Annotated in this window: 48 protein-coding genes and 6 pseudogenes (1 of these 54 running past the window's edge); 18 read left to right on the top strand and 36 right to left on the bottom strand. The window is 68.8% G+C overall.

Annotation, left to right across the window (positions count from 1 at the left end):
- The 3 genes from ABZ562_RS11310 to ABZ562_RS11300 all read right to left on the bottom strand — a co-directional run.
- A protein-coding gene (locus tag ABZ562_RS11310) for an MFS transporter (protein ID WP_361476622.1) crosses the window boundary here: on the bottom strand, window positions 1–1,168 show its 5' portion. 194 nt of this gene lie to the left of the window's left edge; the window shows 1,168 of its 1,362 coding nt (coding positions 1–1,168); its start codon is at window positions 1,166–1,168; its stop codon lies beyond the left edge, outside the window.
- Between the two features lie 84 nt (window positions 1,169–1,252).
- Entirely contained in the window at window positions 1,253–2,452 is a 1,200-nt protein-coding gene (locus ABZ562_RS11305) for a CaiB/BaiF CoA-transferase family protein (protein WP_361476620.1), read from the bottom strand.
- 204 nt (window positions 2,453–2,656) lie between these two features.
- Entirely contained in the window at window positions 2,657–4,177 is a 1,521-nt protein-coding gene (locus ABZ562_RS11300) for an aldehyde dehydrogenase (RefSeq protein WP_361476618.1), read from the bottom strand.
- Between the two features lie 313 nt (window positions 4,178–4,490).
- Between ABZ562_RS11300 and ABZ562_RS11295 the strand changes: the two genes are divergently transcribed.
- Entirely contained in the window at window positions 4,491–5,864 is a 1,374-nt protein-coding gene (locus ABZ562_RS11295) for an MFS transporter (protein WP_361476616.1), read from the top strand.
- Between the two features lie 46 nt (window positions 5,865–5,910).
- On the opposite strand, the gene ABZ562_RS11290 is transcribed toward ABZ562_RS11295, so the two are convergent.
- The 10 genes and pseudogenes from ABZ562_RS11290 to ABZ562_RS11245 all read right to left on the bottom strand — a co-directional run bounded on the left by ABZ562_RS11290 (window position 5,911) and on the right by ABZ562_RS11245 (window position 13,593).
- A complete protein-coding gene (locus ABZ562_RS11290) occupies window positions 5,911–6,213 on the bottom strand; it encodes a transposase (RefSeq protein WP_361476614.1) in 303 nt (100 codons plus the stop codon).
- A 100-nt stretch (window positions 6,214–6,313) separates the two neighbouring features.
- Window positions 6,314–6,520, bottom strand: a complete 207-nt coding sequence (locus ABZ562_RS11285; protein WP_361476612.1) for a hypothetical protein — start codon at window positions 6,518–6,520, stop codon at window positions 6,314–6,316.
- Between the two features lie 151 nt (window positions 6,521–6,671).
- Window positions 6,672–7,664 carry an immunity 49 family protein gene (locus ABZ562_RS11280; RefSeq protein WP_361476610.1) on the bottom strand — a complete coding sequence of 331 codons (993 nt, stop codon included), beginning with the start codon at window positions 7,662–7,664 and terminating at the stop codon, window positions 6,672–6,674.
- Window positions 7,665–7,987: 323 nt separating this feature from the next.
- Window positions 7,988–8,068: pseudogene (locus tag ABZ562_RS11275) on the bottom strand (IS5/IS1182 family transposase); the annotation flags it as partial.
- 96 nt (window positions 8,069–8,164) lie between these two features.
- On the bottom strand, window positions 8,165–8,251 hold the full coding sequence (locus ABZ562_RS11270) for a hypothetical protein (protein WP_361476869.1): 87 nt from the start codon (window positions 8,249–8,251) through the stop codon (window positions 8,165–8,167).
- A gap of 279 nt (window positions 8,252–8,530) precedes the next feature.
- Window positions 8,531–9,262 (bottom strand): annotated as a pseudogene (locus tag ABZ562_RS11265) (M23 family metallopeptidase); the annotation flags it as partial.
- Between the two features lie 715 nt (window positions 9,263–9,977).
- On the bottom strand, window positions 9,978–11,084 hold the full coding sequence (locus tag ABZ562_RS11260; protein ID WP_361476608.1) for a HoxN/HupN/NixA family nickel/cobalt transporter: 1,107 nt from the start codon (window positions 11,082–11,084) through the stop codon (window positions 9,978–9,980).
- A 202-nt stretch (window positions 11,085–11,286) separates the two neighbouring features.
- Window positions 11,287–12,156 carry a F510_1955 family glycosylhydrolase gene (locus tag ABZ562_RS11255; protein ID WP_361476606.1) on the bottom strand — a complete coding sequence of 290 codons (870 nt, stop codon included), beginning with the start codon at window positions 12,154–12,156 and terminating at the stop codon, window positions 11,287–11,289.
- A 128-nt stretch (window positions 12,157–12,284) separates the two neighbouring features.
- A complete protein-coding gene (locus ABZ562_RS11250) occupies window positions 12,285–12,995 on the bottom strand; it encodes a DUF305 domain-containing protein (RefSeq protein WP_361476604.1) in 711 nt (236 codons plus the stop codon).
- 85 nt (window positions 12,996–13,080) lie between these two features.
- Window positions 13,081–13,593: a DUF6153 family protein gene (locus ABZ562_RS11245; RefSeq protein ID WP_361476602.1), complete on the bottom strand. Its 513-nt coding sequence runs from the start codon at window positions 13,591–13,593 to the stop codon at window positions 13,081–13,083.
- A gap of 397 nt (window positions 13,594–13,990) precedes the next feature.
- Here ABZ562_RS11245 and ABZ562_RS11240 point away from each other — a divergent pair, with 397 nt between their 5' ends.
- The gene (locus tag ABZ562_RS11240; RefSeq protein ID WP_361476600.1) at window positions 13,991–14,359 is read left to right on the top strand and encodes a BlaI/MecI/CopY family transcriptional regulator; all 369 of its coding nucleotides are present in this window, start codon (window positions 13,991–13,993) and stop codon (window positions 14,357–14,359) included.
- A 92-nt stretch (window positions 14,360–14,451) separates the two neighbouring features.
- Window positions 14,452–15,264, top strand: coding sequence for a M56 family metallopeptidase (locus ABZ562_RS11235; RefSeq protein ID WP_361476598.1), 813 nt, complete (start codon window positions 14,452–14,454; stop codon window positions 15,262–15,264).
- On the opposite strand, the gene ABZ562_RS11230 is transcribed toward ABZ562_RS11235, so the two are convergent.
- Window positions 15,265–16,686, bottom strand: coding sequence for an MFS transporter (locus ABZ562_RS11230; RefSeq protein WP_361476596.1), 1,422 nt, complete (start codon window positions 16,684–16,686; stop codon window positions 15,265–15,267). It abuts the gene before it with no gap.
- 158 nt (window positions 16,687–16,844) lie between these two features.
- Here ABZ562_RS11230 and ABZ562_RS11225 point away from each other — a divergent pair, with 158 nt between their 5' ends.
- Complete coding sequence (locus tag ABZ562_RS11225) at window positions 16,845–17,684, top strand: helix-turn-helix transcriptional regulator (protein ID WP_361476594.1); 840 nt, start codon at window positions 16,845–16,847, stop codon at window positions 17,682–17,684.
- 104 nt (window positions 17,685–17,788) lie between these two features.
- Here the strand turns inward: ABZ562_RS11225 and ABZ562_RS11220 are convergent.
- From ABZ562_RS11220 to ABZ562_RS11170, 11 genes and pseudogenes are all read right to left on the bottom strand, one after another.
- Window positions 17,789–18,336: pseudogene (locus tag ABZ562_RS11220) on the bottom strand (HAD-IC family P-type ATPase); the annotation flags it as partial.
- 79 nt (window positions 18,337–18,415) lie between these two features.
- Window positions 18,416–18,712, bottom strand: a complete 297-nt coding sequence (locus tag ABZ562_RS11215; protein WP_361476592.1) for a heavy-metal-associated domain-containing protein — start codon at window positions 18,710–18,712, stop codon at window positions 18,416–18,418.
- A 326-nt stretch (window positions 18,713–19,038) separates the two neighbouring features.
- A complete protein-coding gene (locus tag ABZ562_RS11210; RefSeq protein WP_361476590.1) occupies window positions 19,039–19,887 on the bottom strand; it encodes a DUF5134 domain-containing protein in 849 nt (282 codons plus the stop codon).
- Between the two features lie 351 nt (window positions 19,888–20,238).
- Entirely contained in the window at window positions 20,239–20,586 is a 348-nt protein-coding gene (locus tag ABZ562_RS11205; RefSeq protein WP_361476588.1) for a hypothetical protein, read from the bottom strand.
- 634 nt (window positions 20,587–21,220) lie between these two features.
- The gene (locus tag ABZ562_RS11200; RefSeq protein ID WP_361476586.1) at window positions 21,221–21,595 is read right to left on the bottom strand and encodes a BlaI/MecI/CopY family transcriptional regulator; all 375 of its coding nucleotides are present in this window, start codon (window positions 21,593–21,595) and stop codon (window positions 21,221–21,223) included.
- Between the two features lie 512 nt (window positions 21,596–22,107).
- Window positions 22,108–22,277 (bottom strand): annotated as a pseudogene (locus tag ABZ562_RS11195) (pirin family protein); the annotation flags it as partial.
- Between the two features lie 457 nt (window positions 22,278–22,734).
- Window positions 22,735–23,967: a wax ester/triacylglycerol synthase domain-containing protein gene (locus tag ABZ562_RS11190; RefSeq protein WP_361476584.1), complete on the bottom strand. Its 1,233-nt coding sequence runs from the start codon at window positions 23,965–23,967 to the stop codon at window positions 22,735–22,737.
- Between the two features lie 32 nt (window positions 23,968–23,999).
- Window positions 24,000–25,223: a beta-ketoacyl-[acyl-carrier-protein] synthase family protein gene (locus ABZ562_RS11185; protein ID WP_361476582.1), complete on the bottom strand. Its 1,224-nt coding sequence runs from the start codon at window positions 25,221–25,223 to the stop codon at window positions 24,000–24,002.
- Complete coding sequence (locus ABZ562_RS11180; protein ID WP_361476580.1) at window positions 25,220–25,450, bottom strand: acyl carrier protein; 231 nt, start codon at window positions 25,448–25,450, stop codon at window positions 25,220–25,222. Before ABZ562_RS11180 ends, ABZ562_RS11185 begins: the two co-directional genes overlap by 4 nt.
- Window positions 25,451–25,508: 58 nt before the next feature.
- Entirely contained in the window at window positions 25,509–32,906 is a 7,398-nt protein-coding gene (locus ABZ562_RS11175) for an SDR family NAD(P)-dependent oxidoreductase (RefSeq protein WP_361476578.1), read from the bottom strand.
- Window positions 32,907–32,996: 90 nt separating this feature from the next.
- Complete coding sequence (locus tag ABZ562_RS11170; protein ID WP_361476576.1) at window positions 32,997–34,229, bottom strand: SDR family oxidoreductase; 1,233 nt, start codon at window positions 34,227–34,229, stop codon at window positions 32,997–32,999.
- A gap of 586 nt (window positions 34,230–34,815) precedes the next feature.
- Here ABZ562_RS11170 and ABZ562_RS11165 point away from each other — a divergent pair.
- From ABZ562_RS11165 to ABZ562_RS11150, 4 genes and pseudogenes are all read left to right on the top strand, one after another.
- On the top strand, window positions 34,816–35,754 hold the full coding sequence (locus ABZ562_RS11165) for an alpha/beta hydrolase (RefSeq protein WP_361476574.1): 939 nt from the start codon (window positions 34,816–34,818) through the stop codon (window positions 35,752–35,754).
- Window positions 35,755–36,293: 539 nt separating this feature from the next.
- A pseudogene (locus ABZ562_RS11160) lies at window positions 36,294–36,531 on the top strand (dienelactone hydrolase family protein); the annotation flags it as partial.
- Window positions 36,532–36,685: 154 nt separating this feature from the next.
- Window positions 36,686–38,089: an FAD-dependent monooxygenase gene (locus ABZ562_RS11155; protein ID WP_361476572.1), complete on the top strand. Its 1,404-nt coding sequence runs from the start codon at window positions 36,686–36,688 to the stop codon at window positions 38,087–38,089.
- A 241-nt stretch (window positions 38,090–38,330) separates the two neighbouring features.
- Entirely contained in the window at window positions 38,331–39,509 is a 1,179-nt protein-coding gene (locus ABZ562_RS11150; RefSeq protein ID WP_361476570.1) for a polyprenyl synthetase family protein, read from the top strand.
- A 209-nt stretch (window positions 39,510–39,718) separates the two neighbouring features.
- On the opposite strand, the gene ABZ562_RS11145 is transcribed toward ABZ562_RS11150, so the two are convergent.
- A complete protein-coding gene (locus tag ABZ562_RS11145; RefSeq protein ID WP_361476568.1) occupies window positions 39,719–40,069 on the bottom strand; it encodes a hypothetical protein in 351 nt (116 codons plus the stop codon).
- Between ABZ562_RS11145 and ABZ562_RS11140 the strand changes: the two genes are divergently transcribed.
- Window positions 40,068–40,280 (top strand): hypothetical protein, encoded by a 213-nt coding sequence (locus tag ABZ562_RS11140; protein WP_361476566.1) that lies wholly within the window; start codon window positions 40,068–40,070, stop codon window positions 40,278–40,280. The two genes, ABZ562_RS11145 and ABZ562_RS11140, sit on opposite strands and share 2 nt — an antisense overlap.
- Before the next feature lie 19 nt (window positions 40,281–40,299).
- Entirely contained in the window at window positions 40,300–41,433 is a 1,134-nt protein-coding gene (locus ABZ562_RS11135) for a Tn3 family transposase (protein WP_361476564.1), read from the top strand.
- 280 nt (window positions 41,434–41,713) lie between these two features.
- Here ABZ562_RS11135 and ABZ562_RS11130 read toward each other — a convergent pair whose 3' ends face one another.
- Together ABZ562_RS11130 and ABZ562_RS11125 are read right to left on the bottom strand one after the other, a co-directional pair.
- Window positions 41,714–42,835 carry an epoxide hydrolase family protein gene (locus ABZ562_RS11130; RefSeq protein ID WP_361476562.1) on the bottom strand — a complete coding sequence of 374 codons (1,122 nt, stop codon included), beginning with the start codon at window positions 42,833–42,835 and terminating at the stop codon, window positions 41,714–41,716.
- Between the two features lie 75 nt (window positions 42,836–42,910).
- Window positions 42,911–44,356, bottom strand: coding sequence for an MFS transporter (locus ABZ562_RS11125; RefSeq protein ID WP_361476560.1), 1,446 nt, complete (start codon window positions 44,354–44,356; stop codon window positions 42,911–42,913).
- A gap of 78 nt (window positions 44,357–44,434) precedes the next feature.
- Here ABZ562_RS11125 and ABZ562_RS11120 point away from each other — a divergent pair, with 78 nt between their 5' ends.
- Window positions 44,435–44,992, top strand: coding sequence for a CGNR zinc finger domain-containing protein (locus ABZ562_RS11120; RefSeq protein ID WP_361476558.1), 558 nt, complete (start codon window positions 44,435–44,437; stop codon window positions 44,990–44,992).
- A 983-nt stretch (window positions 44,993–45,975) separates the two neighbouring features.
- Here the strand turns inward: ABZ562_RS11120 and ABZ562_RS11115 are convergent.
- From ABZ562_RS11115 to ABZ562_RS11100, 4 genes are all read right to left on the bottom strand, one after another.
- Window positions 45,976–46,635, bottom strand: coding sequence for a GNAT family protein (locus ABZ562_RS11115; RefSeq protein WP_361476556.1), 660 nt, complete (start codon window positions 46,633–46,635; stop codon window positions 45,976–45,978).
- Window positions 46,635–47,555: a class I SAM-dependent methyltransferase gene (locus ABZ562_RS11110; protein ID WP_361476554.1), complete on the bottom strand. Its 921-nt coding sequence runs from the start codon at window positions 47,553–47,555 to the stop codon at window positions 46,635–46,637. Before ABZ562_RS11110 ends, ABZ562_RS11115 begins: the two co-directional genes overlap by 1 nt.
- Window positions 47,556–47,734: 179 nt before the next feature.
- Window positions 47,735–48,649, bottom strand: coding sequence for a hypothetical protein (locus ABZ562_RS11105; RefSeq protein ID WP_361476552.1), 915 nt, complete (start codon window positions 48,647–48,649; stop codon window positions 47,735–47,737).
- A gap of 59 nt (window positions 48,650–48,708) precedes the next feature.
- Window positions 48,709–49,212: a hypothetical protein gene (locus ABZ562_RS11100; RefSeq protein ID WP_361476550.1), complete on the bottom strand. Its 504-nt coding sequence runs from the start codon at window positions 49,210–49,212 to the stop codon at window positions 48,709–48,711.
- Between the two features lie 245 nt (window positions 49,213–49,457).
- On the opposite strand from ABZ562_RS11100, the gene ABZ562_RS11095 reads away from it, so the two are divergent.
- From ABZ562_RS11095 to ABZ562_RS11085, 3 genes are all read left to right on the top strand, one after another.
- Window positions 49,458–49,736 (top strand): hypothetical protein, encoded by a 279-nt coding sequence (locus tag ABZ562_RS11095; protein WP_361476548.1) that lies wholly within the window; start codon window positions 49,458–49,460, stop codon window positions 49,734–49,736.
- Between the two features lie 41 nt (window positions 49,737–49,777).
- Complete coding sequence (locus ABZ562_RS11090) at window positions 49,778–51,127, top strand: cytochrome P450 (RefSeq protein ID WP_361476546.1); 1,350 nt, start codon at window positions 49,778–49,780, stop codon at window positions 51,125–51,127.
- Window positions 51,128–51,208: 81 nt separating this feature from the next.
- A complete protein-coding gene (locus ABZ562_RS11085) occupies window positions 51,209–51,496 on the top strand; it encodes a glyoxalase (RefSeq protein ID WP_361476544.1) in 288 nt (95 codons plus the stop codon).
- A gap of 90 nt (window positions 51,497–51,586) precedes the next feature.
- On the opposite strand, the gene ABZ562_RS11080 is transcribed toward ABZ562_RS11085, so the two are convergent.
- The gene (locus ABZ562_RS11080; RefSeq protein ID WP_361476542.1) at window positions 51,587–51,718 is read right to left on the bottom strand and encodes a hypothetical protein; all 132 of its coding nucleotides are present in this window, start codon (window positions 51,716–51,718) and stop codon (window positions 51,587–51,589) included.
- A gap of 214 nt (window positions 51,719–51,932) precedes the next feature.
- Between ABZ562_RS11080 and ABZ562_RS11075 the strand changes: the two genes are divergently transcribed.
- On the top strand, window positions 51,933–52,403 hold the full coding sequence (locus tag ABZ562_RS11075; RefSeq protein WP_361476891.1) for a hypothetical protein: 471 nt from the start codon (window positions 51,933–51,935) through the stop codon (window positions 52,401–52,403).
- 23 nt (window positions 52,404–52,426) lie between these two features.
- Window positions 52,427–52,993 (top strand): hypothetical protein, encoded by a 567-nt coding sequence (locus ABZ562_RS11070; RefSeq protein ID WP_361476540.1) that lies wholly within the window; start codon window positions 52,427–52,429, stop codon window positions 52,991–52,993.
- A 202-nt stretch (window positions 52,994–53,195) separates the two neighbouring features.
- On the opposite strand, the gene ABZ562_RS11065 is transcribed toward ABZ562_RS11070, so the two are convergent.
- The 3 genes and pseudogenes from ABZ562_RS11065 to ABZ562_RS11055 form a co-directional block, all read right to left on the bottom strand.
- The gene (locus ABZ562_RS11065) at window positions 53,196–54,116 is read right to left on the bottom strand and encodes an RNA polymerase sigma-70 factor (RefSeq protein ID WP_361476538.1); all 921 of its coding nucleotides are present in this window, start codon (window positions 54,114–54,116) and stop codon (window positions 53,196–53,198) included.
- Window positions 54,113–55,318, bottom strand: a complete 1,206-nt coding sequence (locus ABZ562_RS11060) for an FAD-dependent oxidoreductase (RefSeq protein WP_361476536.1) — start codon at window positions 55,316–55,318, stop codon at window positions 54,113–54,115. Before ABZ562_RS11060 ends, ABZ562_RS11065 begins: the two co-directional genes overlap by 4 nt.
- Window positions 55,319–55,544: 226 nt before the next feature.
- Window positions 55,545–55,747: pseudogene (locus ABZ562_RS11055) on the bottom strand (hypothetical protein); the annotation flags it as partial.
- A 151-nt stretch (window positions 55,748–55,898) separates the two neighbouring features.
- On the opposite strand from ABZ562_RS11055, the gene ABZ562_RS11050 reads away from it, so the two are divergent.
- Window positions 55,899–56,036 carry a hypothetical protein gene (locus tag ABZ562_RS11050; protein ID WP_361476534.1) on the top strand — a complete coding sequence of 46 codons (138 nt, stop codon included), beginning with the start codon at window positions 55,899–55,901 and terminating at the stop codon, window positions 56,034–56,036.
- Between the two features lie 830 nt (window positions 56,037–56,866).
- The coding region (locus ABZ562_RS11045; protein WP_361476532.1) for a hypothetical protein at window positions 56,867–57,671 on the top strand (805 nt) is incomplete at its 3' end.

Here is a 57,671-nt window from a genome sequence, read left to right as displayed (position 1 = left end):
ATGCCAGGCCGGCGCCCGTATAGCGGAAGCGGGTCTCGAACAGCTCCGGCAGGAAGGCTCCTACGGGACCGAAGCAGATGCCGAAGATGACCAGCAGTACCGTCAGCCCGGCGGCGAAGGCGAACGGACCGCCCAGGCCCAGAAGAGGGAACAGGACCAGCGACCACACCAGGCCGCTCACGCAGGAGGCCGTGATGACCGGGCGCCGGCCGAAGCGGTCCGAGGCTCGGCCCGCCACGATGGTCGCCGCTCCGAACATGACCGACGCGAAGATGCCGATGGAGAGAACGGTGGACCTGCTCAACCCCATCCCGGACGGGCTGGTCCCGTAGTTCGTCAGGAAGGCGGTGCCCATGTAGAAGAAGCTGTACTGCATCGTTATCGCGCCGGCCGCCAGGAGAATGTCACGCGGCTGATTGCGCACGACATCGACGAGAGGCGAGACGCGCGGGGAACCGGCGTGATTCTCGGCGGCGGCCTGGGCCCGCTGGAACTCCGGTGTTTCGGTGACCGAATTCCGAGCCCACAACCCGACCATGACGAGGGCGATACTCACGATGAACGGGATGCGCCAGCCGTAATCGAGAAACGTCTGGTTCGTGTTGCCGAAGAGGCCTCCGGTCACCAGGAACGTCACACAGGACAGCATGAAACCGAGAGCCGGTCCCAGCTGCGGGTATACGGCATAGCGCCCCCGCCTCCCAGCAGGTGCGTGTTCGGCCGTCAGCAGGGTGGCTCCCGCCCACTCCCCGCCGACCGCGAAGCCCTGGGCCGCCCGCAGCAGCACGAGAATGATCGGCGCCACGACACCGAGGGTCGCCGATCCGGGCAGAAAACCGATCAGGGTGGTGGCAAGCCCCATGATCAGCAACGTCATGACGAGGGAGCGCTTACGCCCGATACGGTCACCGAAGTGGCCGAAGACGACGGAGCCCACCGGGCGGGCGACGAAGGCGACCCCGAGCGTTGCGAAGGACGCCACGACGCCGGCTGTCGGGCCGAGTGCGGGGAAGAACACCGTGGGGAAAACGAGGGCCGCTGCGGTGGCGTAGATGAAGAAGTCGTAGAACTCGATGGTGGTACCGACGCAACTGGCGAATGTCACCTTGCGCAGGGAGCCTGACGGTATCTCGCCGATGTCCGAGGGGCTTGTCGAATGCGCGGTCATGAGCCACCTTTGCCTCGTGAGCGTGGAGTTACCGACTTTCTGCCGCGCCCTTGCACTCCGCTGGAGGGCGGAGTGGCTCCCGGATCAGTAAGCCTTGCCGGCGTCCCGACGCAGCTCGGCCAGAACGGTCTCGGTGTGTTCGCCCAGACCTGGGACCGCGGTAACCGGCTCTGGGAGGCCGTCCAGGTTGAACGGCGACCGTAGAACGCGCACCGGTCCGTTGGGGGAGCCTGCCTCTACCCATCGCACGCGTGCCTCGTGCTGAGGATGGTGCACGAGGTCGTTGAGGTCGTTCACCGCGGCGGTCGGAATGCCCGCGGCGACCAGCCGTTCGGTGACGTGTGCGGTGCCGAGCGCGGCCAGCCGTTCCTCGATCACCGGTTCAAGGTCTGCGCGATTCCTCACCCGCAGTTCGTTGGTCGCGAAGCGCTCGTCTTCGACGAGATCGGGGCGATCGATGACCTGCTCGCACAGCCGCGCCCACTGCGCCGCGGTCTGCACCGCGAAGTTGACGTGCTCACCGTCGCCGGTGGGGTAGACGCCGTACGGCACCATCATGTTGTGGCGCGCACCAGCTCGCGGCAGCTGGACGTCGGCGTAAAGCTGGTGGTAGGCGGGCGCCATCATCCACTCGCTGAGGCAGTCGAGCATCGAGGTGTCGATGAAGGTGCCGGCACCGGTCCGCTCGCGATGCAGGACAGCCGCGAGGATCGACGACACCGCGTAGACCGCCGCGCACATGTCGGCCACCGAGATCCCGACCTTTGCCGGGCGCTCGGGTTCGCCGGTGACGGACAACAGGCCGGCTTCCCCCTGGATCAGCAGATCGAACGCCTTGCGGTCCCGGTACGGACCATCGGCACCGTAACCCGATATGGCGCAGTTGATCAGCTTGGGAAACCGCTCCCGCAGCTTCTCGCGGCCGAATCCGAGCCGGTCCACGGCGCCCGGCCCGAGGTTGTGGACGAAAACGTCGGCGCGTCCGAGCAGGCCGTCGAGCGCTTCCCGGCCCTCGTCGGACTTGAGGTCGAGAGTGATGCTCCGCTTGCTGCGGTTGGCCCAGACGAAATAGGCGGACTGCCCCTCCACCACGGAGTCGTAGTGACGGGCCAGATCTCCACCTGACGGACTCTCGACCTTGATCACGTCGGCGCCGAGATCGGCGAGATGACGGGAACACAACGGCGCGGCGACGGCGTGCTCGAGCGCGATCACTCGTATCCCGGCCAGCGGCGGTTCCTCGATGCCGACGGCGGGAGTCTTCGGAACGTCTGTCTCGGTCATCGACCTTCCTGCCCATAGGGGGTTCCACCTGCCGGTACGACCGGCCGGTGGAGACGACAGCACCGGACAGCTTCGACAGTAGAGGCGGCGGGCCAAGGGCCCTTCGGTCGAAGCCACGACGTCTCGGCGAGCCTCTTGGCGTACTGCACAAGCGGTCCCTCAGCGGACGGGGCTGGAGGCCCGGTGAGATGAGGGGCGCCGCCCTCAGCCCAGCTGGAACGGGTCGCGGCTGACACCACTGAGCTCGGTCCACACCGCCTTCGTCTCGGTGTAGGACGCCAGGGCCTCGGGACCGTTCTCACGCCCGATGCCGCTGGCCCTGAACCCGCCCAGTGGCACTGCCGGGGAGACCGTCCGGTAGGCGTTGATCCACACCGTCCCCGCATCCAGGGCCGCCGCGACCCGGTTCGCTCGGCGGATGTCGTTGGTCCAGACAGCCGAAGCCAGTCCGTAGGGGGTGTCGTTGGCCATCTCGACCACTTCCTCCTCCGTCGAGAAGGGGATGATCGAGGCCACTGGGCCGAAGATCTCTTCCTGCGCGATCCGGTGGTGGTTACGGACGCTGCCGAACACCGTCGGTTCGACGAACAGGCCATCCGCGAGATCGGCCCGATCGGGCCGCCGACCGCCACAGAGCAGGTCCGCTCCCTGGTCGCTGCCTGTCCGGATGTAACCCATCACCTTGTCCAGTTGGGCGCTGAACGCGAGCGGTCCCAGCTCCGTCTCGGCGAGGAGCGGGTCGCCGATGACCAGAGATCGCGCTCGCTCGGCCAAGGCCTCGCTCACCGCACGCACGGACTTCTCCTGGACGAAGAGCCGGGAGCCGGCCATGCACGTCTGCCCGCCGGCGGCGAAGATCCCGCTGATCGCACCATTGATCGCGCCGTCGAGATCGGCGTCGTCGAAGACGATGTTCGGCGACTTTCCTCCGAGTTCGAGCGTGACGCGGGTGATGTTCTCCGCCGCCGCCCGCATGACGCCGCGACCGGTCGCTGTCGAACCGGTGAACGCGATCTTGTTGATGCCCGGGTGCTCGACCAGGGCCTGCCCGGTCTCCCGGCCACCAGTGAGCACGTTGAACACGCCGTCGGGGAAGCCGGCTTCCTTCACGAGACGGGCGAGACGGACCGTTGAGGCCGAAGCGTGCTCGGACGGCTTCACGACGAAGGTGCATCCCGCTGCCAGGGCGGGGGCGAGCTTCCAGGTCAGCAGCAACAGCGGCGAGTTCCACGCGGTGATCGCGGCGACGACACCCACCGGCTCCTGACGGGTGGTCACGAAGAAATTCGACTTCTCCGGCTGGATCGACGCGTCGCGATGTGTTTCGGCGAGGCCGGCGAAGTAGGTGAAGTACGACGGCAGCGACTGAACCTGGCCACGCATCTCCCGCACCAGTTTCCCATTGTCGATGCTCTCGGCGAACGCGAGTTCCTCGACGTTCCGCGCGATCAGATCGGCGAGCTTGCGCATCAGCGCGGCGCGCTCCGCACCGGTGGTTCGCCGCCACTGGTCACGGAACGCCCGCCGGGCAGCGCGAACGGCACGGTCCACATCCTCGACACCGGCACTCGGGAAGCTGGCCCAGGCCTTGCCGTTGTACGGATCATTGCTGACGAACCGCCGGCCCGACAGCGAATCCACCCACTCACCATCGGTGAACATCGGAAAGTCGACGACGGATGTGTGCGCATGGGTCGTCCCTTGCGCGGTCGGGAGACTGGACATGTGAATTTCCTCCTCACGAGGCAACTCGTCGAGTCCACGCAATCGCTCCCGCCCGCCCGTGGCGACGGGCGATGCCACGATGTCCGGCCCGAGTCGTTGGTGGCATGAACAACGGCAGAACGGCCGAACGAAGCCATGCTGACCAGGTGCCGCCACGCGCGCCGAGCTGCGCAAGGAGGCCACGTGTGGACAGCCGTGCCCTCCGGGCTCTCCTCGCGGCCGCAGCCGCGGGTTTCACCCTCGAGGCGCGGTTCGAGACGGAGTCGAACGAGGTCGCTCAATCTCTGGTGGTCGCCGAGCAACGGAGCTTCCCATGTCGCAGCAACATATCCCGGCCCAGGCCGCCGGCCCCCGAGTTACCGCCAACGTCATACGCGGCTGCCTGGGAAACCTCATCGAGTGGTACGACTGGTTTGTCTACGCATCCTTCAGCATTTACTTCGCGTCCGCGTTCTTCCCCGAGGGAAATCAGACCGCCCAACTACTGTCCACCGCCATCGTCTTCGCGGTCGGATTCCTCATGCGGCCTATCGGCGGCTGGCTGCTCGGCCTGTACGCCGACCGTTTCGGCCGCCGTGCCGCACTCACACTCTCGGTCACGCTGATGAGCGTCGGCTCGCTGACCATCGCGGTCACCCCCAGCCACGACACCATCGGAGCGCTGGCACCCATCCTCCTGGTCACGGCCCGCCTCGCCCAGGGACTCTCGGTGGGCGGCGAGTGGGGCTCCAGCGCCTCCTACCTCGCCGAGGTCGCTCCCGCCGGCCGACGCGGCTTCTACTCCAGCTTCCAGTTCGTCTCGATCGTCCTGGGCCAGCTCGCCGCGCTCCTCGTGATGATCGTTCTTCAGCGTTTGCTGAGCGACGGACAGATCGAGAGCTGGGGCTGGCGCATTCCGTTCCTGATCGGTGCGGTAGCAGGCCTGGCCGTGATGTACCTGCGGCGTTCCATGGACGAGTCGCAGCACTTCGAGGCGGAGAAAACCAAAGCGGGCCTGCAAGGTTCCGCGACGCCGGAGCGCCGGGGCCTGATCTCGCTCTTCACCGAATGCCCCCGCCAGCTGATCGCCGTGTTCGGGCTCGCCATCGGCGGTACGGTCGGCTACTACACCTTCACCACGTACCTGCAGAAGTACCTGGTGAACACGGCCGGCATCCCCAAGGCATCGGTCTCCGCCATCGGCTTCGCCGCGCTGTTCCTGTTCATGCTGCTCCAGCCGGCGGTAGGCGCTCTGTCGGACCGGATGGGCCGCCGCCCCGTCATGTTCGCCTTCTCCGTGGGCGGAATGCTTCTGACGGTGCCGGTCATGACAGTGCTCGGCCACACACGCAACCCCTGGATCGCCTTCCTGCTGATGACCGTGCTGCTGATGGTCCTGACGGGATACTCGGCACTGGCGCCGATCATCAAGGCGGAGATGTTCCCGACCAAGAACCGCGCCCTGGGAGTCGGCCTGCCGCACGCGCTGGTCACGGCGACCTTCGGCGGCTTCACGGAGCCCATCGCCCTGGCTCTGAAGAAGAGCGGCCACGAAAGCGTCTTCTTCTGGTACGTGACGGGGTGTATGGCACTCACCTTCCTCGCCACCCTGCTCGTGCGCGAGCCCTCCCGCGCCTCGACCCTGGAGACGGACTCCATCGTCTCCAGCGGCCAGGACCTGGAGAAGAAGCCCGCTCCCCTCACTTGATGCGAGGTGTCTCCTCGCGCGGCCGTCCGGCTTCGTGCTGGTGTGCTCATACGATCGTGGAGTCCACCGAGACTGCCCAGTTCAGATCCTCGTCCGCGTCCGCCTGGGCCATCAGCGCGGTGAACACCCGCTCCCAAGTGCCGTCGACGGCCCACATCCGCAGCCGGTTGTAGACACCTCTCCAGTTGCCGTACTTCTCCGGCAGGTGGACCCACTGCGTTGCGGTCTGGAACTTGAAGGCGATCGCGTCGATCACCTCTCGGTGGTCCCACCACCGGCCACCCCGCTTCGGCGTCCGGTCCGGGAGTGACGGCTCGATTCGCGCCCACTGCGTGTCAGTCAACGGCACACCCGGACCAACGACCGACAGATCCAAACGAAACTGCCTAGCAGGCCGTGCCTTTCGGGTCCTCGCGAAAGACACGGCCTGAGGCTCGGCGCCGGCGGGGCTACCGGGGTCGCAGGGCGTGGAGATCCGGCAGATGGCGTTCGCCGACGTGGTGCAGGGTGGTCTTCCGTCCTCGACTGTCGTACAGACGTACGCGCTGCCTCGGTGGGGACGAGTCCGTCTCCACGACGAGGTCCTGGATGTCGGGCCAGGCCCACTTCCGCACCCGCACCACCCCGACCACGGCGATCCCGCTCGCCCGCACCACCGTGCGGGCGCGCCACAGGGACAGGGCCTACACGCCGTCGACGATGGTCAGGACTCCTATCAGGATCACCGCGACCCAGCCCGGCAGGTCGTTGATGACCACCTCGAGTCCCGCAAGATCACACCCGTCACCCCCGTCACATCCCGGTGGCCTACTTGGCGGACCAGTAGCCCAAGTTGTTCCGGTTCTCCTCCGCCGCCCGGCGCGGCGCGTCCGGCGATCCCAGCAGACCGTACGGCAGGTACCCGGACCGGACACCGAGTTCCCACCCATGGACCTGGACGGCGAGGCAGGCCAGGGCGAGGGTGCCGAGGGGGAGGAGGGTCCGGGGCGCGGGATCACCGGCATCGGCCTCGACGCTCTCCCGGTACGCGACCAGCCGGGCGACGAGGGCGTCCTCGAATGCGTGCTGGTTGTCGTCGAGGAGTACGCGGAGCAGCCGCTGGTCCGCGCTGAGCGCGTCGCCGACCTCATCGAGCCGCCGGGCGGCCTCCGTGCGCTCCCCGGCGTCGGGCTTGCGCAGCGGAACCGTAGGCCAGTCGCGGGGCAGATGCCCGGTTTCCTCGGTGAGATAGGGGCACAGGGCGTCCATGGCGGCGAGGTCGGCGGGGTCGGAGACGGAGGTGTACTGGTTGTAGGGCACGCCGTCACGGATGGCGGGCGCGTAGTCGCCGCGCAGCAGCAGCCCGGTGACCCGCTCCCAGTCCCACACATGCCCGCTGACGACACACATCTCGAACATGTCGAGCCAGGTCCGCGCGGTGGGCGCCTCCTTGACGACGTCCCGGAAGGTGATGGGCCCGTCCCCGAACTCGTCGTCGTCCGGGTCCGTGCTGATCCGCTCCCCGACGAGGGGGAACCGGAGTTCCTGGTCCCCGTTCGGGAAGCACATGATGCTCAGCACTCCGTGCACACACTCCGCGGCGGTGACGGCGACCGTGCCGGCGGCGGCGTCGAGCCCCGGCTCCGTCACCGTTCGCGCGGCGAGATGGTCGAGTAGTTCGTCCGCCATGGCCCGGATCAGCGTCGGCGAGATGCTGCCGTACCGCAGCGAGTGCCACCGCGTGTAGGCCCGCCCGTCGATGTCGTCGAGCGCCTCGGCCAACCGCTGTTCGCCGACCTGATGGCTTGCCACATCTCGCACGTGCCCCGTCCCTTCATGAACTCCACTGGACGAAGCACGTTATCAACGGGCACTGACAGCACAACGAGAGCGTTTTCTTTCGGATCACCTCGCCGACCAGATGGCCGGTGGGCGACCGCCGGATCGGCCTCGCTTCTTGCGCTTGGCGATCTGGTCGGAGGGTTGGGAGATCACCGCCGGGATCCCGCGCTGGCGGAGACTGGGTGCGGATCGCGCGGGACGAGTAGGCCCTGTCGGCCAGGACCACGCCCGGCGCAGTCCTGGGGCGGCCGATGGGCCTCGGTACCCGTAAATGGGTCATGACCTGGGTGAACGCGAGAGTAATCACCTGCCTGGCCGGGTGTGAGGACGAATGCGAGGGGGCGGCAGCAGCCGTCGGTGGCGAGGTGGATTTTGGTGGTGCGCGATGGTGGTGTTCTGTAGGAGCAGGGCGATGACGGTGATCTCGAAGTGGTCTTCGGGGCGGCTCTGCCGCATGCCGACCAGCGCGGTCAGCTCGGTCAGCCGGGGGGCTCGGTGACCGTGGCGTCGGGGCCGTAGCTGGTCACGAGAGGGATCAGCCACTCCCAGCGGTCGACGTACAGCACGATGGTCACCGAGCCGTCGTCGTGTTCGTGGACCGGCCGGCTCCGCCTGGAGGCGGTCGGCCTCCTCCCGCAGATCGTCGACACGACGGCGAGCGGTGAGCTCACGCTGTTCCAGCAGTCCCACGACCGACTGCATCCTCGACCTCCACCAAAGCGACGACACGACACGCCACCACTGCCACGAGACCGCCGCCCCTATGCCTGACCAGCGAGAACGCAATCCTCAAGCCCGGAAAGACAACAACCTCTCACGCATGGCACGCCGAACCCCATCGGGTCCTACGTGGGGTCGAGGCCGTGGCTGCGAAGCCAAGCCAGCGGGTCTATCGCGTCGCCGCCGCCGGGGTGCACCTCAAGGTGCAGGTGTGGCCCTGACGAGTTGCCGGAGCTGCCGGCGTACGCGATGACATCTCCTGCCTTGACCTGGCCCGCACGGATTTTGGCGCCGGCAAGGTGGCAGTACCAGGTCTCCGTGCCATCCGGAGCGGTGACGATGACCATGTTTCCGTAGAAGGGATTCCATTTGGTTTCGACTGCTCCGTCGGTGACGGCCATCACCGGGGTGTTCATGGGCACGGGAAAGTCGAGCCCTGTGTGTCGGTTCGACCACATGGAGCCGCCCGCGCCGAACAACTCGCCGACTCCCCGCTGCGTGACGGGGAGCGCGAACTTCGGGCGGAGCGCCTCCTTGCGTGCCGCTTCCGCCTTTCTGCGGGCCGCTTCGGCCGCCTTGCGCCTTTGCTCCTGCTGCTGTCTTTGCTTGAGATCGATGCGCTCCTGGGTGCGGCTGGCGCGGTGAGCGAAGTTGTCGGCATCGGTGGTGAGGCCGGCGAGCTGCGCGTCGATCTTGCCATTGGCGGCCGACGGATCTGTGGTCGGCGTCGTGTCCGGGGCGGCTTGCGTGGCCTTCTCGTCCTGGCCGTCGGCGCTGACGGAGACGGCCGCGGCGCCTGTCATGGCCATAACGGCGATGGATGGAGCGGCGACGGTCAGGAGCGCGGACCGCCGGGCGGACGCGCGGTGCCTGCGGGCGTCGGCACGACGCGACACAGGCAAAGTGACTTGTTCTTCCTCGGAGTCGGACTGGGGCGTGCCTTCGGGGTCCTCGGGCGGGGCCACGAACAGATCTGTGCGTTCCTGCTCGGGCTCGGGAGTCGGGCCAGGCCCGTTGTGCCATTGATCGGTGGAGTCCGCCCACGGAGCTGTGTTCCCGTGCCCGCTCGCATCTGCCAGGCGGACGCCGACCACGGATGAGTTCATCACCGCATGGCCAGGGGTGTCCCACATCACGGCCGAGTCGTAGCCACCGGTGGCGTACACCGCCTGATGCGTGGGCTCGACGTAAGGGGCGGCCGTGGTGCTGTGCGCGTCGGGCGTCGCGCCGAACAGCGGGTCTCCACCGTCGTCACCGCCCCATCCCACTCCGCCGTGCTCGGCATCACCGTGGTAGCCACGGTAGATCTCGTACGCGGCGTCGGGCGTGTGACTGGCCCCGGCCGGGTCCCAGCCCTCCGACGGCTGTCGCTCGTTGACCACTGACTTCTCTTCTGTCTCGACAGCAGGAGCACCGGCCGCGACCGTGCCCGATCACGTGGGTTCGCCTTACGGCTAATCTCCTTAACGATATAGGAGACGGTTGGGTCGGATCGACCCGTACCGATACTGGTCCTGCTTGCCCCGGCCACAGTTTCCCGGCTCGGTCGGCGGGACGTCGGCCTCCACCCGATCAGTGCGTTGGATCCGGCTTCGTCTCAGCAGGGGTGTGGTGCGGCGGATACCGCTCGTCGAAGCGCCGCACCTTCCATAGCGTCACGGCGCCGACCCAGGTCAGCAGGAAGGTCACCACGATGACGATGCCGATCGTGTTGAGGTCGATGCCGGTGAGCCACGACCAGGGCCGGTGATCGGCCGCGCCCACTTGCTCCGCGAGTAGTGAGACGAGCTCCACGGTGCCGACGACGAACGCGACGAAGATCGAAAGGCCGGTCATCGTGAGGTTGTAGTAGATCTTGCGGACCGGGTTGGAGAACGACCACTCATACGCCTTCGCCATGAAGACCCCGTCGGTGGTGTCCATCAAGCTCATCCCGGCCGCGAAGATCAACGGCAGGGCGATGATGGCGAGCGGCGGGAGCGTGCCGTCCGCGGCCGAACCCGCCGCCAGGCCGAGCGTGCCGACCTGGGTGGCGGTGTCGAAACCGAGACCGAAGAGCAGGCCCACGAAGTAGAGCTGCCAGCTGTGCTCGATGAACCGGTTGTAGCGGCCCTTGAACACCCGGTTCATCAACCCGCGGTCGGCGAGCAGTTGCTCCAATTCCTCCGGTTCATGGCGGCCTGCTTTCGCCTCACGCCAGGTGCGGACGATGCCGCGTAGCACCGCCAGGTTCAGTGCGGCGATCGCGTAGAGGAAGACGCCGGAGACCAGGGTCCCGATGACGCCGCCGATCTCCGCGAACCCGGCCTGGAAGCGGTTCGCGGCCTGCGCGGCGAAGGCGATGCCGACGGAGAGGCCGAACACGACGGACGAGTGACCGAGCGAGAAGGCCAGACCGAGCCCGAGGGGGCGTTTGCCCTTCTGCAGCAGATAACGAGTGGTGTCGTCGATGGCCGAAATGTGGTCGGCGTCGAAGGCGTGGCGCATGCCGAGCGTGTACGCCAGCCCCGCCGCCCCCGCGTACAGCAACTGCCCCTGACTGTCGGTGAGGCCGTGGTAGCGCGCGTTGTAGTAAGCGAACAGCCCGAACCCCACGATGTGGAGCGCCGCCACCACGCCGTACATCGCCGCGAGCCGACGTATCTCGCCTCGGTCGAAGCGGCGGGCTCGTGCACTCATGGGCGACTTTCCTCGGGGATGGTCTTGTTGTGTGCTTACTGCGAAGACAGCTTATGTGCGAACATCATGCAGTAAGCGGCCCGGGTCCTGATCAGGGAGGTAGGAACCCCGTGGGGCCTGGGTGATGCCCGTCGGTCCCAAGGCCGCGCCGTGCCGCCACGGCGGCATTGCCGGTGCGGCCGGCATGCCGTTACGCGGCGGGTCAGTGGCCGCCGCTCGACTCGACGGCGAGGCGCTTGGCAAAGGTCTTGCCGCCGTCCTTCGACTCGTACACACCGTTCCGCGTCGCGGCCAGGATGCGCTCGGCGTCAACGGCGGTGAGAGCCTGCGGCTGCCCGCCGGGGACGGTGGCGAGCTTCTCCCAAGTGGCGCCACCATCGGTGCTGCGGCTCACCCTGCCGGAGGTGTCGATGCCGTAGAGGGCGCTCTTCACCTTCCAGGAGAGAAAGGCCATGACCGGCTGCTTGCCCTTGGTGAAGGTCTTGCCGCCGTCGGTACTGCGGGCCACTCCTCCCGCGGTGGTGGCGAGGACGAGGTCGGCGTCGTCAGGATCGACCGCGATGTCGAGGGCCTGGAATGTCGCTCCGTCCTTCCAGGTGGTGCCGTCCTTGCTGGTGCGGAGCAGGCCGCCTGTGGAGTCGTAGCCGTAGACGGTGCCGTGCGCGTAGTCCAACGCGTGGAAGTCGGACTTCCCTGAGAGGGAGAGCGACTTCCAGGTGCGGCCCGCGTCGGTGCTCTTGATCAGTCCCTTGTTGCCGGGGCCGTCCGCCCCGGAAGCGGGGTGGCCACTGGCGTAAAAGGTCTTGCTCCGGGCCACGGTGAAGCCCATGAAGTCGTCCTTGCTGTCGCCCACCAGTGTGGGATCGCCCTTGGCGTCGGGGGTGTAGATGCCTTCGTGGGTCGCGACGTACAGGCGCTGGTCGGACGGGTCCAGCCCGAGACCGTGGATGTGGCTGACAGTCGTGACAGCAGCGGACGAGTCCGTGTCACCGTCATCGCCGGAGCAGGCCGCCAGTGTGAGGCCGAGGGCGACGGCGGTCGTGGCCACCTGGACGGCGCGGTGCGTTTTCATGAGTCCTCGGGAAAGGTGAGGGCGGGCCAGGGCATGACCGGGCGCGGCCCAGTAAGGAGTGGGGCGGAGACCGCTCCGGGCTCCCCGGAGTGACCGGCTGAGCCCGGAGCGGTCGGCGTGTGATCGGATCAGAGCTTGTCGAGGATGCCCTGGAGCTGCTTGACCTCGGTGGTCTGGCTCTTGACGACATCGTCGGCGAGCTTCTTCGCGGTGGCGTTCTTGCCGTTCTTCTGCTCGTCCTTGGCCATGTCGATCGCCCCGTTGTGATGGTCGATCATCATCTGCGCGAACATCTTGTCGAAGTCCGTGCCCTTGGCGGCCTTCAGCTCCGTCATGTCCTTGTCGGACATCATCCCGGCCATACCCGAGTTGTCGGAGCTGCCGGAGCCGTGATCCATACCGGGCATGCTGCTGCCCGAGCCGTGGTCCATGCCGGGCATGCTGCTGCCCGACTCGGGCTTGCCCCAGGCCTTGAGCCAGGACTTCATCTTCTGGATCTCGGGGTCCTGCGCCTTCTCGATGTCCCCGGAGAGGGTCTTGATCTTGGAGTCCTCGGCGCGGTCGTCGGCCAGCTTGGACATCTCGACGGCCTGCTCGTGGTGGGGAATCATCATCTGCGCGAACTTCACGTCCGCGTCGTTGAACGCGCCCGGTGCGGGATTCTCGCCGGTGTTCGCGCTCGCCGAGGCGGAGCTCTTGCTCTTGCTCCCGTGGTCCATGCCGCTCATGTCGTCGTCGTTGCCACAGGCGGCGAGGACCAGGCCTGCGGCGGCGACGGTGCTGACGAGAGCGATACGGCGGACGTGCGGACGGCGCGTGCTGCGCTTGATGGCGGTCATGTCGAAAACCTCATGGTGTCTGTTCTGCGGAAAGGCGGACGAACGGTGGCGCGGGCAGCGCGAGCTGCCCACGGTGGCGTTCGGCCTAGATCCGCAGGACTGACAGTTGAGCGAGGTCGGGCGGTCTGGGCGGAGGAGGATTGGGGCGCAGGGCCGCCACGGCACCATCGCGAAGCCGTGCCAGCCACTCCGTCCCGCGGCTCAGAACCGCGCGGAGAAGACCGGTGAGAATCCATGTGCCGAGCACGGCCACGCACAGCGAGGCCATGTCCATCCCCATGGCCGGGGAATGGGAGGAGGCCTTGCTGTCCTGATGGGGATCCGAAGAGTGCGACGAGACGACGACGTCCTGCGGCGAGGACATGCCGCCGCCGGTGTGGCCGGTCGTGGCCGGTGTGTGAGCCGCTCCCATGCCCGTGTCGGAGGCGCTGTCGGGATGGCCCATCGAGTGCATCACGAAGACGCCCATCGCGAGCACGACGACGAGCAGCAGGTGCCCGAGGGCGCCTCCTGTTCGTGCGTATCGGCTCACCTGCACGTCGTGATCTCCATCTGTGGTCGGTCCGCTTTCCGACAGTACCGAAGCGGATCGGATCATGCTGAGCGGGTGGGGCGCGGGAGTTACCTACTAAGCTGATTGGCAGTAATCGTACCGTGTGGAGGGGTGGGCACATGCCTGCGTGGACATCACGTCAGTGGGTGGCGGCGGTAGTCGTGGCCCTTGTCGCCGGAGTCGCGATCGGCGTGCCGACCGGAGTGGTGCCCACGCCCTTTCACGCCCGGATGACCCCGGTGCTGTGGTGGAACTATCCGGTTTGGGTGGCGTCATCGCTGCTCATGGGACTGCTTGTGGCGACCTACGTGGACGGGCCTCCGGTCGCGCGGGCCGACCGCCCCCTCTCGCCGAGGCTCCGCAGAGCCCCAGGGCTCCGCCCACTACGATGGACCGTCACTGGTGCCGGAGGCTTCGCATTCCGGGGGCGAAGGGAGCGATCGTGCGTCGGCTGGGTGAGCTCGAGGCGGAAATCATGCACCGTCTGTGGGCCTGGGGACGACCGGCGACCGCGCGCGACGTGCTGGTGGACCTCAGCAAGAAGCGGCCCATCGCCTACAGCACAGTGAAGACCGTGGCCGACATTCTGCACAGCAAGGGCATGCTGAAACGGCATAAGGAGGGGCGGGCCTGGGTGTACGAGCCCACGTGTACCCGGCAGCAGTACACGGCGTCGCAGATGCAGGAGGCGCTCGGCGGTAACCCGGATCCGGTCGGAACCCTGGTCAGTTTCATCGAACAGATCACGCCGGAAGAGGCAGACGCCCTCCGTTCGGCCCTCCGAGCGGCCAAAAAACGGAGCGATGCGTGATCACATCTGTGGCGCTGGCCGGATACGCGGCCCTGGTGGGTGCCGCGGTGCCACCTCTGCTTTCCCGAGCACGGTGGCCCCACCGAGCTCCGGTGACAGCGATCCTCGCATGGCAGGCGCTCATGGTGACGTTCGTCGTTGCCACGGCGCTCACGGTGCACCACTGGGTCCTCAGCGAGCAGCATGTACATGAGGGCTTCATCGGTCTACTCAGCGTCTGCGGTCTGGCCGCCGACGCCCCGGTAAGCGCGTCCGCGCCCACTCTCGGGCACGCCCTGGCGCTCAGCACTCCCGCCGTGATCGTGCTGCTGCCTATCGGCTGGTTCGTGCTCTGCACCCGGAGGGCCCGCCGGGCGCGGCGGCGTCACCTCGACATGCTCGCCCTGATCGGTGAGCCGGCCCCCGGGCACGACGCCACGGTCGTGGACTATGGCGCACCCGCCGTGTACTGCCTTCCTGGGCGTCGCCATCGTGTCGTCATCACCCAGGCCGCCCTCGACGTCCTCTCCGACGCGCAGACGCGGGCCGTACTGGAGCATGAACGTGCTCACATCGAGGGCAGACACCACCTTCTCCATCTACTCGTGGACGCGTTCTCCCGTGCTTTCCCCGGCCTGCCGCTCGCCCGGTACGCCCAGGAGCAGATAGCGCTGCTGGTGGAGATGATCGCGGATGACAGGGCCCTGCGTCACCACTCCAGGGACGCGCTGGCGACCGCTCTGTGTGAGGTGGCCGCGGGGCGGGCGCCGCAGGGGACCCTAGGCGCCGGTGGGCCGGGGGCCCTCATCCGGCTGCGCCGCGTCCTCACGCCGCAGCCCCGGCCGCATCGTGTGACGTCGCTGGGTGTCGTGGCGGTCAGCGCCGCAGCTCCGCTGCTGCCGCTGCTCGTGGCCTGCGGGCCCTGATCACACCAGCCGCCGCCCCACTCTCCCGAGCAGCGTGGCGATGAGGACGGCGCCTACCGCGATGAGGGCGGCAGCTACGGTGAGCGCGAGCGAGAAGCCTTCCGTCGCGGCGTGCAGCTGTCCGGTCGAGCCGGCCAAGGCGTCGCTGCGACGTGCGGCCAGGGTGACCAGTACGGCCACTCCCACGGCGCCGCCCACCTGTTGAACGGAGCTGAGGACGGCTGAGCCGAGGCCGGCGTTCGCCTCGGTGGTGCCCGTGAGCGCGGCGACCGTCAGGGCAGGCAAGCTCAGGCCACATCCCAGGCTGGTGATGAGCATGCCGGGAAGCACACCGGACGCGTAGCCGTCGCTCGGCTCCACGCCGGACAGGAGGAGGAGCCCGCCTGAGCTGATCAGGAACGACATGACGAGGGCCCGGCGCAGTCCGAGCCTGGTCACCGCGCGAGAGGAGAGCCACATACCTGCGAGCATTCCGGCGCAGTAGGGCAGGTAGGCAACGCCTGCCTTGAGCGGGCCGTAGCCGAGCACGGTTTGCACATGGATCATCAGCAGGAAGGCCATGGCGTAGAAGGCGGCGGAGAACAGCAGGGTCGTGCCGTTGGCCACGGCGCGGGTCCGGAAGGCCAGGAACGTGGGCGGCACCAGAGGCTCGGCCGTGCGTGACTCGATCGCGACGAACGAGACGGCCAAGACGACGGCGAGGAACAGAGGCCCGACGCAGGACACATCGCCCCAACCCGACTCCCCGGCCCGGAGCAGACCGTAAACCAGGGACGAGACCGCACCGGTGCCCACTACCGCACCCGGTACGTCCAGGCGTGCCTGGTCGGTGGCCCGGCTCTCGGCTACCAGACGTGGAAGCAGCGCGAGGGCCACAACGACCACGGGCAGGTTGATCAGGAAGATCCAGCGCCACGAGTTGAGGCCGGTCAGTGCACCGGAGATCACCAGACCCATCGTGCCGCCCAGGCCAGCAATGCCGCCCCAGACGCTGAATGCCTTGGCGCGCTCCTCGGTGCCGGGGAACAGAAGTGTGATCAGTGACAACGAGGCCGGGCCGGCCATGGCCGCGCCCGCCCCCTGGACGAACCGTCCGGTCACGAGTTGCCAGGGTTGCTGGGCAAGGCCGCAGGCGAGGCTCGCCGTACCGAACAGTGCCACGCCGCTGAGGAAGACGCGTCGGCGGCCCAGCAGGTCGGCCGCGCGGCCGGACAGCAACAGCAGCCCGCCGAAGGCGAGGAAGTAGGCGTTGACGACCCAGGCGAGGCCCGCGGTACTGAAGCCGAGATCGTCTCGGATGCTGGGGAGAGCGACGCTCACCACGTTGTCGTCCAGGACGAGCATGAACTGCACGAAGCACAGCACGATCAGTGCGGGTCGGCGGCGATTGATGGTCGAGGGCGGGGTCGACACTGATGTCATGCTGCGCGTCCAGTCCGCGTGACTGGTCCATTCGTCCTGCAGCAGCGCCGTCGGGGCGTGTGATTGGTCGGCATGCGATGACGTTATGCACCAGCCTTGGTGGCCACAATCCGTTATGGGGCCATGTCATGTCGCGTTGAGGACATACGCTGGATGGCATGACCGAGGCCGTCGAAAGCGCCGTCCCGCCCGGTGTGGGGGCGATCGTCGTGGGGAACTTTCCCCTCCAGTCGGGGCAGTGGATAGCCTCGCACAGCCACCCGCAGCACCAGTTGGCCTGGACTCCACGGGGTGTGCTCGGCGTCGCCGTCGACGACACCTACTGGGTGCTGCCGCCGACCCGTGCGCTGTGGCTGCCCGCGGGGGTCGTGCACCGGACCGGTGCGACCCGCGACGCGGTGCTGCGCAGCCTCTACTTCGAACCGAGCCGGTGCGCACTGGACTGGACGGAGCCCACACCGGTCGCCGTCGACGGGCTGCTGGCCCACCTGATCCATTACCTCTACCGGCAGGACCTCGCCGATGACGTGAGACTGCGGGCCGAGGCGGTCGTGCCGGATCTGCTACGCCCTTTGCCGACCAAACCCATCGATGTACCGCGGCCCACCGACGAACGCGTATGCGCGGTGGCCGACGTGCTCCTCGGCGATCCAGCGGACACCCGAAGCCTTGAGGCCCACGCACGGGCCGTCGGAGTGAGCCGACGCACCCTTACCCGGCTGTTCGTCCACGACACGGGAATGAGCTTCGACCGCTGGCGCACCCATGTGCGGCTGCGGGCCGCCCTGCCACTCCTCGCCGAAGGCCGACCCGTGTCCCAAGTCGCTCATACCGTGGGATACGCGACACCGAGCGCGTTCCTCGCGGCCTTCCGCCGAACCGTCGGCACCTCCCCCAGGCGCTACCTTGACGGCGACGCCGCACTCGGGGCGTCCGATACAACGGTGCCGGCGCCAGTCGAGGATGAACTGGAGCCCTGCCACAGCGAAGGCCCGTAGGGTCTCCCTGCCCCTGTTCCGGCCGTACAGGATGGCAAGCCTCGACGGCCAGGTGCCAGGCCGACCGGCCGGGCACCTTTCATGGGCTGCGCTGTGTCCGCGCATCATTTGAAGGACCGCAGCCGCAGGCTGTTGGTCACCACGAAGACCGACGAGAACGCCATCGCGGCACCCGCGATCATCGGGTTGAGCATGCCGGCGGCGGCCAACGGCAGGGCGGCGACGTTGTAGCCGAAGGCCAGATCCGCGGTGGCGAGGGCGGCCGCGTTGTTGACACCGTCGCCCACCATCGCGACCGTACGGCCTTCGTCCCGCAGGCGCTTGATCACGTCCACCTTGTCCTGCGGCAGGACCTCGGCGATCACCTCGTCGATGCCGACAGCCTTGGCGACGGATTCGGCGACGGCCTGGTTGTCACCGGTCAGAAGGACGGGCCTCAGGCCCAGCCTCCGCAGCTCGGCCACCGCTTCGGCGCTGGTCTCCTTGACCGCGTCGGCGACGGTGAGCACACCGCGCGCCCCCCGTCCCAGGCGACGGCGACCGCCGTACGCGCCTCGGCCCCCGCGGCGGCCTTGGCTTCGGCCAGCTCCTGGGGAAGTTCGATCGCCCACTCCCGCAGGAGCTTTTCGCGGCCGACGAGCACAGCGTGCCCGCACGGCGTCCGTGTCAGCGGAGCGGTACGTCCCGGCGGGGAGCAATTCGCTTTCCTGGAAGGAGCGGCGCAGAGGGAGTCAGGCCGTGCCGGCGAGCTCGTAACCGGCCTCGTCGACGGCGGCACGAACGGCCGCCTCGTCGAGTGGAGCGCTGGAGGTGACGGTTACCTCGCCGGAGGCGGCGACGGCCTTGACCGCCGTGACGCCGTCCAGTGCGGATATCTCTTGGGAGACCGCGCCCTCGCAGTGGCCGCAGGTCATCCCGGAGACCTTGTACACCGTGGTGACGCCGGCGTCCTGGCCATCGGCCGCGGCGGCGGAGCCGCATGAACCGTCTGAGCTGCAGCAGGAGCCGGGGTCCGTCTGTGAGGTCATGGTTTCTTCCTCGGGGTGTCGTTGCTTGCGGTCGTCTGTCGGAGGGCGTGTTCCCATCCCTCGACGAGGGCGACTATATACCCCTAGGGGGTATCAGTGAACCCTGGTACTGCCCACGCGAAAAGGTCCAAGGCGCCGCCGCCATGACCGGGGTGACTCGGGGTCCAGCCCTCGCAGGCGAAACTCGGTCTCGTCAACCCGGGCCACTGCCGCTCGGTCGCTGCCCGCGCCGCCGGGTCGACTGCCCGGGGGGCGGTCGAGATCGGTGCGCATGCACGGTGTTGGCACTGGGCTTCAGTGCTGGTCTCGCGCGAGGAGGGACGCCGTCAGGCAACCATCATCAGGAGCATCGTGGACATGGTTGCACCCATGCCGATGTGGGCAGCCAGTGCCGCGTCCGGTGCGGCGCCGAGCTTGCGACGGCGGCCCTGGCCTGCCCGCTCCCCGGTCCGGGCCCTGTCCCACACGGAGATCGTCAAGGACGCCAGAAAAACAACCACCGTGTCCGGCATGGAGAGCAACCAGCGCCCCCAGCTCCGGCCTCGGCCGCCCTCCGGGCTCGTGGCCAAGTCGCCCTTGCCGGTGCCCCGCACCCGCGCCCACACGGATGCACCGATTGACAGCAGGAAGTAGATGGCCATTGCCGCGATTGCGAGGCGCCACGCGGAAGTCGACCCCGTGGATGCCTCGCCGCCGACTGCGGCGGTGCCCATGCCGGGCATGGACTCCATCCCCGGCATGGACTCCATACCTTCCATGCCTTCCATGTGGCCCATACTGGTTGTCTCCTCCATATTCTCCATTCCCGGCATGTGTGCCATTGAGGAGCCGCCCAGCGCGAGCACCGGACCGGACGACGTGCTCGTCATGGCGAGCGTCATGATCATCATGCCGACGCTGCCGACGATGAGGTGTACCCAGTGGCGGCCGTGTTTCCAGCCGCCCTCGCGTGTGTGCTTGACCGTCATGGCGACGCCGCCGAGTCCGAGCAGGGCGAACATCGTTGCCCACCACATGCCGTAGCTCGCGTACCAGGCGACGGTGGCGGGCAATGCCATGGCGGTCATGCACAGGCCCATGAGTCCATCACCCACCGCCGCGAACCGGGTTTCACCGCTGCTGGTCGCTATCCGGACCGCGCTGACGGCGGCTACGAGGGCGGACACCACTGCCACGGACCAACTGAGAGTAAGAATTCCCATTTTCGCCTTCCCGATCGTCCGAGTGCGACGGGACGGTGTGGTTGTACACCGGCTCTCCGCACAGCGTGCTATTGACGTGCTTTTGCGCCGTCAACTGCTATGGCCCTTAGTACGTTTTGATGGGGGAGGGCGTTCACGGCGCGAGGCGGCGACAGCCGGCAGTGTCGCCGGCCACCTGCTCGTGCGATGTGAAGCGGCCGACCGCGCGCATCGCCTTCACCGCGCGGGCGAGCAGGCCAGGGTCCGGGCGCACTGGCCACATCACCCTGAGGGTCTCTCGTCCGCCGCCCCAGCCTTCGGCCCCGGCCTCGACGCTGAGGAGGTTCAGGCCCTTCTTCCACTCACTGGCCCGGAGAAGCAGCCCTCTCCGCAGCCCCGTGTGCGCAGGGCGCGGCTGCGGCCTCCGGGAGTGGTGAGGGTGAGCGCGGTCTTGTACGCCTGGCTCGGTTTGTCGGGGTTCTCGCGGTCGGTGTCCGGCGCGGTCAGCCGCAGGACGGTCTGTCCGGTGCTGGCGGTCGCGGTGATGCCGATCTCATCAGCACGCCCTCCTACGGTGATCGCGTCGCCACTCGGCGGCGGCGCGAACGGCAGGTCCGCGTCCTTGTCGGTTGGCGGTTGGGTTACGCCGAGCAGTGCCGTGCAGCCGCAGACGGGCGCACAGCGCGAGGGCACAGGCGGTCGCCACCAGAGCGAGCTTGACGACGAGCCGGGCCACCACCGTGCCCAGCCATCCGGCGGCTTCAACTGCCGCCAGGATTGCTGGTCGCCCTTCGAGCAGGGCCGAGTTGGAGGGGGAGGTTATGCCGCGGGCCGGACTGCCCCCTCCGGCGCTCAACGCCACGAGCCCGAGCGCGGCCAGCAGACCCGCCATGGCACCTGGTGATGCCCAGGACCTGGGCTGGTCGGCACCTTCGGTGGTGTGCCGCGCGGCCAGCCGTTCGCCCACCAGTCCGCCGAGGGCCAGAGCGGAAGCGGCGTAAAGGACCCATCGCAGCACAACGGTGGCAGCAGCCCCGCCTCATGACATCGCCGTCCTCGGCGACGGTCTGCCAGGGCACGGTGTAGACGCCGGCCTTCATCGCTGAGCGGATGTGGGTCCGCTCAGCAGCCTCGCGACGGTCGGCAATGCCGCGGCAGCCAGGCGAGTAGCCCAGCGGGCCCGTAGGCCACACATGCTAAATACCTAAGTTTTCTAGGAGTAGACCGTGGTGGTGAACCTATCAGGCCTTGCAAGTGCAGTGGCGTGCCGGACACGGGTGGCCGGGACCACGTCGGGGCGGGGTCAAGCAGCGGAATTCGCGAACCCTTATGCTCGCCCTCGCTCGACGTGCACGTCGAGCGCGGCACGTAGCTCAGCGACCTCGTCGGCCTTCATTTCGTCGATCAGCCGCAGCAGGGTCGCGGTGGGATTTGCGCCGGTCTCCCATACTTGGGCGATCAGCGATGCCGCGTATTCTTCCCGGCTCTTCGTCGCCCGGTAGCGGAACGCCCGGCCGTCCTTGGCGCGGGTCAGCCAGCCCTTGCGGTGCAGGATCTCCGTGACGGTGTGCACCGTGTTGTATGCCAGCGGGCGCGGCCTGTGCTCGTTGAGCCGCTCCAGCACCGAACGTACGGTCACCGGCTCCCCGGCGCCCCAAACGACGTCCATGATCGACTGTTCCAGCTCGCCGAATCCTCGCATCGAGCCGCCTCCTTCCCTGAAAACCTAAGCCGCATAGTATGTGCCCGCAACGGCCAGACCTGCGAATCCGGCGGTGTCGGACCGCCCGCAGGTGGTCGACGACCGCCTGCGCGGGTACCCGTCGGCGTGGCGAGGCGTTCATCACCACGGGCGGGGGAGCGGAACCGCCGCTGACCGTCCTGGCTCCCGGGCAACGGTGTGGACGCCTGATCGCCGTCCCCGTATGACTCGGGTGGCTCGTCAGCAGCGAGCGCGGGTCGTCCGTGCGGAGCAGATCTCGGGGAACGAATAGTGTGCCAAGCACGCGATTGAAGGTGGTCCGTCAGTCAGCCACGAGGGCGCCAGGAGGTCAGGTGCCGGCGCCGCTGGCGTGCACGGTCGGGGCCATCTCGGTCGGGTCGTGAGCGGAAAGGGCAGGGCCTGGAGGAGGCGTGCCTCCGCCGCAAGGCCGTTCGCTTTCGGCCGTAGAGTTCAAACAGCCGGATGCCGTGTGCCTCCGGTGAAATCCCAGTTCAGCGTGTACGTCCGCGCGGCTTCAGGGGCACCGGGGGAGTTCGGGGGCGGGGAGCGGAGGGCCGTCGTAGCCGTGCACGGTGCCGAAGCGGTGGCCCGCCGACCAGTCCTCGCGGGCCTGGGTGATGTCGTCGTGGGAGCGGCCGATGAAGTTCCAGATGATTCGGTCGGACGTTCACTGCAGGCCGAGTGGCCCGGCCAGTTCGGCGAATGCGGGCACGAGCTGTCGGGTGACGTCAGCACCTGCACCGGCAGGTGATCTGCGCTCGCATCCGGTGTTCCATCAGCCTCGCCGCGATGGCATCGGTGGTGCCGTAGGCGACGACGGCGTCCACGAGGCGGTCGCTGCCGGCTTGGCGACGTCTTCGTCAGTGAACCCATCCGTTTCCAGCTGTCGAGGGTATTCGTCAGGTTGAGGTACATCTCGAGCCTCTCGCGAGCGACGGCGCGCGCCTCGTCGGCGCAGGCCGGGTCGGACGCGGCGGAGGGCATCGCCCGCGCGGACATCGACTTCGCCGCGCAGGTCCTCACCCCGCTTCAGAGCCCGATTCGGCAGTGCTTCGAACCGACCCTTCTGGGCCGGACAAAGGCCGTGGCCGACGCCAGGGGGCACGCGAGAGGTGGACCTACGGTTCACGCTGGGATAGCGCCTCCAGCCGTTCCAGCGCCTGGTACCACGCGTCGGTCAGACATTGTGGTTCCGGGTCTCCGGGTGCACTGCTGAACGCGACTCGCACCTTTCGGCCGTAGGTGCTGAGTACGCTGAAACACACGTGGCCGGGCAACAGCGGCGGAATGGCGTAGACGTCGTGCGCAGTCCGCCCGGCGAAGGCCAGCGAGCGGGGAAAGGCCATGTAGGACGCGACGAGCTGGGTACTGCCGGGGGAGAGGAGGTGCCGGGTCGCCCACCGTGCGACCGGTCCTGGAGCCAGGTCGAGGAGGGCTCGCATCGCCGCTCTGTAGTGGGGGGATCGGGTATGACGGCTTGCCCTGCACACCTCAGCGGGCGTCGGCCCCTCGGGCCCCTCGCCCAGGGCCACCCGGGCCATCCCCAGGCAGTTGCCGGGGCCGTCGGTGTCCTCGCCCCGACCCCGCAGGTCGAGGGGGACACAGGCGTGGCGTCGTTGCGGGCCGGCGTGCTCGGTCAGGGCAGCGGCGACGCAGGTGAGGTAGATGTCGTTGACGCTCACGTGTGCCCGGCGGGCCAGGCGATGCATACGCAGACCATCGACGTCCACGCTGCCGACCCGGCGCTCCGTGGTGGCGGGTGAGCTGCGGCCGATGCCGCGGACACCGCCGGCCAAGGCTTCGGACATGTGCGGAGCAGGGAGCAGGGACCTGGCGAGGCCCGCCATCACGGCTGCCAGCCCGGCGGGTCGCACTGCGCGTACAGCTCGCCACCGCGGCCCCGGGTCACGTGTGTCCGTGACGTCCGGTTGCACGCCGAACAGCACCTGGAGGACGTGCATGGCAGCCTGCCCGTCCTGGAAGGCGTGGTGCGAGTGGTAGCACAGGGCGTACTCGTCGTCGGCGTAGCCGTGGGCAAGGGTCAGGCTCCACAGGGTGCCCTCAGGCAGGTCCTGGCCTGCCAGGCAGTGTTCGAGCGCGGCGACACCGCCGGGCGGAACGGCGAGGGCGCGGACCTGGTCAGCGATCCTCACGGGAGGGCCCGCCGTCCAGCGTCGGTTGCGAGCACCCAGTCGCACGGTGAGTGCCGGCAGGCGCTCGATGCGGGCGGCCACGTGCCGTTGCAGGAGCTGAAGCCCGGGTGGCTCTCCGGGCAGCCGCAGCACGAGTGTGTGGTGCAGGTGATGGTCGGACGCGATGTCGACGCCCATGGAGGTGAACGCGCGGTCCACGGGGCCAAGTCGGGGTTCCTGCCGTCGGCGTGTCATGCGCGGGCCACCGCGAGCACCGCGTTCTGCCCGCCGAAACCCATCGACAGTGACAGCGCCAGTTCCACGGGCACAGGGGTGGGTCGTACCGCCACGTCGATGCGCACGGCGGGGTCGAGCCGGTCGAGGTTGGCGGTGGGAGGGACGAGGGCATTCTCCACCGCCAGCACCGTGAAGGCCGCCTCCACCGCACCCGCCGCACCGAGCAGATGGCCTGTCGTGCCCTTCGTCGACGTCACCAACGGCCTGTTCGGGAAGAGACGCTCGATCACAGCCGACTCCAACCGGTCGTTGAGCGGAGTGGAGGAGCCGTGTGCGTTGATGTGGCCCACCTCGGATGCTGTCGTGCCGGCGTCGGTCAACGCGGCGTGCACGGCGTCCGACACTCCTCGGCCGTTCGGCTCCGGCGTGGAGACGTGGTACGCGTCGGCGCTGGCACCGTAACCGACCAGCAGGGCCCGCGCCCGCGCGCCTCTGGCACGTGCGTCCTCGCCGCGTTCCAGCACCAGCATGCCTGCTCCTTCTGCCATGACGAATCCGTCCCGGTCGGCGTCGAAGGGGCGTGAGGCCGACGCAGGGTCATGATGCCGCCGCGACAGCGCTCCCATCCGGGCATAGCCCGCGGCGTTCAGGGGGGTGACGGGTGCTTCCGCGGCGCCGGCGAGCACCACGTCGCACCGGTTGAGCAGCAGCAGGTCCCGGGCGACGCCGATTGCGGTGGCCCCGGAGGCGCATGCGGTCGACACCCCGAGGGCGGGGCCGTGTGCGGCGCAGTCCATGGCGACGTGTCCGGCTGCCATGTTGGGAAGCTGGCGTGGCAGGAACAAGGGTGACAGGTCCCCGGGGCCGTCCCCCAGCAGCGCTCGGTGTTCACTCTCCCAAGTGGCGCACCCGCCGTGTGCGGTGCCGACCACCACACCGACCCGTGCCCCGCCCCACGCGCCCGGGTCCAGCTTCGCGTCGGCGAGCGCTTCACGGGCTGCGACCATGGCGAACTGCGCGAAACGGTCGGTCCTGTGCGCGGTACGGCCACCCAGTAGTGCCTCACCGTCGAATCCGGACACCCGGGCGGCGAGCCGGACCGGACCGTCGGCCAGCGCCGGGTCCACTGCCACGCCGCTCGTAGCGCCGCACACCGCCTCCCAAGCGGCGGCCACTCCCACCCCGGCCGGAGTCACCAGCCCCAGGCCCGTGACCGCCACCTCGGCAGTGCCGCTCACGGGGCGGCTGCCCGCTGCCGCATCGCCTCAGCGATGTCGCCCAGCTGCTCCATCTCGCCCAGTTCGGAGGGCGGGACCTGCGCGCCGGTGCGCCGGCGAATCTCCGCGGACAACTCGATCACGGCGAGGGAGTCGAGGCCCACCTCGAACGTCGTGGCCTCAGGGGTGATCTCGTGCGCGGGGATGCGCAGCTTCTCGACCAGGATGTGCCGGAGTTCGTCGAACATCGCCGTTCCTCTCGTGGGCGCGTCGGGTGCGGTCGTCGGTGGGCTGTTGCGTCGGTGGTCAGGGTGAGGCCAGGGACTGGTGGATGCGTGCGCTGAGCCCGTCGACGCTGCCGGCTGCCATCAGCTCCATGACGGGAAGGTCGCAGCCGAACACCCGGTGCAGTGTGGCTTTGAGCTCGGTGCCCATGAGCGAGTCGAGTCCGAGGTCGGCGAGGTTCGCGGAGCGGTCGAGGCGGGTCGGGAGGGTCTGCAGGATGGCCGCGGTGAGGTCGGTGAGCGTGTCGCTGATGAGGGCCGCCTGCTCCGTCGCGCCGCTCGCCTTCTCGAACCGCTCCTGGAAGCTCTCTGCCCCTGCTCCCGAGGCCGTCTCCGGGCTCCTTTGCGCGGTGAACCGGGGAGCCCGCAGCGCGGGGAGGATCTTGGCCAGCCTCGCCCAGTCCACGAACCCGACGGTCGTCGACACCGCGCCCCGGCTCAGACATCGGTGGAGTGCCTCGCACGCCGTTTCGGGGGGCAGCAGTCCCAGCCCGGATCGTGCGATGTTCTCCGTCAGGCCGCTGCGTGCGACGTAACCGGTTTCCCCAATGCCTCCCCAGGCCAGGGCCAGCCCCGGACGTCCGGCTGCCCGGCGGGCCCTGACCAGGGCCTCCACGTGCAGGTTGGCTGCCGCGTACGGCGCCTGGTGGAGGTTGCCGACGAGGGCGGCGATCGAGGAGTAGACGACGAAGAAGTCCGTCGGCCGGTCGCGGGTGAGCGCGTCCAGCACGTCCGCGCCCTCGGCCTTCGCGGCGAGGACGGAGGCGAAGCGTTCTGCCGTCAACTCCGCCAGCGGGGCGTCGTCCAGCTGCATGGCGGCGTGCACGACGCCGCGTACCGGACGGCCCGCGGCGTCCGCCCGGGCGAAGACCTCTCCCATCGCCTTCGCGTCCGTGACGTCGACGGCGAACGCCTCGGCCTCGACTCCGAGCGCGGCGAGCTCTTCGAGCAGGGCCGGCGCCTCGGGCGAGGCCACGCCCCGGCGGCCGACCAGTGCCAGAGAACGGGCACCGCACCGGGCGAGATGGCGGGCGGTGGCCGCACCGAAACCGCCGAGGCCCCCGGTGACCAGGTAGGTCGCCTCCGCGTTGAGGCTCAGTGGCGTGTCGGGCTGCTCGATGTGCACCGGTTCGCCCGTGTCGAAGGTGACGACGACCTTGCCCAGGTGGCGCGAGTGGCGCAGGCTGCGCAGTGCCTCCGCGACGTTCGCGGCCGGATACGTCTGGTGCGGCAGCGGCGCGTACTCGCCCGTGCCCACACGGTGGACGACTTTTCCGAACGCTTCTGCCGCGGCGTCCGGCGCGTCCGCGACCAGCCGGGTGATGTCGACACCGAAGTAGGCCAGGTTGTTGCGGAAGGGGCGCAGCAGCAGGGGCTGGTTGCCATAAATATCCCGCTTGCCGAGTTCGATGAACCGACCGCCGGGGCGCAGGCACTCCAGACCGCGTCCGATGGCCTCACCCGCCAGGGAGTTCAGCACCACATCCACGCCCCTGCCACCGGTGGCGGCCTTCACCTGGTCGGCGAAGGCGAGACTGCGGGAGTCCAGGACGTGCTCGACTCCGAGCATGCGCAGCAGGTCCCGCTTGGCGGGGGTGCCGGCAGTGGCGATCACCCGGGCGCCGACGTTCTGCGCGTAGCGCAGAGCCGCGAGACCGACCCCGCCGGCCCCTCCGTGGACCAGCACGGTCTCGCCGGGCGCCAGGCGCGCCAGGTCCTCCAGACTGTGCTGGACGGTGAGACAGACAGCCGGGAGGGTCGCGGCGTCGCTGTAGCGCATCCCGTCGGGGATACGGCCGGTCTGCTCGGTCCGCACCCGTACGTGGGAGGCGAGAGTGCCGTGCCCGAAGGCGAAGACCCGTTGGCCGACGGCGAAGTCGCCCGCGTGAGGCCCGACGGCGACGATGTCGCCGGCGCACTCCAGACCGAGAGCCGGCCCGCCGGGCACCGGTGGCTCGGCGCCGGCCGGCAGCAGCCCTGCCGCCAGCATCACGTCCCGGTAGTTCAGCGCCGCCGCACGCACCTGGATGACGACTTCGCCCGGGCCGGGCTCCAGTGGGGCGGCCGGAACCCACGCGAGCTGGTGCCCGAGCCCGGGCTGACGCAGTTCGAGGGAGTACGGGCGTTTGGTGCCGTCCGCTTCGCGGGTCGTAGGGGGGCAGGTGAGCACCCGGGGCACGAAACGGCCTGCGCGGGTGAGGACGACCTCGTCCTCGTCGTCGGTGGCGTCGAGCAGCTCCGCCGACAGCCGTCGGGCGTCTGCCGCCACGTCGGCGGAACGCGCCAGCGAGAGCCGCCGGACGCGAAGGCCCGCGCGTTCATTGGCAAGGACCCGGCCCACTCCCCACACGGCGGCGTCCGCAGGGGCCACCGCCCGGTCCGGTGGCGGAAACAGGCCGGTCTCGCCGGTCACCAGCCACAGCGCGCCCGCACCGTCCGCGGCCGTGGTGGCGTGGGCGGCCGCCACCGCCCTGATCAGGCCCGCTCTGCGCACAGTGTCAGGCCGCGCGTCTGCTGCGTCGCCCGCGCCGTCGAAGAGCAGGACCACCCCCGCCGGCGGCCCCTCGCCCGGAAGCATCCGGTCCTGCCACACGCCGTCGTCCCCGTGCGTGCCGACGACCACGGCCTCGTCGGCACCTGCTCGTGTCAAGGCGGTGACGAGAGCCGTGGCGAGACTGTCGCTCCGGCTCTCGGCCACGACGAGCCAGCGCCCGCCGGCCTGATTCGTCGACACGCTCGGCGTGGTGGAGGGGCGAGGTGAGGAACGGCGGGCGCAGAGCACCGAGTAGGCGCCGCCGGAGACGGCACTCGCGACCTGGGCGACCTCGTCGAACCCGCACTCCTCCAACAGCGGTGGCCACTTCTCCAGGGCCAGCAATGGTGCGGTGCGCACCTCGGAGTCGGTGAAGGACCAGTAGTCGTCCAGCAGTCCGAAGCACGGGCCGAGGATCTCCTCGTCGTGGCTCTCCAGCGCGAGGAGTTGTCCGCCGTCTGCCACCAGAGTGCCGAGCCGGCGCAGCGTGGCCTTCATCTCCCCACTGGCGTGCAGGACGTTGCCCGCTATCACGAGGTCGAACGATCCTGCCCCGAAACCCTGGTCCGCCAGGTCGCGCTCCAGGTCCAGGGTCCGGTACTCGACGAAGTCATAGGCCGCGAAACGGGCCTGCGCCCGGGGAAAGAAGGCGGCCGAGACGTCGGTGTACACGTACTGCGTGAGATGCGGGGGGAGTACGGGAAGCAGCGCACTGGTCGTTCCGCCGGTGCCCGCCCCGACCTCCAGCACACGAAGGGGGCGGTCCCGTGGCCATGTCTCCACGGCGGCGGCCACCAGGGAACGGGCGTACTGACCATGGATCCGTACGTCCGGAGTACTGGTGTACAGCGCCTCGACGAGGTGGCGGTCGGAGTCGGCGAACAGCAACTCGTGCGGATCGACGTCACCCCGCAGGATCTTCGTCAGATGGGTTCCGCATCGGACGTAGACCGCGATGGCGGAGATCCACTCAGGGAACCTCGTGGTGCAGGACCGCGCGTGCTCCAGGGGACGGGCGGGGGCGCCGGTGAAGCGCCAGCGTTCCTCGCCGACCCGTTCGAGCAGCCCCGCCCGTTCCGCCATGCCCGCCAGGAGACGCACGTAGCGGCCGTACTTCGGCTGGACCCCCGCCGCCACCAGGTCGCCGACCCGGAACTCGTTGACGCCCTCGAGTAGTCGGGAGAAGGCGTGCGCAGCCCAGTGTCCGACGGTTTCCTTGAGGAGCGGCGCGAACTCCGCGTCCTGGTCACCGCGGCGGGCGTCGAGCGCGGCCCGCTCGGCGGCTGTGGCCGTGACCAGTGCTGTGGGTGACGGCAGGGGAGCAGGGCCGGGCGTCCACTCGATCGTGCGCGGAGCCGCTCGCAACACCTGCGTCAGCTCCTGCAGCGGCTGCGTCGGCCCGGCTGCCACACCATGCAGCCGGCAGCCCGTCATCTCCGCCGCCACGTGACCGCTCTCCTCGATCACCGTGAGGTCGAAGACAGCCTCCTCGGTACTCGTCGCCACGCAGCGGACATGGACCAGCCCGCGTGCCGGCAGAGCGCTCCACACACGGGCGGAGCCGATCGCGGTCGGCACGTACATCCTGCCGCCGGGCAGCTCCGCGAGAAGGGGGGAGGCCGCCTGGAGCGCGCCGTCGAGCACCGTGGGGTGGGCCTCGTAGCCGTCCGCCGGTGATGAGGGGTCCCAGGAGAAGGCAGCCAGTACCTCGCCCTCTCCCACCCGCAGTTCGGTCAGGACGCGGAAGGACGGGCCGTACATCAGGCCGGCGCGGGCTGCTTCTTCATAGTGCTGTGTGGCGTCCACGCGGATGCCGTTCACGCGGCTGCGCACGGCGTCGACGTCGACCGGAACGGGCGGTGTGGACACCAGACGGCGTACCCGTCCGCGGGCGTGCGTCTGCCAGTCCGCCGAGGCGTCCCGCCGTGAGGCGATGCGCACGACGCCGTCTTCCTCCGACAGCGAGGTCTGCAGGACGACCTCGCCGCTCTCATCGTCACGCGGCATGACCAGGGCGCGCACGATGTCGAGGTCGGTGACCTCGGCGGCCACGCCGCCGGCGAAGCCATGGCGACCCGCGGCGAGGGCCGCCTCCACGTATGCGGTGCCGGGCATGACCACGGCGTCATCGGCCTCGTGGTCGTACAACCAGGGCAGCCGCGCGGTACTGACGGTCTGATGCCAGGCCGGTTCGGCGACGGCAGCCCGGCGGCCCAGCAGCGGATGGACGACGGTGGGATCCTGCGGGACGTGAACCCACCAGTCGGGGGAGCCGTTCCAGTGCCGCTCACGCTGCCAGGGATACGAGGGCAGTGTCACGACCCTGCCGCGCCGCGGGGAGTGCGTGTCGTCCACGCGGTCGCCGGCTGCCAGCAGGCGTTCGGCCGTACGCCGTAGTGTCTCGGGCCCGTCCTGGCCGCGGCGGCATGCCGCGACCGTCATTCCGTCCGGGACCAGACGCCGCAGGTACGGGGCGAGCACACCATGCGGGCCGATCTCGACGAACACAGCGCACCCGGAGTCCGCCAGCGCCCGCACGGCTTCAGCGAAGAGCACCGGTTCCCGGATGTTGCGCCACCAGTAGTCCGCGTCCAGGCGCTCGCCCGCGACCAGGTTCCCGGTGACGGTGGAGGCGAAAGGCAGGCGCGTCCCCTCTGGGCGCACACGGGAGAGAGCCGCCTTCAGCGGCTCCTCGATGCTGTCCATGGCCTTGCTGTGGAAGGCGTAGTCGAGGTCCAGTTCGCGAAAGAAGACCTCGCGCGCCATCAGTTCCTTGCCCAGCTCCGCCAGAGCCTTGGCATCTCCGGCGAGGGTGACGTCGCTGTCAGTGTTGACGCCGGACACCTCGATGCGCCCGTCGAACGCGGTGATCTCCTTGCGCGCCTCCTCCAGGGACAAGCCGACGGCCGCCATCCGGCCCCGGCCGGCGGTCAGCGCCTGGGCACGGCTGCGCTCGGCCACCACCACGCACGCCGTGGCCAGATCGAGGGCACCGGCCACGTGGGCGGCGGCGATCTCCCCGATGCTATGGCCCACGACGGCGTCCGGCCGGATGCCACTGGCCTCCAGCAGTCGCACGAGAGCGATCTGGACGGCGAACAGCAGCGGCTGAGCGACCTCGGTCAGGTGCAGCCGGGACTCCGACGCGGTCAGCTCGTCGACGACCGACCAGCCGAGCCGGGGAGCGAGTTCGGCGTCGACGCCCTCCACGGCAGCACGGAAGAGCGGCTCGTCCCGCAGGAGTTCCACGCCCATCCCGTGCCACTGACAACCGTTGCCGGAGAAGACGAACGCGGTCTCACCCGAAGCGCCGCGGACGGCGGGTCGCTCACCGGCGGCCACCGCGTTGAGCGCTTCCACCGCCTCGACAGGACCGCCCGCCAGTACGGCAGCACGGTACTCGTGGCGGCCACGGCGCGCGGCCGACGTGTACGAGATGTCGTGGAACTCGTGCGGATCGGCCAGTTCGAGCCGCTGCGCCATCTGTTCCGCCGCGGCTCTCAGCGCTTCGGGGGTGCGGGCGGAGACCAGGACCGGCCTGCGGCCTGCGTCGTCGGCCGTGGCGGCTGCGGGCTGCTCGGGAGGCTCTGCGAGGACGATGTGGGCGTTGGCGCCGCCGAAGCCGAAGGAATTGACGCCGGCGTACCTCCCGGCGGTCGGGAGGAGCGTTTCCGGCCGGACCACGGGACGGACGTTCCAGCGGCCGAAGTCGATGCCGGGGTTGAGCGGCTGCGCATGCAAGGTGGCCGGGATGCTGCGGTGCTTCAGCACGAGCAGCGCCTTCAGCAGGCCGGCGATGCCCGAAGCGGCCTCCAGATGGCCGATGTTGCTCTTCACCGACCCGATCGGCAGGGCTCCGGTGCTCCGGCCGGCTCCCAGCGCACGGCCGATGGCCTCGCACTCGAGCGGGTCGCCCGCCTGAGTGCCGGTGCCGTGCGCCTCCAGGTAGGCGAGGTGGTCCGCGGACAGTTCCGCACGGGCGTACACCTCCCGCAGCAGCCCCTCCTGGGCCTTCGCGCTGGGCAGGGCGAGTCCTGGGGTGCGGCCGTCGTTGTTGGTGCCGCCGGCGACGATCACGCCGTGGATGCGGTCACCGTCGGCAAGCGCGTCCGCCAGCCGCTTCAGCAGGACGAGACCGCCGCCCTCGGCCCGCACGAACCCGTCCGCCTCGGCGGAGAAGGCGCGGCACCGGCCGGTCGGGGACAGCATCGACGCACTGGAGAAGCCCGTGAAGCCCTGCGGGTTGATCAGTATGTTGACTCCGCCGGCCAGCGCGGTACGCGCCTGTCCCGAGCGCAGATGCTCGCACGCCTGGTGCAAGGCTGTCAGCGCCGAGGAACACGCGGTGTCGACGGCCACACTCTGGCCGTGCCAGTCGAAGAAGTGGGACAGGCGGTTGGCGGTGTTGGAGACGGCCATCCCGGTGATGGTGTAGGCGTTCCCGCTCTCCGGGGCGCAGGATTGCAGTTCGCCGTAGTCACGGCTGGAGCACCCCACGAACACGGCGGTGTCCGAGCCCGCCAGGTCCGTGTGGTCAACCGCGGCGTCGTCGAGGGCCTCCACCGCAAGCTCCAGCAGCAGCCGCTGTTGCGGGTCCATGCGTGACGCCTCGCGAGGAGAGATCCCCGTGAAGTAGGAGGTGTCGAACCCCGCGATGTCGTCCAGGAATCCGCCGGCCGCCGTGTAGCTGCGGCCGGGTCGCTTCCGTCGCCCGTCCGTGAAGTCCGCTGCACGGTAGCGGTCCGCAGGAATCGTGGTCACCGCATCGCGACCGACGGCGAGCGCTCCCCACAGGTCGTCCAGATTCCGGATGCCGCCGGGGAGACGGCAGGAGACGCCGACGACGGCGACGGCGTGCGGGAGCTTCGGCTGCTGGGGGAACGGCAAGGGACGTCTCCGAAAACTGCGCGCGGAAGAGGACGGCGGATGAGGTGTGCGGGGTCGCTGCGGCCTGCGGCCGGCCGTCCGCGGTTATGGTCAACCGCCTCTGGACGGGGCGTCGTTAGCGGGTCCGCCCGAGTCTTCCTGCGCCAGGCCGAGGGATCGGATGAGGTAGGCGCGGTCGATCGGCGGCGGGTCACCGAGTCCGGCGGTGTGCGTGAGGGTGGTTGTGCGGTCGTACGTGCGGGTGTGATGGCAGTAGCTCAGAAAACCCGGCAGGTTGGCCGCGACGAAGCGCTCCGCCGGCGTGGGGTCGGGCAGGTCCTCCACGCAAGTGATCGTGAGGCCGGGGTAACGCGCTTCGACGGCCTCGAAGATGAGCCGTGTCGCGGTCTCCTGCGGATGCACAATGTGGCATGTTCGTACGCCACGCTCATCGGGTCGAGTGTCGTGACCGATGCGCAGCATCGCCTCTGTCGCATAGTGGTCCGGGACGATGTTGAACGCGGCGTCCGCAGCGACAGGCAGGCGCAGTCTCAGGGTGGCCTGGCCCGTTCGCAGCGATGCCACGGACGGGATCCCGGGGACCCCGGTCCGTGCGAGGGAGTCGATCATCTCGCCCAGGACGCGCAGGGGATGTGTCGGCAGCCCCTGGCGGAACTCCGCGTCGGACGCGACGACGCTGGGGCGCAGGACGACAGCAGACCTGTCCAGCCGTGAGGCCCAGGTCCGTACCAGCTCCTCCGCCCGGTACTTGGACTCGTCGTAGTGGGTCTCGAACCCGAAGGAATCGCTGAGGTCTTCCTCCGTGATCGTGCCCGTCCTGCGGCGTCCGGCCACCGCCATGGTGCTCATGTGCACGAGAGTGCAGGCCGGTGGGGTCAGCTCGGCGAAGTCCAGAACGTGTGCGGTGCCGCGGACGTTCACGTCGAACAGTCGTTCGCGTTCTCCGGTCAGGGCGATGTCACCCGCACAGTGCCAGACCGCTTCGGCCTCCTGGGCCAGACGCCCGTACACGGCAGGAGACAGGCCCAGCCAGGAGTGCGTGACGTCACCGCTGACGCAGCGCAGCCGGGTTCGCGCGGGAGCACCGAGTTCCCCTCCCGCGAGGTTCTCCAGTGTGTTCACGACACGCGCGCGCAAGGCGGACGGCGCTCCCCTGCCCAGTACGGTCACCTCACGTTCACGGGTGGTCAGCAGCCCAAGGAGCAGCCGCGAGCCCAGGAAACCGGTGGCCCCGGTGAGCAGGATGGTCACGCGGAGCAGCATGTCCCAGCCCGCCTCACGATGGCAAATGCGTTCAGTGAACAACGAGTTCTTCGTGAGCACATTTGGCGCGCGCGGCGTCCGCGCCTCGTCGCCCCTCGTCAAGGGGGCGGTTGCGCGCACCGGTGCGGTGCGGACATCGGGTGCGGCGCACCGGGCGCGCTGGAGTGCCGGGCATCGTCACCACAGCCAGGCGTCGGAGTGGCGCACCCGGTGCAGGGCGCGGGCGCCGCGGTGAGCGTTCCGCGTTGCCGGTCCGGATCTGGCGGGAGGGGGGAGGCCGGCGCGACTGTGTGGCAGCGAATCGGCGTCGTCCGGCAGCCGCAGCCGCTGGTTGCGCGGATCCTTCTTCGCCACCTTCGACTCCGGCTGCCGGGGCCGCTTCATTGGGAGGCCTATGTGGTGGACCGCCGCCCGGTGCGGACCCAGCCGCTGACGGTCGCACACCCCCGACAACGTCAACTGGCGCACTACCCGCAGCGTCATCGCCATCGCTCGCCGCCGTGCACCCGTGCCACCGGTAGGCAGGGGCGCTGGGGTAACGTGATGATCATTCGGCTGTCAGTGACCGTACGGCCCTGACTGGCCCTATCGGAACGGTGCCGTGATACGGGTGGGGCCTGGGGCCAGATCGACGCAGGGGAGATACGTGCCCGACCCGACCATACCGACCAGTGGCCTGACCGTCGGCGTCCCACCAGTCGTCGCCACGCATTCCTGGCAGGGTTTCCACTGCGAATCCCGGCTCGTACGCACGGACTCGCCGTACGTGGCGCCCGTGGTGCTCGTTGGAGGTGCGTTCCAGACGAAGGAGAGCTGGGGCCGGGTCGAGGCGGAGTTCCTCGCCCATGCCGACGTCTTCACCGTTGATCTGCCTGGCTGGGGCCAGGCGGATGTCCTGCCCGAAGAGCACGGCGTGGAGTCCTTGGCCGACGCCCTGGACCACATGCTCGACGAGGTCGGCCTGGATGTGGTCAACGTCGTCGGTGGCTCCTACGGCACCGCCATCGCCTACACCTTCGCCCAGCGCCACCCCGACCGCGTCCGCCGCATGGCCCTGGTCGGCACCATGACCTCCATCCCCGATCACGCGGAGACCGCCATCCGCCGGGCCATGGAACTCCTGCCCGCAGGACGCATGGAGGACTTCGCCGATACGGTCCTGAACCTGCTGTTCAACCCCCGCACCATCGATTCCGTCACCGGCGGCGCCCGGCTGCGTGAAGGGATGCGCCGTCGGCTGCTCGCCCTGAGGCCCCAAGAGGGTGCTCAAGCCTTGGCGAACACCGTCCGCTTGCTCGTGCACAAGAGCCTCGACACGAGCATCGCCCCACCCATGCCGGTTTTGGTGGTCACCGGGGAACACGACCACTTCACCACTCCCGACCTGTGCCGCGAAGTCGCCACCACCTGCGTCGACAGCTGGTTCACCACCATCACCGACGCCGACCACATGGTGCCTTTCGAGCGCAGCGCGGAGATCGTCGACCTGCTCACACGCTTCTTCGCCGACCAACCGCTCACCGGGCTCTCCTACTGCTGCGACGCCACACGCATGTCCACGGCACTGGCCGCGTCACCCCGCTGAGCAACTGTGTTGGGTCGGCCGTTCCCCTACGTGCGGTACAGCTCGCCCGGGTCGGGCCGCCGTGCGAGGGCGTCGGCCGCGCCGCGGACCCGGGGGCCACGGGCGAGCGAAGCGGCCGATGGTCGCCGAAGTGTGACCGGAGAGGTCGTCAGCGATCCGAAGCAGGGCGACAATCCGATCGGGGCGGGGGTTCCAGGGAGCGTCCGCAAAGTCTCGCCGGGCTGGACGCCTGCGGTCTGCTGGTCGATAGGGGGACAGCAGGCTGGAGCCGCTGGTGCCCGACCGGTCGACAGTCCGCCGGTGGCGGACCATGTTCCTGCGCGACCGGCGCGTGGGCTTCTCGCCCACGAGGGTGCTGCACATCGAGGCAACGCTGAGAACACTCACTGTTGGTGCTGGCGTTCTGGGCGCCAGCACGTGGTACCACGACCACCTGTGTGCGTCCGCACGTGGTCGCGGGAGTCCTCGGCCGTATCCGATGGTGCCCATGGCGGACTGGCCGGACGGTGATCGTCGAGTACAAGCGGGGCACCGACGCAGGCGTGATAAACCCACGCACCGTCGCGGCCCATCCCCGGCCAGGTGGCCGCCGTCCCCGCATTCCTGGGCGAGCTCAACCAAGCCTTGGATGCCGGGCGTCGGCTACGCCTCCGAGTCCTACCCCGGTTCCGTGCACGGGTTCACCATGTCCGACACCGATGCCTTCGGCCCCCCGGACTGAAGCGTCACTGGGACCGTCTGCTCCCCCTCCTGGGCTGCACACCGGCCAACAGCTGAAGGTCCGGCACGTCGTAGGGTGGGCGGCCACTGAACTGGTCGAATGAGCCGACCTCAAACGACCCCGGGAGTGGGCATTGACAATGAATCCGGCCATCGTGATCGGCAGCTGCCGCGGCAACGCGGCTCACCAGCCGGCGAGGAGGGCAAGCGAATGAGCGGCGCCGCGGTGGTGATCGGTGGTGGACTTGCGGGGATGCTCGCGGCGAGCGCGCTGCTCGACCACGTCGATGCGGTGACGGTGATCGAGCGGGACCGGTACCCGGACGGCCCTGAGTTCCGCAAGGGCGTACCGCAGGCACGGCACCCGCACATCCTCCTCGGCGGCGGCATCCGCGCCATGACGGAACTGCTGCCCGGGGCCGAAGCCGCTTTGCTGGAAGCAGGGGCACACCGGTTGGACGTGCCCAGGGATCTGCTGGCGCGCTTCCCCGACGGGTGGTGGCGCCGCCACGACGAGCGGCGGCAAGCATTCCTCAGTTGCACCCGGCCGATGCTGGACCATGTCGTACGCGGCCTGCTGTCACAGGCGGCCGAACGGTCGAGTACGCGGGTGGACATCCTCCAGGCAACGGAGGCGATCGGTCTGCTCGGTACGCCCCGCCGGGTGTCCGGCGTGCGGGTGGCCGAACGCGACGGGGACCGCGCGGAACGCGAACTGCACGCCGATCTGGTCGTGGACGCCTCGGGCCGCGGCTCTCGCGCACCGGAGTGGCTGGCGGAGCTCGGCCACCCCACCCCGGACGAGGACATCCTGGATGCGGGGCTGGCATACGCCACCAGGGTGGTACGTCTGGACGAGCCGGGGGACAGGACCGGGATTCAGATCCATCCGGCGCCCGGCATTCCGCGGAGCGGCGTGGTGCTTCCGGTTGAGGGAGGCAACTGGATGGTGGCGCTCGCCGGGTTCCAGGGCCATCAGCCGCCCACCGACGAGGCGGGGTTCCTGGAGTTCGCCGCGACGCTACCGGATCCCATCGTCCATCGGTTGCTCAAGACCGCGCAGCCCTGCTCGCCGATCCGGGGTTTCCGCAACACCGCCAACCGCCGTCGCAAGTACCACCTGCCCGGTGGCGTTCCAGAGGGCTTCGTGGTGCTGGCCGACGCGGCCTGCACCTTCAATCCCATCTACGGACACGGCATGTCCGTGGCCGCGTTCGGGGCTTTGGCGCTGCGGGGAGCTCTCGCCCAGCACGGTGTGCGGCCCGGCTTGGCAGCGGCGGTCCAACCGGCCATCGCGGGCGCCGCCGACGTGGCGTGGAACATGGCGGTCGCCGCCGATCGTCCCTACGCGTCCGGCGACTCAACGTCGTCGAGTGTATTGGAGCGCCTGCGCAACCGGTATCTCGCTCGCTTGTATGCTCGGGCGGGCCACGATCCGGTGGTCTGTGGAGCCCTGTGTGAGGTGATCACGCTTGAGGCCGCACCCTCCCTGTTGGTTTCGCCGTCGATACTGCTTCGCACACTCTTGCCGCCCCGCCGCCCCGGGTTGTCCACTCCGCCCCAGCAGGTAACGGCCTCCGGTGGGCGTCGTGCCTTCGCCGGCAAGACCAGTTAGCGACAGTCCCCGGCGGCCGCCGCAGCCCGCCGATCGACGCGTTCGAGCCAAATCCGAGCGCTGTCGGCACAGTGGCCGAAGACCCATAACAAGCGGCTGTCACGCGCCATTTCGTCGGAGAATCGGGCCACCCGACGTTGATAACGGACACCCCTGCAAGTCCTTGGTCGGCGATTGAGGAGACGCAAGGCTGCTTGATACGGTGATCTTGGACGGCGTCTGAGCTGGCCGAATACGTCAGTTGACCGAGCATCAGATGGGTAGGTACGGGGTGGCGGATCTCCTTCGGACGCAGGTGCCGGACGTGGCCGAACACATGACACGAGTGGCGGCGCGTATTGACACCTTCATGGATCAGATGTATCCAGCCGCCCCTGGCGGTGACGCGGATCCGGAGTTGCTGGCTGACCCCGCCGCTTGGTCCGCTCTGTCTCCAGCAGCCAAACAGCAGACGGGCGCGGACCTGGGCCAGGCGTTGGTGGCGCCGGTGCGCCACCTTCTCCAGGCCGGTGGACAGCGTTGGCGCACGACCCTGATCCTCCAGGTCATCGAGGCCTTGGGCGGGGAGGAAGGCGCCTTCGGCCCGCTGGTCGGCGCTGCCGAGCTGACGCACACCGGCTCCCTGATGGTCGACGACGTCGAGGACGACGCGCCTACCCGGCGCGGCCGGCCCGCGGTTCACCAGGTGTTCGGGGCGCCCGTCGCCCTCAACGCCGGCACGCTGGCTTACTTCGCCTTCGACCGGGCCGTCCAGTCCACCCTCGCGCACGATCCACACTTGCAGGCCGAAATATATGGTGTGTACCTGGCAGCTTTGCGTGCCGCCCATGCCGGCCAAGCCTTGGACATCCAAGGACATCACCGCGAGATGCACTCCGCGCTTGCCACCGGCTCCCCCACGCAACTGCTGGAGCGGGTCCTGCTCACCCACCGTCTGAAGTCCGGCGTCATGCAGGGCGGCTGGTTGCAGATCGCTGCCATGGTCAGTGGCGCGCCCGAGCCCGTACACCAGGCACTGGCCCGCTTCGGCACCGCCGTGGGCACCGCGTATCAGATCTGCGACGATATCGCCGATCTGCGCGGCGTGATCCGCGCGGGCCAGGCCACCAAACAGGCCGGCGAGGACCTGCGCAACGCCAAGGTCACCATGCCCCTGGCCTATGCCGTCCAGCTCCTCCCCGCTCACCTGATGCGCCCGATGTGGCATACCATCCACACCGGACAGGTTGATACCGCCTTCATCGCCGAGACCATCCAGCGATTCGAAGAGTGCGGTGCACTGAACACCTGCGCCACCCGAGCCACCACGCTCCTGGACGACGCTTGGGAGGAGTTGCACCCCCTCCTCCCTGCAGGCCCGGCCACCGACCTGCTGTATGCCATGGCCCACCACCTCATCCACCGCAACCTCGCCCGCTGAACAGTGACACGGGTCCTGGCGCCCGTGGGGCAAGCGATGAAGAGGAGCGTCCTGCCGCCCGTATGAGCGGTTGCTTGGCCTGGTCCGGGCGGGCCCGTCACGTTCGACGGTGATCTCGGCACGGGCCGGATGCGCCCCCGGCCGCGCTCATCGTCGGCGTGGCCGAATGGCAGGGCCGGGGAGGGCGTTGGTGTCCGGGGGCTATGACGTCAGCGGTTGTCGCCGAGTTCCTGGTGCATCTGCGGCTGGTCGTCCTGATCGTGGGTCAGGGCGAAGCGTTCGACCGCGTTGAAGGCCTTGGAAGCGATGCCGAGGATGTCCGCATAGGGGTTGACGCCGACGGCCTTCTCGGCGGCGCCGCCCAGCAGACCGCCGCCGAGGCCGCTGACGACGCTGTGCCCTGCGGCGAGGTGCTTGCCGGCATCGGCTAGCACGGTGTGCGGGATCCCGGCCATGTCGGCGTACTTGTCGGTGAGCGCCACGCGGACCATGGCAACGTACGCGTCGTGTGCCCCGGGCGGCAGGAACTTCTTGTAGAAGTCCAAGGCCTGCTTGGTCATGAAGACACCGTCGTCCGTCTTCTGCCACTCCGTTTCCCGCAACGAGGGTCTGGTCATCGACTCGGAGACCGGCATCCCCTCCCTCAAGGCCCACCGGGCCGAGGGCCAGCGGGCCTCGGCGAAGGCCCTGGAGCAGGAGATCAAAGCCCGGATGCCGGAGCGCTCCCTGGCGCCGCTTCGGCCCCGCGTCCGGCAACGAGCCGAAGGCTAAAGACTCCGTCGGCCGGTACGTGATCACCGCCTTCGTGAAGGGCGCCAACCTGGGCCCCTACGAGGCCGCCCGCCACATCCCCGGCGTGAGCGGGCACGAGCTGTCGCTGGCCGCAAACCGGCACTTCTCCATCCCGACGCTGAACGAGGCCATCGCCGACCTGGTCAACGCGCATGCCCGCCTGGACATCTCCCAGGCATGGGGCGACGGCTCCACGGCCGCCGCGGACGGCACCCACGTGGACACCTACCTCAACAACCTGCTCTCCGAGACGTCCGTGCGCTACGGCAAGCCGGGCGGTATCGCCTACCACCACATCTCCGACACCTACATCGCGCTGTTCACGCACTTCATCCCGTGCGGGGTGTGGGAGGCCGTCTACATCATCGAGGGCCTGCTCAAGAACACTTCCCACCGGCCCAGGAAGAGAGCCGAGTACGTGTACATCGACGCCCTGTTCGGGGAGAGCGGCCGCAACGTCATCGACTCCGACCTGATCGAGTCCCAGTTCCGGCACCTGATGCGGGTGGCGATCTCGGTGCGCGAGGGCGTCATCTCCTCCACCCTGCTGCTGCGGCGCCTGCGGGCCGGGTCACGCAAGAACGGGACCTACACCGCCTTCCGCGAGGTCGGCCGCGTCATCCGCACCGTCCAGTTGCTGCGCTACCTCTCGGACGCCCCGCTGCGCCGGCGGGTGACCGCCGCGACGAACAAGGTCGAGGCATCCAACGGCTTCTCCCAGTGGATCGGCTTCGGCAACGGCGGCGTCATCACCGACAACGATCCCGTCGAGCAGGAGAAGACCGCGAAGTTCAACGCGCTGCTCACCAACGCGGTGATCTTCCACAACGCTTTGGACATCGCCGAGATCGTGCGCCAGCTCCAAGAGGAGGGCTGGGAGATCGACCCCGAGGAGCCTGGCCCACATCTCGCCGTACCTGACCGAGCACATCCGCCGCTTCGGCGAATACTCCACCCACGAACTCGGCATCCAGCCCGAGGCGTACTACCCGCACCTGGACATCGACTTCAGCCCGCTGCGCGGCGACGACCCCGGCACGGACGGATACGGCCAAGCGGCCTGACTCCGCCCCTGCCGGGGGCCCACAGCTCGCCCCTAAAACGTAGGACAGCTTCTCAGCTTGTCCTTTGACCTTCGTCAGCGCCGTTGGTGCCGGGCCGTTGGATCTACTCCATCTGACTGAACCAGTGGCTGTTTGCCCTGGTTGGCGCCGCCCTTGACGCCATGACGGGCCGCTATGAGTACCGACATGTCTCGCACCGTAGTGCTACTCCGTCATTCGAAGGCCGACTCTTGTTCGGTGGCGGTGATCACCAGCGTCCGCTCGCCGAGCGCGGCCGTCGTTTTGCCGGTAACCCGGGGACGGACGGGACCATCCCCGGGCGCGGGCTTCCCAGGGGGGCACGGACAGTCAGCGAAACAGGCGGAAGAATCCGCGCACCTGCTTGACCAGCGACTCCGGCTGCTCCAGCGCGGCGAAGTGGCCGCCGTGCGGCAGTTCCTCGAACCAGCGCAGGTCGGTGAACCGCAGCTCGGCCTCCCGCCTCGACGGGCGGGTTATGTCGCGCGGGTAGACCGACAGCCCGGATGGCGCGGTCACCTTGTCCCGGAAGTTGGCGAAGCTCTCCCAGTACAGGCGCGCCGACGACGTGGCCGACGCGGTGAACCAATAGACCGAGATCTCGTCGAGGATCGTCTGCCGCGACAACGCGTCCTCGGGATGGCCGTCGTTGTCCGTCCACGCCCAGAACTTCTCGGCGATCCAGGCCGCCTGCCCGGCCGGGGAGTCGGTGAGGCCGTAGCCGAGCGTCTGCGGCCGGGTCGCCTGGATCGCCGAGTATCCCCGGCCGGTGCGCTGCATCTCCTTCTCGGCCTCGAGATTCGCCAGCTCCGCGGGCGTCGGGTCGTTGAACGTGCCCGCCGCCACGGATCCCAGGTTCAGGTGGACACCGGCGACCCGCTCGGGCGCCACCTCGCCCAGCGCCGCGGACACCGCCGAACCCCAGTCACCGCCCTGTGCGCCGTACCGTTCGTAGCCCAGCGAGACCATCAACGTGTCCCAGGCGCGCGCGGTGCGAGTGACGCCCCACCCGGTCGTCGACGGCTTGTCGCTCCAGCCGTACCCGGGCAACGACGGCGCGACCACGTGGAACGCGTCCGCCGGGTCACCGCCGTGCGCGCGGGGGTCGGTCAGCGGGCCGAGGACTTCCAGGAACTCGAGCACCGAACCCGGCCACCCGTGCGTGAGCACGAGCGGGAACGCGTCCGGCTCCGGCGAGCGGACGTGCAGGAAGTGGATGCCCAGCCCGTCGATCGTGTCGCGGTACTGCGGGAACACGTTCAGCCGCTCGGCGAACCCGAAATCGTAGTCCTCGGCCCAGCTGCGGCAAAGCTCCTGCGCATACGCCAGCGGCAAACCTTGTGACCAGTCGTCCACCGGCTCGCGCTCGGGCCACCGTGTCCGTCGCAATCGTTCACGCAGGTCCGCGATCTCGGCTTCGGTGATGCTGACCTCGAATGGCTCGGCGGACATGGCAACGCTCCTTACTGGTCAAGGCGTTATCGGATCAGATGCAGGTGGACCGTCATCTCAGATGCAGGTGGACCGTCATCGCGGGCTCCCACGCGTGGCGTCGGGTTGGGGGTGGCGGTCGGCGGTAGGGCGCCGGGTCAGGCTGAGGACGAGTCCGGCCAGGGGGAGTGCCGCGAGCACGGCGAGGGCCACCGGCACCGGCACGATGCCGGACAGACCCGCGACAGCGGCCGGACCGATCCCGCCGCCCAGGACGTTCATGAAGTTGAGCAGGCTCTGTGCGGTGTCGCTGTCGTCCGCGGCGACCAGGTCCGGAGCGAGGCTCACCAGTACGGCTTGGGCGCCGGCGAACCCGCACACGGTCAACGCCGTGCCGATGACGATCGGGATCGGCCCGGTGGAGATCGCGACCACGAGCACGCCGACGACGGTGAGTGCCGCAAGCCCGGCCGACACCTGCCAGCTGGTGAACCGGTCCGTCAAGGTGCCGACCAGCCGCCCGGCCAGCACCGAGCAGGCGGCGGCCGGGACCAGGAGCACGCCGGCTTCCAGGGGGCCACCGCCCGTGGCCCGCTCGATCAGGGACGGGGCGCGGAACAGCACCCCGTAGTAGCCGGCGAAGACGGTCCCGCCGATGAGCCCGGCCGCAAGGAAGCCGCGGGATGCGATCACCCGCCGGGGCACGAACCCGTCGGGCGTGCTGCGCACGCGCCACCACAGCCCCACGGCGGCGAGCGCCCCGGCGGCGGCCACGACGAGTATGACTGGAGAGGGCAGGCCGACCGAGTGTGCCTGCAGCAACGTGATCAAGGAGCCGGCGAGGACCGACAGCACGGCCGCGCCGACGATGTCGAGTCGCCCGGTCGAGCCGTTTCGCTCGCCGCTACCGCTCCGCGTCAGCGCGCGCCTACTCGGCAATGCGGCCAGCAGGAGGGGCAGCGCGAGGACCGGGATCGCGAGCACGGCACGCCACCCGAGCCATGCGGTCACCGCCCCGCCCAACAGTGTCCCGCACCCCGACGCCGTCGCGCTGGCGGCCGCGATGATTCCCAGGGCGCGGATCCGTTGCCGCCCGGGAAGGGCGGTGGCCGCGGCAAAGACGGCGATCACGGTCGCGCCCGCGCCGGCGCCGCCGATCAGCCGGCCGACGATCACGACGGACAGTGTCGGCCCGGCTCCGGCGAGCGCGGAGCCCGCGGCGAGCGCCATGACCCCGGCGACGAGGATTTGGAAGGGGCTCCAGCGGACCAGCAGCCGACCCGCGACCGGCATCGCGAGCGCGGAGGTCAGCGACCACGCGGCGAGAATCCATGCGGTGGCCCCGAACGGCACCGCGAGTGCGCGGCCGATGGCCGGCAGGGCCACCGACGGCGCTCCCAGTGCCACGTACATCGGCAGCACCAGCATCCCCAAAGTCAGCCCCAGCCGACGCCCGTCCGAGGCGTTCGTACGCTCGGGTGCCGGGGCCTCTCCAGACGTGGTCGTCTGCGGCGCGGTCCCCTGCCGAGTAGGTTGTGACATGTTAAAGCTCCTTTGAGTGTAACATTATGGAGCGGTGAGGAGATACGTCAAATGCAAGATGCGTGTTACAGCCCGCAGGTGGTCCAGACGGCCGTCGACCTGGCCAACACCTTGAGGCCGATCAAGGGGGAGGACACGCTTGAGACCGTGGAGCAGCTCCGGGACTTCCTTGACGACCATCCCGTGTCGGTGCCTCCGCGTTCGGCCGCGAACCAAGGGACCGGTCCGCGACGTCTCACCCGCGCCGACCTGGCGGAAGTCCGCGCGTTGCGCGAGACGGTGCGTGAGGTGCTCGAACGGGCGAACGCGGACGCGGTCGAGGCTGCGGCTCTGATCAATGATGGTCTGCGTCGCAGCCGCGCCACCCCGGTACTGCGCCACGAGGACGACCGCTGGTGGACCGAGGTGACCTCCGACACGGACCGCTGCGCGGCGCACCTTGCCGCGGCTACGCTCAGCGCACTGGCTTCCGTGATCGCCACGCTCGGTCCCGCTCGTCTCGGCGTATGTGCCGGGCCGACCTGCCGGGCCACCTTCGTCGACCTCTCGCGCAACGGCTCGAAGCAGTACTGCACCCGAACCTGCGCACACCGGGCCAGCGTCGCGGCCTACCGGAGTCGGCGCAGGCCGCATTGAGCGCCGGCACCTGCCCCTGCCAGACCGGCTCCGGGGTTTCGTCCGAGCCCGCCTTCGACGAACCCGTTCGGGCCTCCGAGGGCGTTCCTGGCGATGCAGTCGGCTCAGCACTTGGGCGCAGATCGGCACCCTGGTCCGTCAACGCGCACTGGACGTCGCGAAGTCCACGTTCCCGCAAGCTGTCCTGCGCCACGGCCCACTGTTCCAGGGACCAGCGCCGTGTGGACTGCAGGTGCGCAGGGCGCCAGTTCGTCCCGGTGGCGGAATGAGAAACCAGCGCCTCCAAGCCGTCGAGGCCGGCTTCCGAGAGCGTGATCACACGGCATCGGGGGAGGCGTGGGGGATGTGCAGGGCAACGAGGTTCGGATGGAAGTTGTAGAAGGCGGCGGTGACACACCTGATCCCACAGCACCGAACGGGGCGGACCGTCCGGCGAAGTACGCCATGGCCCCGCGCGCCAGCCCGACCCCCGCATACGTGTCGTTGTGCTCGGGTGCGGTACGCCACGCGGAAGGGATGGTGAGCGTTGTAGCAACGCCGGGCCTCGCGCGGCGATCGCAACCATTGCCCCACGCTACGTGAGCTAGAGGAGTCGGGCAGCACTGGAGCGGCGGGGTCTTCCTCGATGCGCAGCCTGCCGTGCAGGTTCGTGGAGGGTGATGCCTCTTGCCCGGCAGCAGCCGCAGCACCGGCCGGCTGGCCTGCCGACCGCCGTATGACGGTCGGCAGGCACGGTTGTGGGACGGCCGGGCATCCGGCGCTGATCGAGTGCCAGTCGAGGGTCGCGCTGCTCGCCGCCTATGCCGAGGGCAACGCCGGTGACCAGGCACCATGATGGTTGGGCGTACGAAGCCACCGATCGGGTCCTGGTGTGCGCCTACGCCTTGCTCGACGGTGATGGTGAGCAAGCGGCGAGTGCGCCCGCCAAGCCAACGGGGACCGCGCCGGGATGACGCTGGACCGGCTCGAAGCGCAGGGTCCAGTCACGGCTGAGCGGCCCGCGCTCCTGATCGGGTGCCGGGGAGGGTATTGGGCGGGGACTGCTGCCATTCGGTTGCCAGGACCGAGTAGATCGTCAGATCGTGCCATTTGCCGTCTGCCCAGCAGTAGTCGCGCAGTACTCCCTCGTGCGTCAGACCGGACTTTTCCGCGGCCCGCCGTGCAGCCACGTTGGACGGCATGAAACCTGCCCAGATCCGGTGCAGCCCGAGCTGGCCAAAGGCGAACGCGCCCATGAGGAGGCCGACCTCGACACTCAGGCCCTTGTGGGTCTTGTCAGGCCGGAAAGCACAGCCGAACTCCGCACTGCGGTGTCCTACCTGTACGATCGCGCCTTCGGACGGCGGTGCGACGAAAAGCTTGACCGTGGCGATGAGTTCGTCCGTGCTGATCTGGCTGACGGCCAGCCTGAACTGCGTGCGCGGGCGCTGTCGCGCACTCTCGGCGGCTTGTTCCACCAGTTGTGCTGCTTCGCTCTGCTGAAAGGGCGTCATGCCGAAGTGGAGTGTGGTTCTGGGGTCGCCGAAGATGCGCAGCACACTGTCGACGTCGGCAGAGGTGAACTCCCTGAGCCGGAGGTCCTTCCTCTCCAGCATCACCGGCTGGCCTTCTGTGTAGCTGCTTTCCTGCGCAGGTGCGCTCATCAACGGTCACTTTCCGGTTGCTTGGCAGGCAGGTTACGTGTCTGCTGATTTGGCTGCGCCGTGTCGGCTCCCGCCCGGCGCTTCTCCTCTGTCTGGAAGTCGACTCGCGTGACCCAGAGAGGCTTTCGTGAACGCAGTCCCGGTACATATGTCAGTGCAGGCAGCAGTACCCCGCACATCAGGCCCCGCCCGCGCGGGACGCGGACGCTGTGCACCCCGGCCACGTTCGGGAGGCCGCGCAGCTTCTCTTCCTCCGCCGAGGTCATGCCCCAGGGCATGGGGGGCGGCTGGTAGCCGGCCGGATAGCGCCATTGGCGACGTACCGTACGGCGGGTGACCCACTGAGGCGGTGTGTCGAATACGAGCGCCGCACCGGAGAAGCGGTGCGCACACTCAGCGATCAGGGCGTGTGCCTCGGCAGGCGACAGGTACATCAGCACGCCCTGAGCCGTGATCAGCAGCCCCCGCGAAGCGTCCACCTCGGCTATCCATGACCCGTCCGTCACCGAACAGGCCAGGGTGCGGCGGCGGTCCGTGTCCGGTAGCAACCGTTTCCGGACAGCGGCCACGTCGGGAAGGTCGACGCTCAGCCAGCGGACGCTGCCGTTGTCCACCCGCCAGAACTGCGTTTCCAACCCTTCGCCCAGTGAGACCACGGTCCCCTCGGGGTGGTCGGCGAGAAAGCGGCGCACCTCAGTATCGAAACAGAGGGCACGCAGTCCCGTCCCCTGCGCCTGCCCCCAGTTTCCGGAGCCGAAGCGGCTTTTGAAGGGAAAGGCGATCGAGTCAGTCAGCTCCACCGCTTTCGGGTCATACAGTGCGGTATCCGGGTCACGGGCATCGAGTGCGCGGTGATATAGCGTCCATAAAGTCGTCTCCGCGACGCCTGACAGCTTTAGATCTTGTTCTTGCGGGTCCACCACTCGACAGTAATATGCCCACTCCGCATCGCTCAAATCGTGGAACCCGGCGCCCGCCCCACCTGACAGCCGGACCATCAACCCGTCCGTAAGCGGGAAATCTCCGATCTGAACGAGCGGTAAGGGCCCGCCGAGAAGTTGACGGGCCCTCACGCGAGAGTTTTATGTAGTGGGTCTGATCAGGTCAGCGGGGTGCTGGCCAGAACTCGCCGCAGTACGCTCCAGGACAGGTCGGACTGGGTCGCGAACTTTTTGTGATCCTTGCTCTTTTCGTGGATGTAGTCGAAGGCGTTCCGATTGTGGCTTTCGTCGTCGTGGTGCTCCACGGAGGAGTCGTCCGGGTTGAGGTAGACGTGGAAGCTGGCGCCGAACTCGGCGGTGGAGTTCATGTATCCCGGGCCGGTGGTCCCGTCACCGCCGTTCATCGGGCAGTACACCCGGTGTACGGCGTAGGTGTCCTTCGTGAGCCAGGCGCACTGCCCCGGGGTGAGAGTGAGCAGGCCGAGCTTGGTGGCGTCCCAGTCCAGGCTGTCGTAGACCATGACGTCGAGCTGGCCGGCGAGGCAGAAGACGATGCCCGACGTGTGCCCGTGGGAGTGGATGGGCGAGTAGTGCTGCGCGGGCCAGATTTCCAGCACCACCGGGGAGCCGATCTCACCCTCGGGGTCTTCGAGGGAGTCGAGGTGGCCATGCTTGGTGGCCAGGTGGTCGTAGTGCCCTCGGCCGGTGCAGGCGACGCGGATATAGGGCGGGTGGGAACTGTCTTCGTCGTACTTCAGTTTCAGGATTCGGCGCAGTAGTCCCATCTTGCTATGCGGCTCGGCGGGGGCCAGGTGCTTGCGCATCGCCTCCACTTCCCAGGCCGAGAGCCGCAGGTCCTCGGCCTTGCGAGCCAGGTCCATCACCGCGGGCGGGATCATCAGCTGCCGGGCGTACTCGTCGAAGGACGTCGCCTGTCCGATCACCAGTGAGGGGGCGGCCCGTGCACCCTGCAGGCGCAGCTGCCGCTCTTCCTCCTTGGTGATGTGGAAGGGATACGTGTCCCCGGGCGCGTCCACGGTGTCGGCCAAAGCTCTGACGTCGGTCGTGCTCATGAAAAACTCCTTATCGGGCGGGCCGCACGGTCAGGGTGTTCCTCGTAGTCGCCGTACCGTCAGTTGGGAATGGAATCCCGGTAATCGCTCGCGTTGAAGTACCATAGTTGTTCAGTGGTCGAAAAGTTCCTGACCAGGGCGGCCTCAGTCCACTCCAGTCCGAAGTCATCCCTGAGTCCCAGCCCGGCCGAACGGTTCACATACGGGGCGATATTCATCAGATGGGTGCCTCCTCCTGACCAGTCGGACCGAAAGCACCACTTCTGTCGATCTGAGTCGTCGGGCTCTTTGAGCAGCGGCTGGCTGGCGAGAGAGATCTTCGGCTCGTCACTGTCAACGGCCAGACGGAACGTTTCACCGCCTTCCGATATTTCAACGTGACACACCGTCCACCCGCCTACCTCTCCGATTTTCCGCGTCGTCCACCGCTGCGGGTAGTGGTCATAAGTCGAGTAGCGGACGCTGCATATACGTGCTCCGTCGAAACACTTGCCTCCCTGTACGGTCAGGAGGCTCCCATTCAGGCGGTTCACGATGAGTTGCTTCTCGCCCTCGTACGACATGACTACTCCTTGCCTTTCGTCGTTTCACCTGCCTGGTGGTACGTCTGCGCGGAGTGCGGAGACGTAAAACTTGGACCAGCGCGATTCACTCATGTGGGTGAGGTAGTCGAACTGCGCTTGCATGATGTTCATTCCTGGCCTACCTGGTTATCGACGCCCGTGCCGCACCAAGACGCTGTGGCCCAGGTCGAGAAGCGGTCGACTGGCGCTCGGGGCCCCCGAGAAGCGCTGAGGGACTGCGCCGCGTGACGCGGCATGGCGGGCGGACAGCCGTCACCATCCGGGCGGTTGCCGCGGCCGCCGGGCAGGCCCTGCCCCGGAGTGGTGGGTTGATCGACCTCGCGACCTTGATCACTGCCGAGCCCGATGATTGGCTGGTCGGCATGACTGCGCTCGGACCCCTCGCCCGGCCAGCCGCGCCGATCAGGACCGAGAGGCTCGTGCTCCGTGACCTCCGGCGCCCCGGCCTGTTCGTGGTCGATCTCGACGGAGCGATGGAGCGAAGATCGGCTGAGGTCCTCTGAAAGCACTCCTTGGCCCACGACTCCATGAGGAACCGGCACCGATGACAGACAACTTCACTGCCGCGGCCGCCCCCGGCGCGCTTCCGGTCGTCGGTCATGGATGGGCGCTGCTTCGGCGCCCGCTCGACTTCACCGCCTCTCTCGCCAGTCATGGTGATCTGGTGACGATCCGGCTGGGCCCGCTGCGCGCGTACGTCGCCTGCCATCCCGAGCTGCTGTGGCAAGTCCTGACGGATGACCGCACGTTCGACAAGGGCGGCTGGATGTATGACAAGGCGCGCGCGCTGGCCGGCAACGGCCTGCCACTGTGCCCCCACCGGGATCACCTTCGGCAGCGCCGGCTGATGCAACCGGGTTTCCATCGCAGCAAGCTGGAGCGGTACAGCGAGGTCATGGTGGACGAAATCACCGCCATGACAGCCTCTTGGCGGGACGGCCAGATCATCGAGGTCTTCCCGGCACTCTTTGACATGGCACTGCGTACGGTCAGCCGCACGCTGTTCCGTACCAGCGTCGACCCTGAATCGGTGGAGGAGTTCCGGCGCGGTATGGCAGCCGCAATGAGTAGTTTCCTGCCCCGGTTGATGCTGCCGAAGTGGGGTGAGAAGCTTCCGCTGCCCATGGTCCGCCGACTCCAGCAAGTGATGCAGGATCTCCTGCACGCCCGCGACCGCCTCATGACCGAGAGCGCCCGTGATCCGGGCGAGGACGGCGGCATCCTCTCCGCCATGATCGCCGCCCGGCAGCAGGAGGGCGACGGCGGGCTGTCCGACGCGGACATCGATGAGCAGGTCCTCCCGCTGCTCATAGCCGGGTCGGACACCGTCGCGGCATCGCTGGCCTGGGCCCTGCACCTCCTGGTCCAGCACCCCGACGCCGAGCGCCGGGTCCACGAGGAGGTGGACCGGGTGCTCGACGGCAGGCCGGCGCAGTGGAGCGATGCGGCCCGGCTTCCCTATACCTCCCGCGTACTGACCGAGGCGCTCCGCCTCTATCCTCCCGCTTGGCTGCTCACACGGGTGACCACCGCCCCCACTCGGCTGGGCGGACACGAACTGCGCTCCGGGAGCACGGTCATCTTCAGCAGTGCCGCGGTACACCGGCACCCGCGCTTCTACGCAGATCCTGAGGTGTTCGACCCCGACCGCTGGCTGCCGCACCACATCGGCCGTCTTCCTCGCGGGGCGTACCTGCCCTTCGGCGCAGGATCACGCAAATGCATCGGAGATCGCTACGGCATGGTCGAGGCCACCCTCGCCCTCGCGACCATCGCCCACCGGTGGCAGCTGCGCAGTGCCCCGGGATCCGACGCGCGTCCGGCTCCGCACAGCGCCATCCTGCACCCGCGCCGCCTCCTGTTGCGGGTACGACCGCGGCCAGGCACCGCATGAAAAGGGCAAGCTGAACCAGCGCCGCGAGGGCGTGTGTCGAACTGCGTGCGGTGACGGACGGGCCGTCGTGTCCTGCCCATCATGCAGTCGGAGGCTGCGCAGGGGAGTCGGAAGTTCTACGGCTTGCTGGGCTTTGAGGAAGTCATGAATCTCGGCTGGATCATGACGCTTGCCCCGCCGTCCAATCCGGCGGCGCAGGTCAGCGTCATGACCAGCGACAAGACCGCCCCGGTCACCCCCGATATGAGCGTAGAAGTCGACGACGTGGAGGCCGCTTACGTGGTCATGCGGGACAAGGAATGGGGAGTGCGGCGGTTCTTCGTCCGTGACCCCAGCGGCCGCGTGATCAACGTTGTGAGCCATCGCTGACGCTTCCCGCACTACGGGGACGGTGCTGGTCACAGCCACTCGTTGACGGCCGCGACCAGCACGGTCGCCTGGTAGCGGACGTCGGGCTTGTCATGGCGAGTCGCCACGGCGAGGTGCCTTTTTGAGGTGGTTGATGCCGCACTCGACCGCGTGCCGCTCGCGGTAGTCGTCCTTGTCGGGGATGGTGCAGCAGATGCCGCGCCGACGCGTCCGCGTCGCCATGGCCGACAGGCCACCGCTTCGCCGACCGGACCCGGGCCCGGCACGCGGACGTCCACGCCTTGCTGGAGGCAGGCCACCGCCTGCGCTCGGTCCAGCGACAGCTCGGCATGGCCTGGCACACCGTCAAGGGTTCGCCGACGCCGCGAGGCCGGAGGACCTGTTCACCGGCCAGTGGCAAAACCGGCGCTCGGTCCTCGACGAGTACAAGCCGTACTTGGACGCCCGCTGGAACGAGGGCTCCACCGATGCGTGGAAGCTGTGGGAGGAGATCATGCCGCTCGGCTACAAGGGCAGCTACCAGCGCGTTCGCGCTTACCTGCGCGAGAAGCGCACCTCACCACGACCGGTGCCCGCCCGGCCGCCCTCACCCCGCGCCGTCGCCGGATGGATCCTCCGACACCCGGACACCCTCGACGAGTCCGAGCAACTCCAGCTCAAGGCCGTCCGGATGCACTGTCCCGAACTCGACGCTCTCACCTGCCACGTCCGGTCCTTCGCGGTCATGCTCACCGAGCGGCAGGGCAAGCGGCTCCCGGACTGGCTCGACGCCGTCATCACCGACCTGACTCTGCCCTGGGGCTCGGGAGTCGTGGAAGGGCACGTCAACCGCATCAAGATGCTCAAGCGCCAGATGTTCGGCCGCGCGGGCTTCCCCCTCTTGCGGAAGCGCGTCCTCATGCCCTGATCACCGACGGCGGGAGGAACTCGATGGCGTCAGCGTCGGCGGATGTGCAAGCCTTCTCCTCCCAGATGCCGGCCAAGAAGACTTTGATGACCCGCGACGACGCCCTCGATCGGCTCAGACACATCGCGCGTGAGCGGGCATTTGGTAGGCACGTCGGGTCTGACCGACTCATTCAGGCAGGTCTGGACGCGCTGATTGCTGGGGTTGAGAGCCCGTCCCTCGCCATGCTGGCTGGCCGTCTCAGGAGCGAAGAGCCCGAAGCGCCAGCGCTCTTTGACCAAGTGCTGGAGGAACTGGGACTGCTCTTCCACCCGCCATCGGACCCCCGGGCCGCAAAATGGGCGATGGCCTACTGGATCGCCGGTCAGATCGCCGACGGATCCCTGGATCCCGCCGTCGGCACTCACCTCATCTGGGCAGACATCGCCTATGACCTCGGCTACCCCGAAGAGCTGGAGCCGCTTGTGCACTGCGCGCACAACCTGGAGGGCTGGGAGAAGAGCTGGGGTGTCTCCTTCGAGGAACTCAGCAGCGAAGCGATCGAGGCGGCGAAACAGTTCTCGAACGCGCGGCCGACGGCGGAGAACTGACAGCTTGTTTTCGCCACCGGGATTGGGCCATCTCCTATCTGAACCCCTCACTCAGCGTGGCCGCGTCACAGAAGTGAGCCAGAGCCACAACTCGTGAACAGAGCCACACCGGAGGGCCTCCCGCCGCGATCTCCATCTGCGGGAGAAGACCTTCGAGCTCACCAGCCTGCCTGCGCCCGGTGGTAGCACGCGGTGACGACGCTCACTGCGTGCCGATGGCGTAAGTGGTGCCGTCGGCGACGGCCTGGAGCTTGTCCGGGTTGGCCACGTTGTGGATGGCGGTGATGCGGCCGTCGGCGTCGAAGTCGAAGGTGACGGTGGCGATCACGCGTCCCGGCCCGCTGAACACCATGCCCGGCCCACCGTTGATCTCGACGAGTTCGGCTTTCATATCGGCGGGCTCGACGTCCTGGTAGGTGACGGTGCCGATGGCCGCGAACCAGGCGGCCACCGTGGCCGCGCCCACGACCGGGCGCAGGGCCTGGCGGACCTTGCCGCCGCCGTCGGTCCACAGGGTGACGTCCGGGGACAGCAGTTCCATCAGGGCGTTGACGTCACCACCGGTCGCGGCGGCGAAGAACCGCTCGGTGGCCTCGCGCTGCCGCGCCCGGTCGGCGGTGAAGCGCGGCCGCCGGGCCCGCACGTGCTCTCGGGCTCGGTGCGCGGCCTGCCGCACCGCGGCTTCGGAACGCTCCACCGCCTCCGCGATCTCGGCGTGGCTGAAGTCGAAGACTTCCTTCAGCACGAACACCGCGCGCTCCAGCGGGCTGAGCGTCTCCAGCACCACCAGCATGGCCATCGACACCGACTCGGCCTCCGTGACGGCCTCGAAGGCGTCCCCGCCGGTGAGGATGGGCTCCGGGAGCCACGGCCCCACGTAGGTCTCCCGCTTGTGCCGGGTGGAGCGCAGCCGTTCCAGTGCCAGGTTCGAGACGATCCGCGTCAGGTACGCCTTGGGGTCGGCCACCTGCGAGCGGTCCGCGGCGGACCACTTGATCCAGGCGTCCTGGACTGCGTCCTCGGCGTCGGCCGCGGTGCCGAGGAGGCGGTAGGCCACGGAGAACAGCAGCCGCCGGTGCTCGTGGAAGACCTGATGGTCGGGGTGGGCGGTCAGGTCGGTCACCGGGCCTCCCGGACCCGAGTGAAGCGACCCCCGCGAGGCCAGAACGCGCCCGAGACGGGCATCTTCTTCATACGGCCGTAGGTCGGCCAAGGTGAGGCAGTCACCGTCTCCTTGTACCGGACGGCCATGCGTCCGGTCAGGCAGATCCGGCGCGGGCTGTCGTCGGGCCGGGTGAACTGCACCACCGCGTCGCCGCGCCCCAAGCTCACCGGCGTGTGGTAGTAGCCGAAGCGGAACGGCTTGGGCTGCTTGCCCTTGAGCACACGGTCGATCGACAGCGCGGCGTGCACCCCGGTCGGCATGCCGCCTTGGCAGGTGCCGTGCATGACGCCGTAGCCCTGGCGGATTGCGGCCGCGTCACCGATCGCGTACACGTCGGGGTGGGACACCGACCGCAGCGCGGCGTCGGTGACGATGCGTCCGCGGCCATCGACGGCCAGCCCCGCGGCGGCCGCCAGCGGCGACACGCGCGTGCCGCTCGTCCACAGGACCGCGTCGGCGGCGATGCTCTCCCCGCCCGCCAACTCGACCGCGTCGGGCTGCACCTTGGCCACCTCGACCCCGGCGCGCACCTGGACGCCCAGCCGGTCGAGCGCGGCCTGCACGTACGCCTTGGCCTTGGGGTTCACGGTCGCACCGGGCTCGGCCCGGCCCAGCAGCACGACGTTCAGCTCCGGGTGCCGCTCGGCGATCTCCGCGGCCGACTCGATGCCGGTCAGCCCGCTGCCGGCGACCACCACGGTGCCGCTGCCGAGCCGCCCCAGCTGGTCGGCCAGCAGCTCGGCGTCCTGCGCACTGCTCAGGGTGTACGCGTAGTCCTCGGCCCCCGGCACCGCGGACGTGTCGGCCACCCCGCCCAGCCCGTAGACCAGCGTGTCGTAGTGCAGGACCCGGTCGTCGTCGATCCGCACGGTCCTGGCGTCCGCGTCCACCGCGGTGACCCAGCCACGCACGAACCGCGCGCGCGTGCCCTCCAGCATCTCCGGGATGCTCAGCTCGGCAAGTCGCTGGCCGGTCGCCGTCATGTGCAGCCGCATGCGCTCCGTGAACCGTTCCTGCGCGTTCACCACGGTCACCTGTACGCCCTCGTGCCGGTTACCCCGGGCCGCGAGCTGGACGGCCGCGGCCATGCCCGCGTATCCCGCCCCCAGGATCACCACGCGGTGCGCGCTCGCCGTGCTGGTCTCCTGCCCTGCGCTCATCGTTCGTCCTCCTCGGCTCGCTTACTGACGCCCACCAGATGGGAGCAGGCGGCCTGGACGTGACATGCGTCGGGTGTGATGCACGACACAGTCGGAATCCGGGGCCGCCGGAAGGCGGTCGAAGTCCGCGAAGCCGTCACGACTGCCAGTCCCCTCGGGGCACGGGCGGGCCAGCAGGAAGTCTCCGGTCGAGAAGACGACGGTCAGGACAAGTTCGGGACGTCACTCATGCGTCGTCGGCGGCGTCCTTGTCATGCAGGGGAAGCAATCACCGGGCAGGTCGGGCAGTTGGAAGGAGTAGCGCCAGCACGTTGATGTGGTGCCGGACGAACGGGGAGGGGCGGGCAACGTCCGAGGGTGCCGACCTTCCATGCCGTCCTGGTAGCGCTGGTAGAGCTGTCCGTGCTTGCCGTGGAAGATCTTCCGGGCCGCACGAAGTCCTCCGCGTCGAGGGTTGCCTGTTCGCGGAGGCGGCCCTCGAGGGCCTGGCGGCGTTCGCCGTCACCGAGGCCGGGGCGACCAGCGCGGCCCCGTAGAGCAGATCACCCCCACCGGCAAGCGCAAGGGGCAGGCCCCCTCCGTGGCCGACATCTACCGGGCGCTCGCCGAGCACGCCAAACGCGAGGCGTCTCCCGAGGCGGTCGAGCAGGCCCACGCCGACTTCGCCGCCCTCACCAGCAGCGAAATTCCTGAACGCCGCACAGAAGTCAAGGCCTAACGACAAGTTGAGTGACTTGTCGCTTCGTGGCAGCTTCGGGAGATCAGGGCCTGGCCGCGTGCACTCCTCGGCCCGGCACGCGTCGGCGGGCTCCTTTATGAGGCGTCGAATGAGGGCGTTGATCTCTTTCTGGGCAGGGATCATCAATCGTCCGGCCGGACGACGGTGGGCATGCCCCTCATGCCGTATACACCGTGTGCACGCCAGCGCCTGGCCAACAAGACCGGAGTACAACAATTCACTCGCGTGGAGCACACTCCCCGCGCTGAGTTCCATCCTGCCATCCGTGGAGTGGTCCCCGCGCGGGTCCCGTCCCACCTGGGTGCCGCCCGTCCAAGCAGTCTGCTGTACGGCATGTTCCGCCCGACCGACGCAGAACATCAGCTGCGGGAGTCCGGCTGGTGCAACGGTAACCCCACATACCTCGATGTCCTGGCCGTCCGATGCCGCGAACGCGACTGGCCGCAGCCGCAGCGAGAAGGGCCTTCGCTGGGGAGGATGACCTCTCACCGTGGCAGCAATGCAGCCGGAGAACATTCGCAGTCAGAGCGCTAGGCCAAAGGGATGATTTTCTGTACTCAGTGTGGTGAATCATCGCGAGCGTAGTTGTACTGGTCCCTACCGACTGTGGGGTGCCCATCTCCTTGTCGGGGTCAGGATGGAGATCGTTTTCGCTTTCTCTATTCCGTTCCCTTGGGCACCCCGGCAGCGAGTAGCAGCCCCGCGCCACCCTGAATCGAAGGGGCTGTATCATGCCCGTTGCATTCACTCCCCCCACGCCCGTGGCGTGTACCACGTTCACGGCCCAAGTCACCTCCACCCCTGCCGGGGTGAGCGCCGGAAACACCGCCACCTTCACCTACGACGGCCAGACCCAGATCGCGACCGTCGCAGCTGGCGGGACCACCCCTCCGGTCACCTTCACGGCCGTGGGGTCCGGCTCCCAGACCGTCACCGTGGTGTACACCAGCGGCACCACGGTCACCGGCGCCGAGATCGTTCCGATCACCATCACTCCCGCACCCCCCGGGTCGATCTCGACCATCCTGACCGTCGTGGGCACGACCACGCAGGCCAGCACCACGCTCACCTGCGGCGGAGACAGCGCCTCGCTCAACGGCACGATCCAGTACACCCTGCCCGGCGGGGGGACGGTATCGACGCCTGTGATCAACGGCGTCGTGACCCCGGTCGACCTTGGGGTGCTGCTGACGTCGGGTCAGTCGGTGACGGCCACCTTCGTAGCGGCTGCCGGGACCTGCCCCGCGTGCGTCTTCGTCCCGGTCACCACGAGCCTGTGCACGGTGCTGCTGCTGCCTCCGAGTGGCGCGGTCACGGCAGGTCAGCCCACCACTCTCTCAGCGTTGGTGCTGTGCAACGGCCAGCCGGTCAGTGGGGCCACGGTCACTTTCTCCGGTCCCAGTGGCACGCTCGGTACGGGCACCACCAACGCCTCCGGCCAGGCTTCGGCAACGGTCACCTTCCCCACCGCCGGAGCCACCACTGCCACCGCCACGGTCACTGCCACCCCGGCCGGTATCGCCTGCAACTGCACCGGCACCGCATCCCTGCCCATCCCCATCGTCGTCCTGCCGCCGGTGAGCATCTGCACGGTGCTGCTGCTGCCTCCGAGTG

The sequence above is a fragment of the Streptomyces sp. NPDC019937 genome (genome assembly GCF_040631655.1).
Lineage (GTDB): Bacteria > Actinomycetota > Actinomycetes > Streptomycetales > Streptomycetaceae > Streptomyces.
The sequence above is the reverse complement of the archived record's forward strand: the minus strand, read 5'-3'. Positions and strand labels throughout refer to the sequence as shown.

Coding starts and splice junctions, on each gene's coding strand:
- ABZ562_RS11230 (WP_361476596.1), bottom strand. CDS start 16,686: ATGACATCAGTGTCGACCCCGCCCTCGACCATCAATCGCCGCCGACCC.
- ABZ562_RS11200 (WP_361476586.1), bottom strand. CDS start 21,595: ATGCGAGGATTCGGCGAGCTGGAACAGTCGATCATGGACGTCGTTTGG.
- ABZ562_RS11085 (WP_361476544.1), top strand. CDS start 51,209: ATGCAGTCGGAGGCTGCGCAGGGGAGTCGGAAGTTCTACGGCTTGCTG.
- ABZ562_RS11245 (WP_361476602.1), bottom strand. CDS start 13,593: ATGATCCGATCCGCTTCGGTACTGTCGGAAAGCGGACCGACCACAGAT.
- ABZ562_RS11155 (WP_361476572.1), top strand. CDS start 36,686: ATGAGCGGCGCCGCGGTGGTGATCGGTGGTGGACTTGCGGGGATGCTC.
- ABZ562_RS11180 (WP_361476580.1), bottom strand. CDS start 25,450: ATGTTCGACGAACTCCGGCACATCCTGGTCGAGAAGCTGCGCATCCCC.
- ABZ562_RS11215 (WP_361476592.1), bottom strand. CDS start 18,712: ATGACCTCACAGACGGACCCCGGCTCCTGCTGCAGCTCAGACGGTTCA.
- ABZ562_RS11225 (WP_361476594.1), top strand. CDS start 16,845: ATGACCGAGGCCGTCGAAAGCGCCGTCCCGCCCGGTGTGGGGGCGATC.
- ABZ562_RS11250 (WP_361476604.1), bottom strand. CDS start 12,995: ATGACCGCCATCAAGCGCAGCACGCGCCGTCCGCACGTCCGCCGTATC.
- ABZ562_RS11145 (WP_361476568.1), bottom strand. CDS start 40,069: ATGACCAAGCAGGCCTTGGACTTCTACAAGAAGTTCCTGCCGCCCGGG.
- ABZ562_RS11140 (WP_361476566.1), top strand. CDS start 40,068: ATGAAGACACCGTCGTCCGTCTTCTGCCACTCCGTTTCCCGCAACGAG.
- ABZ562_RS11105 (WP_361476552.1), bottom strand. CDS start 48,649: ATGAGCACGACCGACGTCAGAGCTTTGGCCGACACCGTGGACGCGCCC.
- ABZ562_RS11070 (WP_361476540.1), top strand. CDS start 52,427: ATGGCGTCAGCGTCGGCGGATGTGCAAGCCTTCTCCTCCCAGATGCCG.
- ABZ562_RS11100 (WP_361476550.1), bottom strand. CDS start 49,212: ATGTCGTACGAGGGCGAGAAGCAACTCATCGTGAACCGCCTGAATGGG.
- ABZ562_RS11125 (WP_361476560.1), bottom strand. CDS start 44,356: ATGTCACAACCTACTCGGCAGGGGACCGCGCCGCAGACGACCACGTCT.
- ABZ562_RS11060 (WP_361476536.1), bottom strand. CDS start 55,318: ATGAGCGCAGGGCAGGAGACCAGCACGGCGAGCGCGCACCGCGTGGTG.
- ABZ562_RS11260 (WP_361476608.1), bottom strand. CDS start 11,084: ATGAGTGCACGAGCCCGCCGCTTCGACCGAGGCGAGATACGTCGGCTC.
- ABZ562_RS11255 (WP_361476606.1), bottom strand. CDS start 12,156: ATGAAAACGCACCGCGCCGTCCAGGTGGCCACGACCGCCGTCGCCCTC.
- ABZ562_RS11295 (WP_361476616.1), top strand. CDS start 4,491: ATGTCGCAGCAACATATCCCGGCCCAGGCCGCCGGCCCCCGAGTTACC.
- ABZ562_RS11090 (WP_361476546.1), top strand. CDS start 49,778: ATGACAGACAACTTCACTGCCGCGGCCGCCCCCGGCGCGCTTCCGGTC.
- ABZ562_RS11300 (WP_361476618.1), bottom strand. CDS start 4,177: ATGTCCAGTCTCCCGACCGCGCAAGGGACGACCCATGCGCACACATCC.
- ABZ562_RS11115 (WP_361476556.1), bottom strand. CDS start 46,635: ATGAGCGCACCTGCGCAGGAAAGCAGCTACACAGAAGGCCAGCCGGTG.
- ABZ562_RS11080 (WP_361476542.1), bottom strand. CDS start 51,718: ATGGCGACGCGGACGCGTCGGCGCGGCATCTGCTGCACCATCCCCGAC.
- ABZ562_RS11305 (WP_361476620.1), bottom strand. CDS start 2,452: ATGACCGAGACAGACGTTCCGAAGACTCCCGCCGTCGGCATCGAGGAA.
- ABZ562_RS11130 (WP_361476562.1), bottom strand. CDS start 42,835: ATGTCCGCCGAGCCATTCGAGGTCAGCATCACCGAAGCCGAGATCGCG.